Below are 57,671 nucleotides of genomic sequence, written 5' to 3' on the forward strand. Positions count from 1 at the left end.
GGCTGGCACACCCGCGCGGTCCGCGACGTCGAGGCTCACGTGGTAGCGCGTCGGCGTCTGGCCCATCGGCCGCACCGGCAGCGCGGCGTGCGCCGATTCGCGCGGGCCGCGGCCGCCGAGCACCTGGTTGCGCGCCACCGCGACGAGGTCGCCGAGCACCGCGCTGGCGGTCGGCGCGCCGCCGGCGCCCTGGCCGTAGAACATCAACTCGCCGGCCGCGTCCGCTTCGACGTAGACCGCGTTGAACGCGCCGCCGACGCCGGCCAGCTGGTGGCTGCGCGGAATCATCACCGGATGCACGCGGGCGGACACCGATTCCGCGCCGTCGTCCGCGGTCACCCGTTCGCAAATCGCCAACAGCTTCACTGTGCGGCCAAGAGTGCGCGCCGCAGCCAGATCCGACGCCGTGACGTCGGCGATGCCTTCGCGGTGCACGTCTTTCGCGGTGACCCGGGAGTGGAACGCCAGCGAGGCAAGGATCGCGGCCTTCGACGCGGCGTCGTACCCGTCGACGTCCGCCGTCGGGTCCGCTTCCGCGTAACCGAGCCGGCTCGCCTCGTCGAGCGTTTCGGCGTAGCCCGCGCCGGTGGCGTCCATCGCGGAGAGGATGTAGTTGGTGGTGCCGTTGACGATCCCCATCACGCGGGTGATCCGGTCGCCCGCCAGCGACTCGCGCAGCGGGCGCAGCAGCGGGATGGCCCCGGCCACGGCGGCCTCGAAGTACAGGTCGACGCCTGCCGCGTCGGCCGCCTCGAACAGCTCGGCCGAATGCTCGGCGAGCAGCGCCTTGTTGGCGGTGACCACCGATTTGCCCGCGTTCAGCGCGGTGAGCAGCCAGCTGCGCACCGGGTCGATCCCGCCGACCAGCTCGACCACAACGTCGACGTCGTCCCGCGCCACCAGGGCCGCGGCGTCGTCGGTCAGCAGTTCGGCGGGCAGCTCCGGGTGCTTGTCCGGGCGTCGGACCGCGATGCCGACCAGTTCCACCCGCGCGCCCGCGCGGGCCGCCAGCTCGTCGGCCTGTTCGGTGAGCAGCCGGGCGACCTCGCTGCCGACCGTGCCGCAGCCGAGCATCGCGACCCGGATGGGCGCACGGTCCGTGGGAGACAGGCCTTTCGGAGACCGGCTTTTCGGAGACACAGTGGACACTTCTCAAACCTCCAGGCGCAGCATGTCGTCCGTCGTCTCCCTGCGCAGCAGCAGCCGGGCGGTGCCGTTGCGCACGGCGACCACCGCGGGCCGCGGCAGCCGGTTGTAGCCACTGGCCATCGCGTAGCAGTAGGCGCCGGTCGCCGCGACGGCCAGCAGGTCGCCGGGAGCCAGCGTGTCTGGCAGCCAGCAGTCTCGGACCACGATGTCGCCGGACTCACAGTGTTTTCCCACCACGCGAGACAAAGCCGGGGTCACCGGCTCGTCGCCGTCGCTGGCGGACCGCGAAACCACACGGCAGTCGTACACCGCGTCGTAGAGCGCCGTGCGGATGTTGTCGCTCATGCCGCCGTCGACGCTGACGTACCGGCGGGCGGTCTCGTCGCCGAGCGCGACGTCCTTGATCGTGCCCACCTCGTACAGGGTGAACGTGCCCGGACCGGCGATCGCGCGGCCGGGTTCGCCCGCGATGCGCGGCACCGGAAGGTCGGCGTAGGCGCATTCCTTGCGGACGATCTCGCGGATCTGCGTGATCATCTGCGAGGGCGGCGGCGGGTTGTCCTTTTCGGTGTAGGCGATACCGAAACCGCCGCCGAGGTCGACGACGTCCATCTGCTCCAGCAGGTCCCGGCCGTGCTCCTTGGCCAGTTCCGCGAGCAGCCCGACGACGCGGCGCGCGGCCACCTCGAAGCCGTCGGCGTCGAAGATCTGCGAACCGATGTGGCTGTGCAGGCCGACCAGTTTGAGCGACGGCGCGTTCAGCACCCGGCGCACCGCTTCGGCGGCGTCGCCGGAAGCCAGCGAGAAACCGAACTTCTGGTCCTCGTGCGCGGTCGCGATGAACTCGTGGGTGTGCGCCTCGACGCCGACCGTCACGCGGACGAGCACCTTCTGCTCGATCTCGTGCGCGGCGGCGATTTCGGCGAGCCGGGCGATCTCGTAGTACGAGTCGACCACCACGGTGCCGACGCCCGCCTCGACGGCCGCGTCCAGTTCGGCGACCGATTTGTTGTTGCCGTGGAACGTGATCCGCTCCACCGGGAAGTTCGCGCGCTGCGCGACGGCCAGTTCGCCGCCGCTGCAGACGTCGAGGCTCAGCCCCTGTTCGGCCACCCAGCGGGCGATTTCGACGGACAGGAACGCCTTCGACGCGTAATGCACGAGCGCCGGGTCGTCGAACGCCTCGGCGTAGTCGGCGCAGCGGGACTTGAAGTCCGCCTCGTCGACCACGAACAGCGGCGTGCCGTAGGTCTGCGCGAGGTCGCGCACGTCGACGCCGGCGATCCGGACGACGCCGTCCGCGGCGCGATATGTGTTGCGCGGCCACACTTTCGCGGGCAGCTGGTCGAGTTCGCCCGCGCTCGCGGGCGGGAACCCGGAGGCGTCGGCATGGGGGTAGACGTCGGCGTGGCGGGGGCCCGCGGGGTGCGCCATTGTTTACATCCGTTCCGGAGCGGAGACACCGAGCAGCGACAGGCCGTTCGCCAGGACCTGGCGCGCGGCTTCGCACAGAGCGAGCCGGGCGTACGTGAGGGGAGTGGCCTCCTCGTCGCCCTGCGGGAGGACCCGGCCCACGGTGTAGAACTTGTGGTAGGCGCCGGCCAGTTCCTCGAGATAGCGGGCCACGCGATGCGGTTCGCGCATCTCCGCCGCCCGCCGCACAGCCGCCGGGAATTCGCCGATGGTGCGGATCAGGTCGCCTTCTGCAGGCAGGGTGAGCAGTCCGAAATCAACGTCAGTGCCGGACCCGTCGACCTTGAGGCCGAGGTCCGCCGCGCCGCGCCGCAGCGACGAGAGCCGGGCATGCGCGTACTGCACGTAGTAGACCGGGTTGTCGTTGGAATGCTTGCGCAGCAAGTCCAAGTCGATGTCCAAAGAGGAATCGACGGAGTAGCGGATCAGCTCGTAGCGGGCCGGGTCGACGCCGACCGCCTCCACGAGGTCCTCGAGCGTGATCACGGTGCCCGCCCGCTTGGACATCCGCACCGGCTTGCCGTCGCTGACCAGGTTCACCATCTGGCCGATCAGCACCTCGACCGCGGCCGGGTCGTCGCCGAACGCCGCGGCGGCGGCCTTGAGCCGCGCGATGTAGCCGTGGTGGTCCGCGCCGAGCATGTAGATGCACAGGTCGTGGCCGCGGTTGCGCTTGTCCTTGAAATAGGCCAGGTCGCCAGCGATGTAGGCGGTATTGCCGTCCTTCTTGATGACGACCCGGTCCTTGTCGTCGCCGTACTCGCTGGACTTGAGCCACCAGGCACCGTCGGCGAAGTAAAGGTTGCCGGAGTCCTTGAGCTGCTGCACCGCGGCGTCGACCGCGCCGGATTCGTGCAGCGAGTTCTCGTGGAAGTAGACGTCGAAGTCGGTGCCGAAATCGTGCAGGCTCTGCTTGATCTGGCTGAACATCAGCTCGATGCCGACGCGCCGGAAGGTCTCGTGCCGCTCGGCCTCGGGCAGGCTCAGCGCGCTCGGCTCGGCCTTGATCACCTCGGCCGCGATGTCGCTGATGTACCCGCCCGAGTAGCCGTCCTCCGGCGCGGGTTCGCCCTTCGCGGCGGCGATCAGCGAGCGCACGAAGCGGTCGATCTGCGCGCCGGCGTCGTTGAAGTAGTACTCGCGGGTGACGTCCGCGCCCTGCGCGCCGAGCACCCGGCCCAGCGCGTCGCCGACCGCGGCCCAGCGCGTGCCGCCGAGGTGGATCGGGCCGGTCGGGTTCGCCGAGACGAACTCCAGGTTGATCCGGCGTCCGGCCAGCGCGTCGCCGCGGCCGTAGCCGGCGCCCGCGGCCAGCACCTGGCGCACGACCTCGCCCTGCGCGTCGGCGGCGAGCCGGAAGTTGAGGAAGCCCGGTCCGGCGACCTCGGCCGCGGCCACGCCGTCCGCTCCCGCGACGACCTCGGCGAGCGCCTCGGCGAACTCGCGCGACTGCATGCCCGCCTTCTTGGCCACCTGCAGCGCGAGGTTGGTCGCGTAGTCTCCGTGGTCCGGGTTGCGCGGGCGTTCGATGGTCACGGTCTCCGGCAGCACGGCGGCGTCGACGCCTCGTGCGGCGAGGACCTGCACGGCGGAGCTGCGGACCAGATCGGCGAGAGCGGCGGGAGTCACTCGCCGGATTCTAGGTGCGCTTCGGCCGCGCGGTCGCGGCGGTACAGCCTGGCGAGACGGCGGGCACACCGGAGGCGGATGTTCCGCTCGCCGGGGCGCCTCGCGGGTGTTCACGGTGATCGCACGCCCGGTCTCTACACTGGGCTACCGGCAGGGGTCCGTCCGGCTCCCTCCCCCGCTCTCACGAGGAGATCTCGGCAATCATGGCCAACGGGACCACCAGGAAAAAGGGCTCGTCCGCATCCGCGGTGAGGGCGGCGAAGGCCCGCTCGGTCGTGTCCGGCAAGCGTACGCCTTGGGGCACGATCATCGGCGTCGTCGTGGTGGTCGCCCTGTTGGCCGGCGTCATCGTCTACTACCTGCAGGCGTCCGCTCCCAAGCGCGACCAGGCCTCCAGGGACCAGGCCGCCGCCGCCTTCGCGCCGACCGCGAGCAATCCGGACCCGTCGAAGAAGATCCCCGGCGTGGTCATCAAGCAGTACACCGGTTCGGTGCACATCCTGCCCACCGAACGGGTGGCCTACGACCAGAGCCCGCCGTTCGGCGGCCCGCACGACGGCTACTGGGCCACCTGCACCGGCGTCGTCTACCCGACCGCGGTGCGCAACGAGAACATGGTGCACGCGCTCGAGCACGGCACGGTGTGGATCGCCTACAACCCGGACAAGGTCAAGGGCGACCAGCTCCCGCTGCTCGAGGCGCGGGTCAAGGGCAAGCCGTACACGATGATGTCGCCCTACCCGGGCCTGGACAAGCCGATCTCGCTGCAGTCGTGGGGCCACCAGCTGAAGCTGGACAGCGCCGACGACCCGCGCATCGACCAGTTCATCGCCGCGCTGCGGACCAACCCGAACGGCGTGTACCCGGAGATCGGCGCCTCGTGCGACGCGCTCGGCAAGGGCATGTTCGACCCGAGCAACCCGCCGAAGTTCGACCCGAGCAAGCCGGGCAAGGACGCGAAGCCGATGGACTACAAGGGCAGCACCGGAGCCCAGACCGAGCAGCAGGGCGGCATGCCGGGGACCCCGCCGGCCGGGCAGTGACCATGGGCCGCTCCGAAGAAGACGAGGCCGAGACGGGCGGCGTCGAAACCGCCCCGCCGGCCGAGGAGTCCGCTCCGGTCGAGCGGACCGGCTGGTCCCGCTGGGTGGTCATCGGCGGCACGCTGATCGCGGTGCTGCTGGTCGGGGCCGCGATCGGCGTTTTCGCGACGCGGCTCACCGACGGCGGCGACGCGACGCCCGCGACGCCGGGCGCGGGTTCGGTCGAGGTCGGGTTCGCCCAGGACATGTCCGTGCACCACCTGCAAGCGGTCACGATGGCCGGCTGGGCGCGCGACCACTCCACCGACCCGGAGATCCGCCAGCTCGCGTTCGACATCGAGCGCACGCAGACCGAGCAGGTCGGGCGGATGAAGGGCTGGCTCATGCTGTGGGACCAGCCCGAGCAGGCGACCGGCGCGTACATGGCGTGGATGACCGAGCCGATGGGCCACGCGGGCATGCAGATGCCGACCAGCAGCCCGGCGGGCGGCGCGCCGATGCCCGGCATGGCCACCGACGCGGACCTCGCGAAGCTGCGCTCGCTGTCCGGGCGCGCGCTGGATGTCGAGTTCCTTCAGCTGATGCTGCGCCACCACCAGGGCGGCGTCGCGATGGCCGAGTACGCGCAGGACCACACGTCGGTTGACGCGGTGAAAGCGTTGTGCCGCAGCATGTTGGTGTCCCAGGGCGCGGAGATGGACCAGATGAAGCTCATGCTGAAGGGGCGGAACGCGCAGCCGCTGCCCGCTCCCTGAAAAGGCTCGTGAGTGTTGATCACGGTTCTAACCGTGATCAACACTCACGAGCTTTTGTACGTGGGCCGCGCCAGCTCCCGGATTCCGCCCAGCGTCCCCCACTCGTCGCGCCCGAGCCGGGACAGCGGCCGCAGCCGGTCGATCATCGGGTGGTCGCCGTCGAGAACGTCCTCGTTGACCGCGAGGTGCACGACCCGGCCGAACACCACGGTCGAGCGGCCGAAACCGACCGTGCTGTGCAATTCGCATTCGAACGCCACCGGCGATTCCGCCACCCGGGGCGGACGAACCTTGAGGCTCGGCTCGCGGGTCAGCCCGGCCTCGTCGAATTCGCTCATCTCCGGCGGGAAATCCGCGCCGGTCGCGTTGATCTGCTCGAACAGCGGCTCGGGCGCGAGGTTGACCACGAATTGCCGGGTCGCCTCGACGTTGCGCAGGGTGTCTTTCCGCCCGACCGAGGTGAACTGCAGGACCGCGGGCGCGGCCGAGGCGACGGTGAAGAACGAATGCGGCGCGAGATTGTCGACCCCGGCTCGCGAGGTGCTCGACACCCAGGCGATCGGCCGCGGCACGACGGTCGCGGTCATCAGGTGGTAGAACGCGTTCGGGGCCAGCTGTGCGGGGTCGAAGTCCTTGCGCATGGTCCCCGGTCTACCAGGACAGCTCCGCGCATCGGCGGGCGCATTGCGGTCCCTCGACTTGAAGCGTCGCGTGCTTGATCTCGTAGCGGACTGACAGCAGGTCTTGCGCCTTCGTGAGCACCGTGGATTGTTCGGCTTCGGCGCTCACCGTCAGGTGCGCCGAGGCGACCTCCATGCCCGAGGTCAGCGTCCAGACGTGCAGGTCGTGCACGTCCGCGACCCCCGGCAGCGCGGCGAGTTCGGTGCTGATCTCGCCGACGTCGACGCCGGCGGGTGCGTGTTGGAAGAGGATTCGCAGCGCGCGGCGGGCGAGCGTCCAGGTGCGCGGCAGGACGAACAGTCCGATCGCGACACCGATGATCGGGTCGGCGTAGCGCCAGCCTGTCGTGAGCGTGATCGCGCCGCTGAGCAACACGCCGACCGAGCCGACGAGGTCAGCCAGCACTTCGAGGTAGGCACCGCGGACGTTCAGGCTTTCCTTCGCACCCGAACGCAGCACCAGGAACGACACGATGTTCGCGACCAGACCGGCGGCCGCGGCGAGCAGCACCGGCAGACCGGGGACCTCCGGCGGGTCGGCGATCCGCCCGATCGCCTCGACCGCCACATACCCGGCGACGCCGAACAGCAGCACCGCATTGGCAAGCGCGGCAAGGACTTCCGCCCGGTACATGCCGAACGTGCGACTGGGCGTCGGCCCGCTGCGGCGCGCGAGCATGATCGCGGCAAGCGCCATTCCGACGCCGAGTACGTCGGTGAACATGTGCGCGGCGTCGGAGATCAGCGCGAGCGAACCGGTGGCGAAGCCCACGACGAACTCCAGCACCATGAACCCCGCGCCGACCGCGAGAGCGATCAACAGTGCGCGGACGTAGCGGCCGGACGCGCTCGCCGGAGCGGCGGTGTGCCCGTGGCCGTGCCCGTGTCCCATCGCTCGCCTCCCAAGTCTCGGTGTCGAGAGGAATATATAGTGACATGCGCATATGTGCAATACAGGGTAGGCTAACTTCACTCTAACGCCTGGTGACGGGTTTCTCCCAGCCCTGTTCCGCGAGGTGGGAAAGATCAGCGCACGAGCCGGAAGAACCCGCGAATCTGCTCGACGAGCGACGCCGGTTGTTCCATCGCCGCGAAGTGCCCGCCGCGAGGCAGCCGCTCGAACCAGCGCAGATCGGTGTATCTCAGCTCCGCCTGCCGCCGCGACGGGCGGACGATGTCGCGCGGATAGACGGAGATGCCGGACGGGGCCGTGACGAGATCGCCGAAGCTGCGGAAACTTTCCCAGTACAGCCGCGCGGACGACGTCGCCGACGCGGTGAACCAGTACGCCGAGATCGCGTCGAGGAGCTGCTGCCGGGTGACCGCGTCCTCCGGATGGCCGTTGTTGTCGGTCCAGGCCCAGAACTTCTCGGCGATCCAGGCCGCCTGCCCCGCCGGCGAGTCGGTGAGTCCGTAGCCGAGAGTTTGCGGACGCGTGCCCTGCTGTCCCGAATACCCCTGGCCGGTGCGCCGGAACTCGGCCGCCGCTTCCGCGCCTTCGCGCTCCTCGTCGGTCTCGTCCTCGAACTGGCCCGGTGGCGCGGCCGCCATGTTGACGTGCACCCCCGCGACCCGCTCCCGCGCGACTTCGCCGAGTGCGCCCGAAACCGCCGAACCCCAGTCGCCGCCCTGCGCGCCGTACCTCTCGTAGCCGAGGGAAACCATCAGCTGATCCCAGGCGGCCGCGATTTTCGGGACGCCCCAACCGGCCTCGCTCGGCTTGTCGCTCCAGCCATAGCCCGGCAGCGAAGGCGCGACGACGTGGAACGCGTCCGCCGGATCGCCGCCGTGCCCCCGCGGATCGGCCATCGGACCGAGGATGTCGAGGAATTCGAGCACCGAGCCAGGCCAGCCGTGCGTGATCACCAGCGGAAACGCGTCCGGCTCCGGCGAGCGAAGGTGGACGTAGTGAATCCCGAGGCCGTCGATGTCCTGGCGGAACTGCGGGAAGGCGTTGAGCCGGTCGGCGAAGCCGAAGTCGTAGTCCTCGGCCCAGCTGCGGCAAAGCTCCTGGGCGTAGGCGAGCGGCAACCCTTGCGACCAGTCGCCGACGGTCTGCGCCTCCGGCCACCGGGTACGCCGCAACCGCGCCCGCACGTCGTCGATGTCCTCTTCCGCCACCCTGACCTGGAACGGCTCGGCGCTCACCGCCGCCTCCCTCCGCGTCGACGGTTCGACGCTACCGCGCTAAGCCCCCTCCTGTGCACGACTGTGAAGGGGCATGCGCTAGGCTTTGCTCAGTCGCGAAAGCGGGCCCTCGTAGCTCAGGGGATAGAGCACTGCCCTCCGGAGGCAGGTGTCGCAGGTTCGAATCCTGCCGAGGGCACCACAAGGATGGGAACGGGAGAGATGTCAGACATGACATCCTCCCCTTTCTCATGTTTGCGCTGGTCAATCCGCTTGCTTCGGTCAAGCGGCAATACGATCGCATCACGGGCAGCATGCTGCGCCGCTGAGACTGCAGGCCCGATCAACGTGGCTGTGCACTTGATTTGATTGGTGCCCTTCTGGTAGCGCAGCTCAAGCCGGAGGGCTTCGAAGAGCCGCCGCGCGACGTCTTCGGGCAACTCCTCGACCCGAACCTCACCCATGGGCAGAGCGTCGAGCAGGTCCGGATTGGTCGCCTGTTGATGCTCCTCTTCGATCTGGGCGAGCTGAGCTTCGAGCTGGGATTTGCGTTCGTGAAGCTCGTTGCGCTCGTCATTGATCTCTCCGACAAGTTCCTTGGTCGGTTTGTCGAAGAGCGCGAAACTGCGGACCACGTTCTTGATCATGCGAGCGGTGTCGTTGATCTCGCGACGGAGGGCGTCGATGCGTTGCTCTCGTTCCCTCTGAGCGACAGCCCCGAGTTCGCGAGCGGCATCTCCGAGCAGGCTCCGGCGGTAGGTGCCGAAGATGTGCGCGGACAGGAACTCGTTGAGCTTGTCGACGATGGCGTCTTCGCGAATCCAGAAGCTCCCCGCGCCAGGGTGCCCGTCGGGGACGTATCCCTTTTTCGGTGCGCAGACATAGTAGACGTGGCCACGGCGGGTCTTGCCGTTCATGCGTCGACCGCAGGCACCGCAGAACAGATAGGTGCGCAGCAGATAACTGCGCTTGGTCTGGGGGTGATTGACGTTCGTGTTGCCGGTGCTGCGAGAACCGAAGCGGTGGCCGCTGACGTCCTGAGCTTGCAGCCAATCGTCCAGGGTGACGAGAGATTCGTGGACGGGCTGTGCACTCCAGATCCATTCCGTTATCGGGTTGGCGCGGTTCCCGCGAGACTTGCGACCCTTGCGGTTCCACACCATGTGCCCGGTGTACTTGGGATTGGTGAGGATGTCGCGGACGTTCGAGTAGGTCCAGCGGCCGACGGCACGACTCGGGTCGACAGGGACAGGCGGAGGGTAGACGGCGGAGTCGAGGTTGAGGCGGTCTGCGATGGCTTGGTAGCCAAGCCGTTTGGTGATTCGCCAGTGGTACGCCTTGCGCACCGCGGGTGCCTGGGCAGGGTCGACCTCAAGGAAGGTTTTCTTGACACCCTTAGCCCGCTTGGCGGGGACCGGGTGCGGCACGTGGCGCGCGCGGTAGCCGTAGCAGGCTTTGCCTATGTTGTATCCCGCTTCGGCGTGGATGGCGTAGCCGTCCCAGGACTTCTCCAGCATGTCTACGACGTAAAACTCGGAGATGCTCTGCTTGACCCGACGAGTCAACAGTTGCGTGGCAGTCTTGGGCTTTCGACCGTCCACTGTGGTCAGCTGAAAGGGTTCGTCGGCGGCAAGGAGGCGAACTCCGGCGCTCTCCAAGCGATGTTCGATGGTCGTGCCGTAGTACATGTGCCGGGCGGTGCGCTCGATCGACTCGCAGATGACGTAGTCGAATCGCCGGTCAGGGCGCTCGGCCTCGGCGAGCAGGTCTTGGATGCCGCCGTCACGCGGGATCGTGAGGTCGAACTGTTCGTGCGCGTGCCCGCCTCCGCGAATGTCGAGATCCATGCGACCGGACTCGACGTCGTAGAAGTGCGCGACGATGAGGCCGCCTTCGGGGAGCGAGCGTTGCGACGATCCCAGCTGGCGGGGCAAGGACAGGGTTGGGTCCTGCATGTCCCGTGTGGACACACGCCCCAGCCACGCGAAGCGTAGAACCGTTGGCTGTGCGGCAATGCCCACCCGTTCGCAGTCCGCCGTTTGGCCGTAAGGGCTTCGCACGCGCCCTACGCTGCGTTGCCCAACCCATCTGCGGACCTGTTCCGGGCCTGCCATTGGGTCACCTCCCACAACGCCTCTGCTTGCTCCAGGCGAAGCCGCACCGCCTCGGCGCCGTCGGCAGACCGGATCTCAAAGATCAGCTCCGGAGCTTCGTCCAGGCTGAACCGCCCCGCGTCGGGTCGCTTCATGTCGCTCCTCTCGCTGTCGTACGACTTCGACTGGACCCCGTACCGACGTTCGCTGGGAGGAACGTCCACTCGGCCCAACGGAGGTGAAGCCGATCGGCAACTAAGCTGACACCTTAGCAAATAAAGCAACACATGAGTAATGCAAGTCGCGCCTGTCCTCCCGGTTGCGCTTGCTGAACACGCCGGACATGCAGAGACACGCTGACCGCTGTCATCGGGAACACTGAGCGTCGGTTGGCGGCGACGTGAAGCGCCGTGGCATGACGACGGCGGGACGGCAGCAGGTGAAGATCGAGTGGCAACTGCGACAGGTCGCGGCCTCCCGCGGCATCTGGGACGCGACCCAAATGCGCGCACTCCTTAGCCGCCGAGCAGGATTCGAGCTGTCCCTTCAGTCGGTTAACGTGCTGATGAAGAAGGATCCGGCCCAGGTGAAGATCGCGACTCTGCAGGCGCTGTGCACAGCACTGGAGTGCACGCCCAACGAACTGTTCGGGTTCGACGCGCCACATCGGGTCTCGCTTGGCGAACCGGACGACGTGGAGTCGTGAAGCTGCGGTACTAGCTGTCATCCGGGGCGGCCGGGCACCGACACGACACGACCTGGCGTTGCTGCGCCCAGTCGACACGGCTTCCGGCTATCCCCCGTTGGAAGAGATCGGACGCCCAGTTCACGCCTGCGTTCGTCGCCGCGTTTCAGAAGAGCAAGACCACGGCGCAGGTTCAGCTGTGACCGTTCATTGCCGCGCTCGGTAGTACGTCAAGTGGTGCCACTGAACCCGGTGCGCCCGGCTGGGCACGTTGGAAGGTGCCGTCGTCGATCAGCCGTTCATGGGCGTTCGGTGCCGAGATTACCCATTGCTTCGTGGGCACCGGCCGGCCGTCGACGGTACGGGCCCAGACCTGCCGCCCGGTGTACTTGACGTTCACGACGATGCGTCGGACGGACTTTTCAGTCCAGCGCCCGTTGGGCACCGGGGCCGGATACTGGCGCAGGTCGCTGTTCAGTCGCACGGCGATGGCCGCGAACGTGAGACCGTCGTCTGCGCGCCAGCCGAAGATCTGCTTAACGACCGCGGCGGCCTGCCAGTCAGGGACGAGCACCGCGCGCAGCCGGCTGTTTCCAGTCGGACCGGTGACCCGGACGCGCAGGACTCGGTAGCCGTAAGGCGGCGGCCCGATTTGGTAGCCGGCGCGGACGATGTCGGCCATCGACGCACGGGCACGACGGGTGGTCTCGGCGTGGTGCGCAGCGAGCACGGCCCACTGAACGCGGTCGCCACGGGTATCAACCAGAGCGCCGTCGACGGCGGGGGCTTTCGCGCCGATCTTGGTGGCAGCCGCGGCTTTATGCGCGGACCCTGTCCACAGGGTTATCCACAGCCGTGTCCACCATGTTGGGTGCAACTCGGCTACCGGTATTCCGGTGCAGCGGTGGCGGGCAGCAGCTCGCAGCGCGGCGCGCTTCCGCCAGAACGCGGGGTGCCATCCGCACTCGCGACAGTACAAGCGGGCAGTCATGCCGCGCACTTCCCGTTCTTCCAGGCGAGGTCTCCCGCAGCGGGCACGCCAACTGCATCTTCAGTTGGCAGAGAGTCATTGCCTGACGCCGCAGCGGCGAGTTCGACCTCGGAGTCGAGGCCGAACACGAGCACTTCGTGGTGTGCGGTGAGTGTCGTCGGCTCGCCGACGGCAGCCGCTCGGGAGGCGGCGCGGCGGTCAGCAATCGAGGACCGCGGAACAAGCCGACTTCCACGCAGTCCAGCGGTCAGCGCAAGGCATCGCTCGACCAGTGCGAGTCCGGCCGCGGTTGCAGCGGCGACGACCGGAGTGGTGAGGTCGACCAGTGCACCATCCGGGTTCCGCCGCGGTCGCGTGACGACGACGAGACGCCCACCGGTGCGTAGCAGCGGCTCGCAGTAGTGGAGTGTCGTGGCGAAGCGGGAGAGAACGGACTCGAATGAGTCGAGTTCCGTGTCCTTCCGATGATCCGTCTCTGCGCGAAGGGCAGTCAGGACGAGACCCGCTCGCCCGATCAACCCGGCGGCCCGGACGGTCCCGAGCACCCTTGGCTGGGCGTCGAAGACTGATCCGTCGCACCAGGTATTTGCGGTCTTCGCGGCAGTGATGTTGCCGCGAGCGAGGGCCCACCACGGAGTGGCGGGGGTCAGTCCGAGCGCGTGCCGCCCTGCGCGCAGCGCTTCGGTTAATACCGTGCCCGCTCCGCAGGAGGGATCGACGACGAGGTCACCGGGGTGGCTGTAGGCGGTGATCGCGTACGCGGCAACGGCAGGTGGAATCCGCTCGACATCGGTCTCGGTGCCAGGCACACAGCCGGCGTCGCGCACCTGCGCAAGCGGGCCGCGCTGCCCGGTCGGCCAGACCGACAGCAGAGGTGTCGGCGATTCCTTCCCCGCCGGAAGAGGATGCGGCAATGGCGGTGTGGGGCGGTCACTCATCGGAGGTTTCCACTTCTCCTTCGGCGGCATTCGGAGCCTGTTGACAGGTGAACACGAACAAGTCGTCGTGCACTTGAACGTGCTGTGCGGGCGTCGCGAGCGCGCGCGGCGATACCTGTGGTCGGGTGCGCGCGGCCGGAGCCTCAGCGAGCGCACCGTCGCGAACCGGTACGCGCAGCAGAGCAATGCGATCGAGGTAGCGCAGTCCGGCCTGGCGCGCAGCGCGCACTATTGAGCCGGCGGGGTCGACGAGTCGACCCGAAGATCGGTCACCTTGCGTGACTACGGCGAGAGTGCCGGAAGGGGTAAGCAGACTCGGCCAATCAACCGGCCGGAACCAATCGGCGGTGCATGATTCAACTGCGGTTACGACAAGGTGATAGCGGTCCGGACTGGTGCCGGTCGCCGCGGAGTCCGCTCCGGAGCGATGGTCCGCAAACGGCCCGGCGGCTTTGTCTTCGGTCAGACTGTTCGGGTCCAGTCGGAGTCCGGACTCGGACTCGACGCTCGCGCCGCCGGAGCGTCCGCGGGCTGCGCCGAGGCGAGAGACATCTGTCAGCGTCTGGACTCCGCGGCCGAGTCGGATCACGGTCCAGCCGGCTTCGTGCAAGCCAGCGTACGGACCGGGCCAGGGCTGGCTACGACCGCCGATTAACGACCACGACGAGAGCTTCGCGAGGTAAGGCGCGGGGTCGAGCAGGAGCACTCGCTGCCCGGGCCGCGTGTAGGTGGTGACGATCTTGACGACTGCTGTCAGCAGCCAGTCGGCGAGCAGTCCAGTGCCATCGCGGAGATCGCCTTGCGCACACGGCCAGACAGTGCTCGGTCGCGCAGGACGGGGATGGCGCGGTAGTCGGCGGCGAGCGCGCACACGCGGCGAGCGCCGTCGCCGAGGAATCGGGATCGGGGCGGTCGGCGGGTCAGTCCGGTCATGCTCGTGTGCACTGCCCGTTGGGGAGTCGTTGCCGTGTGCCGGGGTCATCGCGAGTCTCCTACATCGGATGGGTATCGCATGCTCTTACGCCCTTAACTCCGGATTGCAGCCTCGTTTTGGACGCGCCTTCGCGAAGTTTCTCCGCCTGCGCCGCAGGCTGCGGCGAGCCCTCTTCGAAGAACCGCTGGAAGCCACGCTGCATAGACTTGGAAGTAGCCCCTCAGTGCAGCCGCTCACAAGGTTCCGTGAATTGCTCCGCCGTTCCGCGCCGATTCGATTACCAAGCTTTTCGACCACGACCGGGGCAGCCTTTGGAAGCGCGTCGCCACAGTCGTCCGCGCAGCTGCTGACGCGACAGTCACATAGAACGAATAACCAAAGCTCAAGCCCTACTAAAGCTCGGATGTCAGACCCCGCCGAGAGACCGTGACCTGGTCCCTTTTTTCGCGCAGCACGGACGCGAATAGCAGGTCGCTAGTAGGCTGCTCTTGGATTTCTGGTCAGCAGATAGTAATACCATGATATTTCCGCAGTATACGTTGTGAGTTCCTGGCGTCGTTGTTGTTCGCATCGACGCCGCAGGAGTCACGACATGGCAACGCAATCAACATTTCGCCGCAGCAGTTCCCCGGCTGCCACCAATTCACTGGATATCGCACGGGACGCGTTTACCTGGCTGGTTACCGGGCCGCATCCGGTGTCGCTGGACGGCCGGCTCTTCCAAGGCCTGCCAGACAGGCGCGTCGCACTGGACGAGGTCCGCGATCGCCTGTTGGCACGCCGGTGCCCGCAGGCGACCCGGGATGCGGTGTGGGCGCATCTGGTGCTGCGCTCGCGTACCGAAGGAGCAACCTGGACAGTCGCCGCAGTAGGTGTCGCGCTGCCCGCGCTGACGTCGGTGGCGGCTACTTTGTCCAGTCGGTTCGTCGGCGATCCGGCCGACATCTACGCCGAGGTGTTGCGAGGTTTTCTCGCCGCCTTGCCGAGTATCGATCTGCGTCGTCCGCGGATCATGCTGCGCCTGCGGTGGGCTGCTTACCGGTCCGGCTACGCGGCGCTCGCCGAGGCGTTGGCGGTTCCGACTCCGGTCGCACCGGGGTTCCGCTCCACTCCGCCGCACGCTCCGTGGGGACACCCCGATCTTGTTCTCGCCCGCGCGGTCGCGGACGGAGTCCTGACCCAGACCGAAGCCGCGCTCATCGGCGCGACTCGGCTGGAGCACATGCCCGTGGCGGACTGGGCGACACAGCATCAGACCGGCGAGTGGGCGGCCTACAAGGCGCGCAAACGCGCCGAGCTGAGGCTGGCCGACTATCTGCGCGACCGTATCGCCGAGGCCGATCCAACTGACCCGCTCACCGTTCAGGTGGCGACCGCGGTGGCGCTCGCCCACCCCGCCGACCCCGCTCCAGGCAGAGCAACGCCGTCACCTTCCGTGTCCGCCGAGCACGCCGACTCTGGGCGGAAGAGCCCGGGCCGCGTGTCCAAAACGGATGCGAAATCCGGAGTTCAGGGCTGCGGGACACACCCGCGCTCAGCCCGCCCTTCGGAGGTGCCGCCATGCGCCTGATCGACCATTCTTCTGCCACGACGGTCGAGCCGTGCTGCGCTCGCGCCGAAGACAACCGCTTGCCGCCGTCACAGAACTCCAGGCAACGAAACCTCGAACGGCTGCCCGGCCGACCGTCGAAAGATCTGACCAATAAGCGCGGACGACGGTCGTCGCGTCGGCACCGATCCCGCGCTGCGTTCGTCGCGCAACTGTCAGGGGCAGCGCTCCTCGCGTCGGCGTCGGCAGCACATGCCGACACCCTGGTGGTCGCCTTGGCCGGCTCCGTCACCGAGATTCTGAGCAACGTCCAGACGTGGATCATGGGGATCCTGGCGGGCCTAGCCACGTTGTTCATGACCGTCGGCGCCTCCCGCTACATGTGGGGGAACAACGAACCTCAGGAGATCGCGAAAGCCAAGGCCGCGGTCAAAGCGGCCGGGTTCGGCTACTGCCTGGCTCTGCTTGTGCCACTCGTCCTCGAGATCCTCAAAGGGTTCGTGGGCGCGTCATGACCGCCAGTGCCCCTCCGACAGTTCGCTCGCGGCGCCGCACCAGAAGGACCGACGAGGCGGCCGGCTGCGGAACGTCTGACTCTTCAGCCCGCCTGCATCGGCCGCCGCCTGATCGACGACGGCGCTGGCGCGCGGCCGTGCTGTTGTTGCTCAGCGTCGTCGCGCTTCTCGCCGCAGTGCTCGCGGCGAACGCCGGGGCCGCGCCTGCTGACCCGCAACAACCGCCGCCGCCGGCACCGCTCCCGACCAACGAACCGTGCACACCGGGTTCCCCGTTGCCGGCATGTCACCTGCCAACGCCGACCACGACGACACCGAAGCCGCCGCCGAGCACACCGCTGCCCGTCCCGACCGAGGTTCCTCCGCCGACGACATGCAGCTTTCCCGGGCAACTCAGCTGTGCTTCGCTCGGTCCGACGACGACCGCGCCGTGCTCGGGCGAGGACTGCATCCCTCAGCCGACGACAACTCCGCCCGCGAGCGGGACACACTCGCCGGGCAACGGCAGCAGCGACAGCGACTCGAAGTGCGGCATCACCGACATCGGCGCGTGTATCACCGAGGCGATCAACTCCGCGTTCCGCAGCATCGTCGACTCCGCCCTGTCGCCGATCCTGGACCTGATCGGGCACAGCGCTTTGTCCACCCCCACCATCAGCGACCTGCCGGGGATCGGCGAGCTGTGGAACGGTTCGTGGGAGGTCGTCGTCGCCGCGTACGGCTTGTTCATCCTAGCCGGCGCCATTCTCGTGATGAGTCACGAGAGCATGCAGACCCGCTACTCGCTCAAAGAGATCGCGCCGCGGATCCCCCTCGCGTTCATTGCCTCGGCACTGTCGCTGTTCCTCGTCGACAAAATTATCCGGCTGGCCAACGGCCTGACCCAGGGCGTGCTCGGCGGCGGGGTCAGCCCTCCCTCGGTGGGCGACACGATGACCGAGGCGTTCAACAACGCCGCGGCCGGCGGGCTGTTCACGATCCTTGTCGGCTTGGTGCTCGTCGTGGTCGGCGTCGCGCTGCTGGTTGTGTACGCCATCCGAGTCGTCATCACGCTGGGCCTGATCGTTTGCGGGCCGCTGCTCCTGATCTGCCATGCCCTGCCGCACACCGACCCACTGGCCCGCTGGTGGTGGAGGGCGATCGCTGCCGCGCTCGGCATCCAAGTCGCCCAGGCGGTGGTGCTGATCACCGCAGTCCGGACGATCCTGTCCGGCAGCGTCCATCTGTTCGGGTCCACGCTGTCGGCGCTCGGGACCCTGCTGGCGGGCATCGCGTTGTTCTTCGTGCTGTTCAAGATCCCGTTCTGGATGCTGTCCGCGACCAAGATGGGCTCCGGGCGCTCGTTCCTCGGCAGCCTCGTCCGCGCCTACGTCATGGCCAAGACCTTCGGCATGGTCATGGGCAAAACGCGCACACCCCGCAAGGCCGCTGCCAACACAAGCACGGGCACCGTCGGTCGCGGCGGACGACCGGACGTCGCGCCACAACCCGCGCCGCGTCCTGGAACAGTCGGCGAACGGCTCAAGGCCGCACACGATGCCGAACGTCAACGTGCATCGCGTCGACCGAGACTGCCGTCTCAAGCACCGCAGTTCCTCCAACCCTCGCCGCAGCGAACCACTCACGATCCGGCGGTCACTCCGGCGAAAAAGGGGCCAGCGACGCCAGAGTTCAGCTCCGCGCCTGAGCCCGCCGCGTCGATACCCAGTCCGACGCAACAACCCCGCGCGCCGCAGTTTCGCTCTGCTGCTGCGGGCCGCGGTCGCCCCGATTCCCCGGCTCCGGCACGGCCGATCCGCACGGCTGCTGTACCGCCGAAGCTGAAATTCCAGTCAGCCGCGCCGACTCCGCCGCGACCACAGATGCCACAGAAGCCGACCGGCGGCCCGGCCGCGCCGGCTTTCCGGCCGGCACAACCGGAACCCCGGATCGGGGACTCCTACCGCCGCACCCCCTCGATCCCGCCCGCGGTGTTCCGCGCACCGAAACCCGCTCCCGGAGGTGACCGGCCATGAGCCAACCGATTCGCATCCCCGCCGATGTCGACCGCGAAGACCGCATCATCGGTCCGCTGACCGCGCGGCAACTGGCGATTCTCGCCGTCACCGGGCTCCTGCTGTACGGGGCTTACACCATCACGCGTGCCTTCGTGCCGCTTCCGGTGTTCCTGGTCCTCGCGATCCCGATCGGAGCGACGGCCGCAGTCCTTGCGTTGGGGCAGCGCGACGGCATCTCCCTCGACCGGCTGGCGTTGGCTGCGCTGCGCCAACGGATGAGTCCGCTGCACAGGGTCGCGGCCCCGGAAGGCATCCGCCCGGCACCGGAATGGCTCGCCAACCGAGTCGACGCCGTCGGCGACGGAGCCGCGCGACGGAACCACAGCGGTGGCACCGCAGTCTCGCCGGCACCGCTGCGACTGCCCGCCGACGCGGTCACCGAGACGGGAGTCATCGACCTGGGCAAGGACGGCCTCGCGGTCGTCGCGGTCGCCTCCACGGTCAACTTCAGCCTGCGCACCCCGGCAGAGCAGGAGTCGTTGGTCGCCTGCTTCGGACGGTACTTGCATTCGCTCACTGCACCCGTGCAGGTTCTCGTCCGCGCGGAACGGCTGGATCTGTCCGGCCAGATCGCGGAACTGCGCGAGCACGCTGCTGGGCTGCCGCACCCAGCGCTCGAACGCGCCGCGCGCGAGCATGCGGAATACCTCGACCAACTCGGCCGCACGACCGATCTGCTACGACGCCAGGTCCTGCTGGTGTTGCGGGAGCCCCTGCTTCCGGGCACCACCGACAGCCTCGGCGTCGCCTCGCCGCTGGCCATGCTGTCCGCGAAACGCAAAGCGGCCAAACACGCCGGCCCTGTGGACGACGCCGCCCGCAACGCTGCCGAAACCCGGCTGGCACGCCGGCTCGGCGAAGCCGCAGAGTTGCTTTCCCCGGCAGGGATCACCGTCGTTCCGCTGGACGCAGGGCAGGCCACCGCGGTGCTGTCCGCGGCCTGCAACCCGGACTCGTTGATCCCGCCCGGTTCCGGGCTGGCCGGCTCGGACGAAGTCATCACGACCGCTCCGGACGAAGGCTGGGACGACGCCGCATTCGGACAGCCGGTAGCTAACGCGGCCGACGTCGACGATGCCTGGGACGACGACGAGTCCGACGATTACGGCAACTTCGCGGGGAGGCGTCAATCATGAAGGCCAGCCGCAAACGCCGACAAGATCCAGTCGCGGACACTCCGCTTGGGCGGGCCGGCGCGTTCACCCCGGACGCCATCTCCGTCCGGCCGCGAGCACTGGAAGTCGGCGGCGAATGGGTCTCCTCGTTCGCGGTCGCGGGCTACCCGCGCGAAGTCCACAACGGATGGCTGCAACCGCTGCTGACCTACCCCGGACGAGTCGACGTGTCGCTGCACATCGAGCCGATCGACCCGGTCACCGCTGCCACCCGGCTGAAAAAGCAGCTCTCGAAGCTCGAATCCGGGAGACAGCACACCAGTGAGAGGGGGCGGCTGATCGATCCTGCCGTCGAAGCCGCCACCGAAGACGCCTACGACCTGTCCTCGCGAGTGGCCCGCGGAGAAGGCAAGCTCTACCGGCTCGGCCTGTACCTGACCGTGCACGCCGCCACCGAGGCCGCCCTCGCCGACGAGGTCGCCGCGATCCGGTCGCTCGCCGCGTCATTGCTGCTGGACTGCAAACCGACCACCTACCGCAGCCTGCAAGGCTGGATCACCAGCCTGCCCATGGGCATGGACCTGGTCGGCATGCGCCGCACCTTTGACACCTCCGCGCTCAGCGCCGCGTTCCCCTTCACCAGCCCCGACCTTCCGCCGCCGGACCCCACCTCGGTCGGCGCGCCCAGCGGAGTCCTCTACGGATTCAACGTCGGCAGCCAAGGCCTCGTGCACCACGACCGGTTCGCCCTCGACAACCACAACAGCGTGACCCTCGGCCGCTCCGGAGCAGGCAAGAGCTACCTCGCCAAACTCCAAATCCTGCGGTCGCTCTACCGCGGAGTCGAGATCCACGTCATCGATCCGGAAGACGAATACGCCCGCCTGGCCGCCGCCGTCGGCGGCACATACGTCCGGCTCGGCGCGGAACAGGTCCGCGTCAACCCGCTCGACCTGCCCATCCACACCCGCCCGGACGGCCGCCGCACCGCACCCCGCGACGCGCTCATCCGCCGATCCTTGTTCCTGCACACCGTCGTCGCGGTACTGCTAGGCACGGAGCTGGCGGGCACCGAGCGCGCGGTGCTCGACCAAGCAATCACCGCCACCTACCAGCGCGCTGGGATCACCTCTGATCCGCGGACCTGGACTCGTCCGGCACCGCTGCTATCCGACCTCGCCGATGTCCTCTCAGCCAACAGCGATCCCGCCGGGACCGAGCTGGCGGCGCGGCTGCACCCGTACGTCGCCGGCGCGTTTTCCGGCCTGTTCTCCGGCCCCACGACAACACGGCCCGAAGGGCACCTGGTCGTGCACTCCCTGCGCGACCTCGCCGACGAACTCAAACCGATCGGCACCCTGCTGACCCTGGACACGATCTGGCGACAGATCTCCAACCCCGCCATCCGAAAACCCCGACTCGTCGAAGTCGACGAAGCATGGATCCTGATGAAGGTACTCGCCGGAGCCGAATTCCTCCTCCGCATGGCCAAGGCATCGCGGAAACACTGGGCAGGGTTGGGCATCTCCACACAGGACACCGCTGACCTGCTTGCCTCGGACGAGGGGAAAGCCATCATCGCGAACGCAGCCACGCAAATCCTGCTCCGGCAAGCCCCACAAGCAATCGACGAGATCACCCGCGCCTTCGACCTGTCCATGGGCGAACGGCAATACCTGCTCTCCGCCGACCGCGGACAGGGCCTCCTGAGCACCGGCGTGCAACGGGTCGCGTTCCAGTCCATCGCCTCGCCGTTCGAGCACCAGCTGGTCACCTCCAACCCAGCGGAGATCGCCGAATTTGCGGACGCAGCACAGGGAACCGAGGAATCCTACGTCGAAATCAGCGCCGACCCGCTCGGCGACGGCGAGGCGTTGCAGATCGAACTCGACGCCGCCTGAGCACCTCGCAGAACAAGCGCCCACACGACAACGCCTTCCACAGCCAGGGGGATACCCATGCCAGCATCCGGCAACGTTCGCCGCCCTTCGCCGTTGCTCACCCAGAACAGCGAAATGCGCCAGATCGGCGCATGGAACTGGTCCTTGCCCGCGTGGGCCGGCCGCCTGCCCGACGGCCGCACCTTCAACACCTGCCCGAGCGCCGGCATCTGCGCGCAGGCGTGCTATGCCCGGCACGGCACCTACACGTGGCCAGTCGTGCGCGCAAAGCACCAGGCGAATCTGATGTTCGTCCTCGATGACCTGCCCGGCTGGGAAGCCGCCATGCTCGCCGAGCTGGAAGCAGCCAAGTTCCGCGGAGCTTGGATCAGGATTCACGACGCAGGCGACTTCTTCAGCTCCGCGTACTTGCAGGCATGGCTGCGCATCTGTCGCGCCCGTCCCGACACACATTTCTATGCCTACACAAAGGAAGTTGCCAGGTTCCGCTTGCTCGTCGAACCGGAACCGCCCCCGAACTTCTTGTGGGTCTACTCCTACGGCGGAACCCAGGACGCGGATTTGAGCCCTGAATCCGATCGCGTCGCGGACGTGTTTCCCGACGAAGCCGCTATCGCCGCCGCTGGTTGGACGTCGCAGGAGGCCAACGACCTGCTCGCAGTGCTCGGCCCGCACCTCGTCGGCGTTCCGGCCAATCGGATCCCCCGCTATCTCAAGCGCATGGCCGGGCGTCGGTTCTCCGAATGGCAAGCCGAGAGCGAATCCGAGAGCGCTGCCCGCAAGAACCGCCGGCATCTGCGCTTGATCGTCGACGAAACCAACTTGCCGAACCGCGCCTCGGCGAAGCAGTTCGAGCATCGCCGCGCAGCCTGATCCGCAACTCGGTTCGTGCTTCTTCCGTCGCAGGCTTCCTCAGGAGGTCGTCCTCGATGTCCTCGTCATTCGCTATCCCGTCTCTGGCTTCCGCATCGGGCCCGCGCGCCGGTCTCGCGACCGGAGTGCTCGCGTCGCCGTTCGGCGACTACTTGCGCGATCCGCTCGGCGTGTTCCAGAGCCTGCTCTCCTCCATGCGCGATCTTGCTTTGGCATGGGGGCCGGTCGCCGGGCCGGTCCTGACAGTCGCCATCGCCGCTGCGGTCGCCGCACGCCACCAGCGGCGTCGCCGGTACCACCGAAAGCTGGTCGATGACGCGCGGCTGGTGACCGTGCTGGCACCACCGACAGTCGATCCGACCGGGGCGATCACCGCCTGGTCCAACCTGGTCGGGCTGCTGCGACCGGGCTGGCTCCGCAGGTTCAGCGGCCAGCCGCACATCGGGTTCGAGCTGAACTTCACCGCGGACGCCGTGCGGATCCGGCTCTGGGTGCCTGGCCTCGTACCTCCCGGCATGGTCGAACGTGCCCTCGAAGCAGCCTGGCCCGGTGCCCACACCCGCACCAGTCCAGCAAAACCGCCGATCCCGCTCACCGCCGCGACCGGACACCGGGTCGAAGCCGTCGGCGGGGAACTGCGCCTAGGACGCACGGAAGCGTTGCCGATCCGCACCGAGCACCCCGTCGATCCGATTCGCGCGCTGCTCGGCGCGCCAGTCGGACTCGGGCCGCACGAGCGTGCGTGCGTGCAAGTACTGGCCCGCCCGGTCGCAGGTCACCGCGTGGCCAAGGTCCGTCGTGCGGCGCGTCGGGTGAATGCAGGAAGCTCAGTCAACCCAGTCGGGCGCGCGCTCGATCTCGTCACCGCCCTCATCTCACCTGGAAAAGCTCCCAGAGCATCGGCAAGTACGCGGAAACCCCAGCTGGATCGCCAGACCAGCCTCGAGTACGCCGCCCAAGACCGCGCCGTCGTGGACAAGCTGCGCGCCAACCAGTTCGAAACGCTCATCCGCTACGCGGTCGCCACCACAGTCCCCGCGGGCACCTCTCCCGCCGAAGTCCAGCCCGTACGGGAAGTGCTCAGCGGCCGCGCACACGCGATCGCGTCCGCATTCGCTGCGTATTCCGAGCACAACTACTACCGCCGGGCCCGGCTCCGTCGGCCGGCTGAGGCTTTGGCCGGACGCCAACTCCGCAAAGGCGACCTCCTCTCCATCCCCGAGCTGGCCGCAATCGCCCACCTGCCCACCGACGACGCCGCCCCCGGGCTACAGCGAGCCGGTGCGAAGGCCGTACCGCCCCCACCCGGCATCCCTACGACCGGCGACCGGGTCAAACCCCTCGGGCTGTCAGACTCCGGTCACCCGCGCCCCGTCGCGCTGTACGTCGCCGACGCCCGCCAGCACGTGCACCTCATCGGTGCCACCGGGTCCGGAAAGTCCGAACTGATGGCGCGCATGGCCCTCGACGACGCCGACGCCGGCCGCGGCAGCGTCGTGATCGATCCCAAGGGCGACCTCGTTCAGGACATCCTGATGCGGCTACCCAGGCGACTCGGCGAGAACGTCGTGCTCTTCGACGCCGACAGCCGCACGCGCCCGCCGGTGCTCAACCCTCTGGAAGGAACGGACAAGGCTCTCGCGGTCGACAACCTCGTCAGCATCTTCTCCCGGATCTACGCCTCTTCCTGGGGCCCTCGCACCGACGACATCATGCGCGCCGGTTTGCTGACGCTCTGCGAAATGCCCGGTACTCCGACTCTGGTCGATCTGCCGAAGCTGCTGACTGTGCCTGCGTTCCGCCAGCGCGCCTGCGACCAGATCGACGACGACGTGCTGAAAGGCTTCTGGACCGCGTACGAGCGCATGTCGGAAGCCGGACGTACGCAGGTCACCGCCCCGCTCATGAACAAGGTCCGGGGATTTCTGTTGCGGCCCTTCGTCCGCGCAGCCATCGCCGGGGGCCCGTCCACCGTAAGCATGGACGACGTCCTCAACGGCGGAGGCATCTGCCTGGTACGGATCTCCCGCGACGCGCTCGGCATGGAGACCTCGCAGCTCCTCGGGTCGATCGTCGTCGCCAGAACCTGGCAAGCCACCACCCGTCGTTCGGCCGTACCGCAACACCTGCGCCCGGATTCCAGCCTCTACATGGACGAATGCCAGAACTTCCTCAACCTCCCCTACCCGATCGAGGACATGCTCGCAGAAGCCCGCGCCTACCGGCTCGCCGTAATCCTGGCCCACCAGTACCTCGCGAAACTCACGAAGGAACTGTCGGAAGGAATCAGCACCAACGCCAGGTCGAAGTTCTTCTTCAACCTCTCGCCGGAAGATGCCAGGCAGCTCGCGCGGCACACCATGCCCCGCATGACCGAGCACGACCTGTCCAACCTCGGCGTCTACCACGCCGCCGCCCGTCTCGTGCTACGCGGCGAGGAAGCCCCGGCTTTCACGGTGCTGACCGAGAAACTCCGACCGGCCATTCGCGGACGTGCCAGGGAAATCCGCAAAGCGGCAAGGATCAACACCCGTCCGCCGAACAACGACGCAACCGGTCCGCGCAGCCGGACTGGACCTGCAACCGCTGACCCGCGCCGTTTATCTTAAAATTGCCGACTTTCACCTCTCGCGCCGAAGACAGTCGCGAAAACTGCCGCCTTCAGGCTGACTGGTTCCAGGCACGAAGTGGCACGGAATTGCCTACTTTGCGGCCGCAACTGATGCCGGCGTTCTTCATAATGTGCATTATTCCGTATTGTTCAGATGCATGCAGGCCTTGCCAGCTACGTTTCAACGGCAGATTCCGAAGATAAAGGCTGCCCCTCAGCCCGCGAGACAGCGCCCCGCCCTTGACGTCTATACACGCCAATGGAACGGCCATGACCCCAGCCGTTGCAGCCGGGTTAATGGATGGATTCGATGCCTTCCAGCGCGATCCGGCCCGCGAGGTGCTTGCCGGAAATATCTCGCCTGCCAAAATCACATCAACACCAGTCAGTTCAGAAGGTATCCTGGAACAGCAATTCCGGGCCGACCGAGCGGGCAATCCATGGCCCACCATAGACTTGCTCGTACGACCGACATAATTGGATTATCTTCGACGCGCTCCCGAGCCGAACCTCTTTGCGGCGGATTCTGGTTCGACTCCTAAGCAAAGATGGCCTAAAACCGGAAGTCGAAAGAAGTAGTCCCCCGGAAGCCCCCTCCCTGAGCACAACCTCAAAGAGGTATTCGAATTCTCCCGTTCCGACCTTCGCCGGCAACGCCCAGTGCTTCACCTCAATGAGATAGGTCTCGATGCCGCCGTCCTGACGACGATGAACCACCTGCAGATCAAATCCGCCATCCTTGCCAGGACGTGTCAGGATGACTTCATACCCGAGTCCGTCGAGAGTTTCATACAGGACTCGCTCAAGGTCTCGCCACTCGAGCGCGAAGAGCTCTTCGGGACAAGCCGCAATCGCCCGAACAAGCAGCCGTGCAGCCGTTCGCATCACCTCTGCCACACTCGGCGCGATCGCTTGGATCGCCGAGGCCGCGATCCACTCCGCCTCAAAGTGCATCTTATACTCATTCTCTAAGAAATCCCGCAATACAAGTTGATCAATACGCCCACCGCGAGTCGCCCTCCCTTCATGCTCCGGCAGGTTAGTCATCAAATCGGACAACTTTCGATGCACGCTGTTTGCAGATCGAAATCGAGGACCCCTCTCCTCCGGCGGAAAGATAGGCAGCTTCCGAAGCAGCGCGGACAATTGCTCCACCTGGCCGTCTGGAACACGCTGCACCCTCCTTTCGTTCTTAAAGAGGAATGAATAGGCAAGTATTACCTCGTTACGTGCCCACGGCTGCGGTCGCATTGTCATAGCGACAGCTTGTCATAGAGAGAGCGGTACATTCCAGCCAGTAAACATGAGGACTCTGCTCGTCGCGCTGCGTCGCAGAAAACCAGACGGAGACAGCTCCGCTCAGACAGCCGTACCCATCCAATCTCAGAGAGGTGCGTACCCGTGATTTCGAACCCCACGTCCCAACGAGCGTTGCGCGGACACATGCCCCAACGCCCCACTCCACGCGCAGCCACCACCGGTGAACACCACGCGCAGCTCGCCGGGCGACTCACCCTTCGAGATCGCTGGCTGGCGCGAATGCTGCACGAACACAAGGTGCTCACCACCGGCCAGATCGTCGAACTCTGCTACCCGAGTGTTCGAGCAGCCAACCACCGCCTGCTCGATCTCTACAAGTGGCGCGTGCTGGACAGGTTCCAGCCCTTCGTCACCTCCGGCACTGCCCCCATGCACTACGTCCTCGACATCGCCGGCTCGGCCGCGCTGGCGTACGAAGACGGCCTCGACCCCAAACAGGTGGGCTACCGCCATGAAGACGCGATCGGCATCGCACACTCGCTTCGCCTTGCCCACACCGTAGGGGTCAACGGACTCTTCACGTCCCTCGTCGCGCTCGGCCAGCGACCCAACGCCCGCGGACAGCTGATTGCATGGTGGTCAGAACGGCGTTGCGGACGACTCTTCGGCGACATGGTCCGTCCCGACGGCTACGGCCGCTGGTGCGAAGACCGTTGCCAGGTCGAGTTCTTCCTCGAATTCGACTTCGGCACCGAGGATCTCCGAAAGCTCGCCCGCAAGCTCTACGGTTACGAAAAGCTCGCGGCCGCAACAGGGATCGCGACGCCAGTGCTGGTGTGGTTGCCCACCAGCCGCCGTGAGGCAAACGCCCGCAAGTCCCTAGCCGACGCACTGTCCCAGTTGGACCGGCCCGCGCTGGTGCCGGTAGCCACTAGCGCATCGGATGTCACGGCAACAGTCGGCGGCGGGAACAGCCCTGCTTCTGCCCGCTGGCTGCCGCTGTCCCCGTCGCCGACGCGTCGGCCGGGTCGGCTGCAGTTGGCTGAACTTTGGCCCCAGACCGACGCGTCCGGCACCGTCACTCCCTCGGCAGCAGTTCAGCAGCAAACATCCGCCGAAATCGCGGCACCGGAGCCGTTCCCACCTTCCGCGCCGGCGAGCCAGTTCCGGAGGTGAACGATGAAGATCGTCATGAGTGCCGCCGCGGCCATCGTCGCGGCCATTGTGCTCATCGGCGGAATCGGGCAAGCCGTCGCGAAAGCGCTCCTCGGCAGCGACAACAGCGCCAGCCAGCCCAGCCAAGCGGCGCTGTCTGACATTCCCACCGACTACCTCGGTCTCTACCAGCAAGCAGCCAGCGCGTGCCCCGGTTTGGACTGGTCGGTCCTCGCAGCCATCGGCAAAGTCGAAACTGATCACGGCCGTTCCGAACTGCCAGGTGTGTCCAACGGTCAGAATTTCGCAGGCGCCGGCGGGCCCATGCAGTTTCTGCAGGCAACATTCAACGCTGTCGTAGCCCGGCACTCCTTGCCGTCAGGCGGATCCACGCCACCGTCGCGGTACAACCCGCATGACGCGGTCTACGCCGCTGCGTACTACCTCTGCGACTCCGGAGCACCCAAGGACCTGCGCAGGGCGATCTTCGCGTACAACCATGCAGACTGGTACGTAAACAAGGTTCTGACACAGGCGAAAAAGTACGAGGCCAGCGGTTGCGAGGCCAGTCGCGGACCGAACCCTGCCGCCACCGCCGCCATCACCTTTGCCTGCAACCAACGCGGCCTTCCCTATCTCTGGGGAGGCAACGGACCAGCCCACGGCGACAACGGATTCGACTGCTCGGGATTGACCACCGCGGCCTACAACGCCGCCGGAATCGGCCTGCCGCGGACAGCACAGACCCAATACAACGTCGGACCACTTGTGCCTCCTGGCCAACAGCTCTTGCCCGGCGACCTTGTCTTCTACGGCACGCCGGGGCATGTCCACCACGTCGGCCTTTACATCGGATCCGGCAAGATGGTGCACGCGCCCGACTTCGGACGTCCTGTCCAGGTGAGCGAGTACCGCTGGAAGAACGACGACTTCCTGGCGGCGTCGCGTCCAGCCAATTAGAGCGCCCTAGTCGCAGGACCGGCCCGCGGCCTGCGCTGCACACATTACGGCCGGGGGCGTTCCTTCTGCCGTTTCGGCCGGGACCCAACAGGAATGACACCTCGACGTGTCCGAAGCAGGTTCTCGTCCTTCGCCCTTTCTTGCACCGCCAGACGACTCAGGATCCGTTGCTGTGTCTCCGGCGTCCAGAAGACACCAAGCCGACGCCTGGCACGCGTGATAGCCGTGTAGAAGATGGTGTGAGAAATCCGCTCCTCGTTGGCGTCCGTGATGACCACCTTGACCGAGTCGTATTCCAAGCCCTGTGCCTTGTGGATCGACACGGCGTAAGCGATCTGGAAAGGCACCAGCGTGTTGACATCGTCGTCATCGTCGTCCGAATTAGGGCGCTCGAAGACATCGAACTGGACTACCGAACTCTCGACCCGCCGCAGGTCGGTACCGAACAGATCGCGTTCGTCGACCTCGTGACCGAGGTCGACGTCGAAGGTGACGCGACCGGCCACGCGCTCGATGCCGGTGATCCTACCTTTCAGGTTGTTGAAGATCACCGGCCGGAAGCGCTCGGCCTCGTTGAACAGCACCGGGTCGCCAACTTTGTAGATCGCCTCGCCCCAGGCCACCGCAGGGCTAGGGTTGCTCGCTTGCAGGAACCGGTTGACGTTATTGATGCCGTAGAGCCCGTCGTAGTTCAAGCACAGCACGATCTCGTCGTCGCTCTCCCGCAGGAAGAGCGAATCTCCCAGCACTTTTGAGTAGCCGTTCTTGGAAAGCGACTCCTCGATCCGGTCGTCCAGGTTGCGCACCCGGTCCCACAAGGTGAGCAGTGCTCTGTCTTCGGTCCGCCAGGGCTTGGTCAGTTCGAAGACCGACTCCTCGGGCACGTAGGAGCGGGCAAGGCTAAACCAGTTTCCGAACTGAATCGACTCAATCTGGTAGACGTCACCAACGAGCACGAGCAAGTCGAATGTCGTGCTGTTGAGCACTTTCAGCAGGCTCGCGTTGTCTACAGTGCTGCACTCGTCGATCACAACAACGTCGTAGCTCGAGCCGAATGGCCCGCTCCTGTTGATGTGGCTCGTGATAGTGCTGAATTCAGAGTTCGGTGCACGTACCCGATGCTTCAGGTTATCGACGGCTGGGTTAGTGTGCGCGAGGAAAAGCTTCTCCTCGGCCGAGAAGTAGTTGGCGATGTGGTCCACCATGGTGGACTTACCAGTCCCGGCCGCACCGTAGACCAGGGCGACCTTCGAGCGTTCGAAGAGTGTCCTGAGTGCTTGGGCTTTCAGGTCGTCATCTACTTCGTCAGGGTTCGCATCCAGCCAATCCTGGACGTCGTCGGCGTGCCCCTCGATGCCCTCATCCGCGATCTCCTGCAGCTTCTCGATGATGGCCACCGTGTCGTCCTCGTACCCGACAATGAAGACGTGCCCGTTGGCGTGGGCGAGCTTCCGCGGCGCGTGCCGGACAGTCGGCGGGAGCAACCGGTTGTAGACCTTGATCAGCGCGTCGACGTCACCGAGATCCTCGCACTCGGCGGCCGGCGTGTAGAGCGCACCGTGCTGCTCGACGTTATTCCTTACGCGGCGTGCGAGCAGCTCGTGCTCGCGGCCCGTTGCATCAAGGCTCTCTGCGAGATCCGCGAACCGCGGGACGTGACCGCGTGGAGCACTGCAGAACGGCATCGTGTCGAAGGGGCGGCTCCGCGACGTGAGCCACAGCCCCGACAGCCACGTGTTCGACGTGGTGTCGTACTGGGCCTTGATCCAGCGATTACGCATCTGGTGCAATAGGTACCGCAACACGCGGGAACCAGGCCGGTTCGAGCGGATCAGCCCTCGGGCCTGGTCTAGCACAGGGAAGATCAGCACGGACCGCCGCGAGTCGTTGCAAGCCCAGCTGCGGATCTGGTCGTAGCTCGCGTCGGTCATATCGACGAGGTCAAGCAGGCTGGATCGGGTCTTCGTTAGGTACTGCATAAGGTTGCGGTATTCGACGTGGTTCGACTGAACCCGTGTCGACTGTCCGAACAGCCGCGCGAAGTTGTCAAACTCGCATGGGCGTATCGAGACCTGCCACGACCGGATGACCAAGATCGGCATGGTCTGCCCCAGCACTGTGATCGATTCGCTCGACAGGTCTAGGTAAGCCGCGTATCTGTCGGTTATGTCGATGTCGGTGAAGGCGATTGTGCGGTCGAACTTGCTCGTCCAGTTATGGGCCAACGAAAAGGTGACCTCGTAGTAGATTCGTCCGCCGCAGAAGAAGGGCCGCGAACTATGGATGTAGTAGCGCTCGCGGCGGGGTTCGGTCTTCGTCGCGCGGGCCGCATCGATGCGCTCCGCGATTTTCTCGTGGTACTCCCGCAGCGACGGGTCGAGGTCTGAGGGGAACAGCTCAAGATTGTCGAGGATCCTGATGCCGAACTGCTGCAAGGTGAGGTCGCGGGTGCGAAGCAAGTACTCGTAGTACTTGAGCATCAGCCGCTCGGACGGGTCGCCGTCCAGCGTGTAATGCGAGACGCTGGCCTGAAGGAGGTTATGGAATCTGCTCAGTAGGCGGAACTTTGCTTTCGCCTTGACCTCGGCCAGTGCAGGGCCTACTTGGTCGTAGTCGAACTCAGCCGAGGGATCGTCGAGGTGCGCCCAGACGATGAGCCCTTCAACCAGGTTCCGGAGCTGAGAGAGGAGGTTCTGCGAAAGAATGCCGCGATCGTCCCGGAGCCGGGCGATGTTCTGACAGATCACGCCGTCGACGCTCTGCACCTGCTGCTGCACCGATGCCATGGCGATCAGGCCCCGCCGCCGACCAGTCGAAGGATCGGACGTTGGTCGGCGTCGCCGAGCAGGTCACGGACTTGTGAGGTACTGAGCTTCAGCACCTCGGCGAGAGCAGGAGCCCCTACGCCGTGGTCGTTCGCCAGCTCCGCAGCCTTCTTCAGGAGTGTCGGGTTCTCACCCGGGTACGCGCTCGTCGGATCAGCCCGCGGGTCGTCTGCCATGGCCAGGCGCTGGTAGGCCCGCCGCGCCGACGACTCGGTGGTGCGCCCGCGCTCGACCATCCGGCGGACCAGCGACTTCGGCGAGACGCCCCATTTCCGCCCGAGCCGGTCCAGCGCCGCCAGGTCCAGCCGCTGTGGCAGTGCCGCGTCCATAGCGGGTGCCGGCGTAAGGAATGCGGCTGCGAACTCGTCTGCCTCCTTCTCGACCGCGGCACTGTGGCCGCTGGGGTCGCGATGGAGCAGCAGGTGGCCGATCTCGTGGGCGGTCGAAAATCGGTGCCGGAACACGTTCTCGCTTCGGCGGGGTGTGGTGATGATGACTGGCCGGTCGACGATGACCGCCGAGAATGCGTCGACGGCGTCTATCTCGTGTAACGGCCGGACGGCGACGACGATGCCGCGGGACTCGGCTGTAGCGACCAGGTGTTTCACTGGACCGTCCGGCAACCCCCAGTGCGCGCGGAGCGCCGCGGCGGCCTCAGACGGCGTCGTGCCAGCAGCGAGGACCGGGAGATCCGCGTCGGGCAGCTTGACGTACCGTTCCAGCGCGAAGGTCAGCTCCCAGACCAGCGCCGCAGTCGCCAATGCCTTCTGGCGGTCGCTGACGCGGGCCGACCTCAGGCTGCGGAAGTGTGCGTTAAGGGTGTCGATTCGCGCGAGTGGGCGGCCGACGCTGAAGAACCCCGGGTGGACCTTTAGAGAGGTCGCCAACCGATCGAGCACCTCGGGCCGCGGCGAGTTCACGCCGGCCTCGTACTGGCCGATCGCCGCGGCGGAGACACCGACCTCTGCAGCCAAGTCGGTCTTGCTCACCCCGAGGCGAACCCGGGCCTGAGTAAGCCGGGCTGGCTCGAAGCGGCCCCTCCCTCCGGTCGGGACCTCGAACAGGCCTCGGCCCCTCTCATCCATCGGTCGGTGTCCGGTCCTGCTTCTGAAGTTCCACGACCGGTGCGACCGGCACACCGCTGTCGAACGACTCGACGTCGGATGCGGCGTCGGCGGCGACGAGCTCTGGCTTCCAGATGCACTCCTGGCCGCGCAGGTCGACCTTGCCATCACCGTTTAGCACAGCGATGGCCCAATCGATCGACTGGAGCTGCCGCGGCGTCGACTCGACCATGACCAACACCAGCGGCATATCGTCGTCGACGGCCCTGAGCACAGGAACCAGCTCGCCCTCCGCCGCGTTCTGGGCGGGCTCAGGCTCGCCGGACAGGCTGGGTTCCCACAGCGTCGGGTCGAGAGGAGCGACCATGAAGCCGTTCTTCCGGGTCGGGCTCGCCGCGAACTCGCGCACCGCGTTCGGGTTGTTCGCCACGCGCCAGACGTACACCAAGCTGTCGTTGACGACCGGGACCTCGTGACCGCCGGGGGCCAGCTTGACGGACCGGAAGCCCTGGTCCTTCAGTTTTTGACTGGTGTCGTCCAGCAGGTCCCGCCACTGGCTGCCGAACCCCATCGCATATCTGGATTCGGAGACCAGGTGCGCCTCAGCCGCGAGCGCGTGCCGCGCCTGCACGACCTCGACGAGCAAGTTGCGCAGGCCACGCGCGTGAGAGCCGAGAGCGTCGGCGGGTGAGTCCGGAACCATGGGAAACCCTCCTGAAGCAGGTGTCCACAGTCACGGCTCGACCAGGACGCAACTTCAGTATTGCACACGATTCGCGCACTAGTGCTTCAGTGGCATGCTGCGCGCGTCGACCGCGCCGACTGGCCAGGGGACCGCGCGATCCTCGCAGTCAGCTGTCCTTGCCCGAGAGAAGGATTCTGCTGACCGAGGCACCGCTGAGCTGGGCGACCGCACCGATCTTGCGGGTGGTGAGATCGGGGTCGGCAGCCTTTACGTCGCAGACCAACTTCCGCCGCTGCTCCCGCAACTCGTTCGCCTTGCCGAGTGCCTCGCTATGAGCCAGATCAGCGGCTTCCTTGACGCGGATGGCCTTACGCACTTCGTCCTCAGCGGTTGCCAGCGCGTCGGCGACGCTCTTCAGTTCGTCCAGCAGGGAGGAGTCCGTTCGAGCGTCGTCCGTCGAATCAGGCATCCCGTCGCCACCTTCCAGCCCTTGCCGCTACCAACGGCTATTCAGTCGGCCCAGGTGCCTCAGTTCAGACGAACAACCGGACCGACTATGACCGCCCATCGTGACCATCGCCCGGATGCGTCGCTGTCTCCCTTGGCAACCATCTGCAGCATGCACGTTACCAGGTTGTATACCTGTTACAAGGTAGCGCACAGTGGGCGGTCGCGGCCTTGCCTCGCCAGCCCGCTGACCTAATAGGTTCGGCTCCGACGAGCCTATTCACCAGATGCGTGACAGCTGTCGTAGTCCGATTGGTGGGCGCTGCTTCCTCTCTTCCCGCTCACCGAAGCGGCGGGATCTCGCGTAACGGGCCGGAGATGTTCTTCCGGAGTGCGCGATAGCGAATGCGTATCTGCGTCCGCGCTTCGGGGCACAGCGGGCTGCCCGTCCGTCGGCCATGGGCCGCTGCCACACGTTCGATCAACTGCGACCATTGGTTACGCGAGATCAGCGTCGCGCAGTCCAGGCAGGCGGCCCAGTCGCCCCGGCTGCCCTGACTGCGGTCGTCGGGGTACACGAAGTCTCGGGCCGGCAGGATGAATGCCGGGATGCCGTCGGAGCAGAAGTCGCACCGGCCGCCGCGGAAGCCGGGCGGCGCGTCGATGGGCACCGGGTCGTGGTCGAGATCCTGGATAGCGTCCATGCGCGTGTGGATGTAGCGTGCGCCGTCGTCGGTCCACTCGACGTCCAGGACGTTCCGACAGACGATACACACCATCACCGCGTCAGATTCAGACATCGGAGCCTCCCGTACTCGTGCCAAACCTTCGAGCGAAGGTCAATGCGTCGGCATCGCGAAGGCGGACCTGTAGTTCGACGGCCTCGTCATCGTGGACTTGAACCCTCCCTGATGCCTCGGCACCGAAGATGACGACCGGCTCGCCGCGTCGCTCGACGAGTTCGCCGTCGAGAGCCTGCGCGAGCTGTGGCATCAGGTGGTCCCGGCGACGTCGCAGGTCCTCTGCCGCGGTGCGACGGTCGCACGCTCGGCGGACCGCCTCCCGGTACTCGGGCAGCAACCGACGGGTGATCTCCTTCGCGATGCGGGTAGCCGAGCTGGTCGGAGACACCGTGATCACGTAGCGGGCGCCCGGGTCCGCCTGGAACCGGCTCAGCTCGGCATCGAAGGTGCCGTACAAGACGAGTCGGCCTTGATAGCGGGCTTGCCACCCGCCGTACCGGATCTGGATTAGTTCGCCGACCGGGCCGACAAGGTACGCGCTGTGGTCCCCTGCGTGGGAACCGGCCGCGCTCGACCACTGGTCGCCGAGTTCTTCCGCGATCTCAGTCGCCAGGTGGCTGACGTCGAGAGCTTGCGTTCCTCCCTTCATCACTGGCTCCCGTGTTGGTCGTGATCGGACCGCGGGTTGCCACGCCGGGAGTCGCCATCTCCAGGGGATGCCCACGCGGCCGGGAGCGATCCGCCGTCACTCAGCCACTTGTCCAGGGCTACGAATTTGTCCGCCACGGCGACACGCTGGTCATCGGCGGCTTCGAACAGGTCGGCTGCTTCCTGGCCGGTGTCCAACTCCCGAGACCTGGTCTCGAGGTCGGCAATGTAGGCGAGCAGACCGCGGATCTCGGCAAGCGTGTTGTCTGAGTTCATCTGTTCCTCCTGTTGTTCAAGCACGGGTCACCACGCCTGCGGCAACCACGCGTCGTCCTTGACCTGGTCCCGCACTGGCATCACCCATGCCCGGTAGTCCTTGCCGATGCGCACGTGAGTCGGCCGGTTCTGGTTTTCCTGCCGGATCTCGATGTATTCCGGATGTCCGCGGCCGCCCCGTCGCTTGGCAATCGCGGCGAAGTCGGCGAAATGCGCGCCGTTGATCGCCCCCGGCGCAGCGCCCGCGGGGAGGTCGCCTTTGCAGGCGTTGGGCAGGCTTGGGTACGTGTACTCGTCGACGAGCTGGACTGTTTGTGTCACAGCGAAGTCAGTGACCGTCATGGTGTCGTGCTCGACGGTGAGTCGCGTTCGCCCTGCGCGTCGGAGCATCGATTCCAGCGTCTTGACAGCCACTGCCTCAATGAACACCGCTCGGGGGAACTCGCCGTCAATCCGGACCTGTGCGTGAGCGGCGCGGAACCTGTCGGTCGACCAGCCGTGCAGGTAGCCGCCCACAGTGTGCAGGCGAACCACGCCGAGCATCGGCGTGGTCTTGTCGGTGCTCGCGGTCCGTGCCCGGTCGGCCAGCATGCCGACAAGCTCGGCACCGTTGGTGGTGATCCCTGCCGCTGTCGACTTCTCGATTGTCTCAGTCATCGCCTCTCCCGATTGTTGTTGAGACAGGCCGACATTCCGTGTCGGCCACGGCGTCCGGGCGAGTTGTTCTCGTCCGGCACCGTGATCGCACGGGGATCAGGCCAGCGACGCGAGCACCATGTCCAGCGTGGCGACGGTCTGCGCGTCCAGCTTGTCCACGCCGCCGGTGACCGCGCGGACCATGTTCCTTTCGGGGCGCGACGCACCCCGAATCGGCTGGGCGTGATGGGTGTAGGTGTTGACCGCCTGGACGACGCCATACGCGGTGTTCTTCCACGGAGCGACGCGGTCGTCGAAGTTCCACAAACGCGACAGTTCAGCGCGCTCCGTCGATGCCAACGTCGCGCTGCGCTTGCTTTTGCCCTCGATCGGCGCGTGCGCGTCCAGGAACGCATGCCAGGCTTTCTCGCTGACATCGGTTTCGCACAGTGTCTTGACTTCCTCTGCGAAGTCGTCAGCAACGGTGTGCACGATCACCAGTGCGTCGCGTACCTCTGTCATGCGCTTCTGGCTGTACTTGCTGTGCTTGATCTTGATTTGCTGACCCTGCTCATGCAGTCCCGCGGCGAGCGTGTTGTCGCACACGACCACGGTCACCGTGCGCTTGTACGTCGTCGCAAGCGATCCGTCTAGCGACGTGCATGCCAGCAGGTTCGGCCGGAACTCGACGCCCTCGGGCGTGGTGATGTTCTCCGGCACTTCGACGGAAACCCACGCCTGAGCACCGCCCTTGAGCAGCCCGGCGGAACCGATTTGCAAGTCGTCGTCAAGGATCGTGGCGACGTTGGACACCAGCCAGTCGCGGTATTGGTGAATTTCGTAGCCGTCGGCGAAGTAGCCGAAAATCGCGCCGGTGTCGAGGCGGCCGACGGGGAAGCGCCTGTCATCGGAAGCCAGCGTCATGCCGTCGCCGTCGTCGAAGGTCACGGCCGCGGCCCCGTCGCGGCCAGTCCAATAGAACAGACCCGCCGAGGCGTGTTCGGTGCACGGCCGATCGAACGTGACCATCGCAGTACCCTTGACCGCGTCCCAGTAGAACAGCCGCCGGTTCACGTCCTCGACAGGGATCGCACCCGCGTAGTGGTTGGGCTCCGCGCCCTGTTCAGATGCACGGTAGTGCCACGCCTTGCCGCGCTTGTCGGTGAACCCGACCAGGGTGTTGTTGTTAAGCCAGGTAAGAGTTTCCTTGGACATGTTGTTCTCCCTTGCTCGCCCTAGTTGGCGTGGCCGCGTCCTTCCGGACGGCCGTGACCAGACCGACTCGGTGCAAGGGGCACCGCGTCACACCCTGATGTCGAACGCGTTCAGGTGTTCCACGTAGTACGGACCCGCGTAGCGCGTCCACCGACGCGATACGACGGCGACGATCGCTGCCCAGAGTCGCGGGCTGAACTCCGGAGGCTCGCCTTCCACGTGTGCGCTGCGTTCGGTCAGCACGCCTTCCGGGTCTTCGTACGGGTCCAGTTCGTACAGCGAGGTCCGCCGCCGATACGGTCCCGACTCGGAAGGTTCGCCGAAGCCCTCGCGCTCCAGCCAATCGGCGCATTCCCGCGCGTTGTCGAACGTGTGCACCTCCGTGTATTCGTCGATGCGTTCGCGTTCGTCCTCGCCCTCCCGCCACGGCGCGTACCACGCGCTGTGGACTTCAATAGTGATCTTCATCGAACGTTCCTTCCCTCTTTTGGCGCACAGAGGCCGGGCAGCGTCTCGGTGTGGCACCACACGGCGAACGCATCCTGGATTGCCATGCGTGAGCCAGTGTTTCGCCGGTTGTATTCCAGCCACGCGAACGCGAACCCGTCGGGGACCGGCATAGGCAGCTGGCCGCCGGTGCGGCGGCATCCGTCCTCGAATCCCCACAGGTACGCGTTGCCGTTCGCGAACGTGATCGTTTCTTCCCAGTCGCGTGGCAATCCGAACGTGAACACGTTGACTTTGATCGATTCCATAGTCTCCTACTTCCTCTGATCTGCTTTCTGCGAACTAGCGGCACTTTCTCTGTGCGGCGAAGCTGTGCCAGCAGGTGATCCCGCACTTCGCACAGCTCCTGCAGATGCGCTTGCGGTCGCACAAGCCCCGCTCGTGCGGCGCGTAGTCGAGATGCGCCCAGCGGCAGCTAGGCCGAGCAATCAGCCACTGCGCGAACGCTTGCGGCACGCGTCGGAAGAGCCCCAGGAACCGTTGATGTCCCTTTGCTTTGCGGGCGTCGAACATGTAAACGAGAGGCATGCCCGTTTCCTTTCCCTAGCGGACAGGGAGGCGCACGCGCTTCAGCTGCGCGTTGGCGGCGGCGGACGCTATGCCGCGTTTCCGCCGGGCGTGCGTTCGTGCGTGCGCAACCCTGTCAGTTAGGTGGTTCCCTCTCACAGAACCGGTACCGTGCGCCCCCGTTGCGTTCCCTGCTAGCCCTCCCTTGCCCGGGGAGCGGTCGCTAACGTCCCGCTGGTGAGTGGCACGGCACTGTGTCCGGCAGACTCGCCAGGGTTGTCCGCGCGTCCACTGAGGACATAGGGCGCGCGGATATCGTCGCGGGTGCGTGGCTATGAAGTGCGCCGGTATCCACCCGTACGCACGGGTGCGGATGACTCACACAGTCCCCCCTCACGGGGTGAGCGCTCTGCGCGCTCGGTGGCTGGATTGAGAACGTACCGACTCGCTGACTCTGGCGACGGGCGCGTAAGCGCGGCATTCGGTCCCGTGGATGGGACCGCGCTAGCGGTCTCCGCCTTCCCCGCCTAGCCATGTCGGCACGTGAGGCATCCGCTCTGTAATTGACTTCCGACCAGCACAGGGGATTCCCTTGCGTCGTCCCGTTATCCGGGGGCCGCTGGTTGGAAAACTCGGCCGGGTCCAACTTTCCGTCCCTGCCTTGTTACATCAACCATACGACGTTACAACAACAATACAATAGGCCAACAGGGTGACGCGGCCCGAATGAATTCCCCCTGCAGTCCGGACGCTGATGGGTCGCCATATGTCCATAATGGACCGTTGTGGGCCGGCGATAGGACACCCTTGCAGGTGCGGGGTTCTGGCCGCGGAGAACGCGAGAACGTACGCCCGCACAGGGGAAACGTGGGATGACGACGGGGGGCGGCAGCCTACCGTCGCCATCCCACGACGGCGACGCCGTTCGGAAAACAGGAAGGTGCCCACCGCTCAAAATGACTGTTCAGATGCCAGCCGGCTGTCGAGTCGGGGGTCGCAGCGGCAGGCTCCGCAAGCTGCTGACCTCGCGCTTAATGCTGCGGAGGGGTTTCCAGTCTAGAAGGCAACCGGAACGGACCGCAGGCGAGAACACCGTTGGGAAACATGGAGAGTTACTCGTAAACGCGGCACATTGCCTGCGGTTAGCGGCCTTTCCGGCGCTGAACACGTGCTTGGTAACGGCTTCGCGGCTCAGCGAGGGCACCGAGGATTATCCACGTCAGCGCGGCAGTTAGCTCGCTCGTTGGCCAGTCTGCCGTCCGCCGCCGCTTACCAACTCGTTCGCGAGTTTGATTGTAGTGCCAGCTGCCTCTTGGTCAATCTCGGAAAGGGACGTCTTGAGCAGTTGCAGTGTCCGGAGAATACCGTCGTGCTGGCCGAGTCGCGCTTGCAGGCGCATGAGGTCGCGATAGATCGCTTCGTTGTACGGGTCAAGCCGGCGTGCTCGTTCCAGCAACGCGAGCGCTTCTTCGGCGTCCTCGCGTCTGGTCGTACGGATGAGCGAACTGAACGCGTCAAGGACCTCACGGCGCAGCGCCTCACGTGGGCCGACAATCCATTCGGCGGGATTATCCTCGGCAAGATCGCCGCGGTACAGGTCCGTGACCCGCCTCAAGGCTTCGTTCGCCTCTGTCTGCCGGGTACGTCGACGGCTGACCGTGAGCTGGTCGTGCAGCTGCCAAAGGTCCACGGTCACGGTCGTCGGGTCGAGTCCGTAGTAGTGGCCGCGCCGGACAGTAATGTCGTTGACGTCGCCGTCCGTCGCGTCGCGCAGGGTGCGCCGCAGCTGCGACAAGGAAGTATGGAAACTGTTGTAAGGGCGAGCAGTTGGAGCGTCCGGCCAAAGCGCAGCGTTCACGGTGTCGCGCCGGCACCCACCAGGGTATAGCGCCAGGCAGACGAGAAGTTCCTGTTGCCGTGGGGTAAAGACGTCGATGATGTCGCGATGTTCATGAGCGTGGCGAGTCAGATGGAGTTGTCCGAGCACGTTGAGGTGTAGGGGTTGCTGTCTGCATGACGTCGACGCTGAACTGGCTGTTGGAGTAATGCCGTGTTCGCCGTTCTCGTCAGCCGCAGAGATCGTCTCGTTGGTCGTCACGACGTCTGTGTCGTCAGACTCTTGTTCCTGCGGGACGTCGTGGGCCGTTTTCTCGGCAACCATGGCTGGTCGGTCGGGTCGCGGCGATGCGAATTCGTACTCGCGGACAGACTGTCTGGGGCGGGCAGCTTCATCCGATTCACGAGGTCCGTCGTGGAAGTCCGCGACAGTGGAGGATTCCGCGCCTTGCTCGTCTCGTTCGGGCTGTGCTGCTTGGAGCAACGCCAGCAGCTGGCGGGCGTCCGTAGCGGGCAGCGTGAAGAGCCGCACGCCGATTAGGTCGTGCGCGCCGGGACTGGACCTCTCCACAGTGCCGTCGTCGCTCACGTGAACGGTGATCCCGTCCTGTCGTGGTCCGAGGAACAGCGCCGCCAAGCGGAGCCGCGCGCCGTTGTCCAGGACGGCGCGAGCGCGGCGGTCAACATCCTCGTTCGCTGCAGCGACCAGAAGACACAGCCCGAAGCGGGTGTCCCGCTGCTGCGGGCCTTCCGTCACCAGCTGGCGCGAGCGCGTGAGCAGTTCGGCTTCCATGAGATCGAGTGCAGCCGGCAAGGAGTCGACGATACGCAGATGGTGCGGGAGACGATCAGTCATGTCGTGCTCGAACAAATATCGAGCCTCGGCGATTGGACTCACGATTTGAAGCGGGACGTCCTCACTGGCCGCCTGCGCGAGCAGCGACACTGTCAATGCCCGCGCTGCGGCCATGGCACCGGGACCGGTGAGCCCGAGTCCTCCAGTCCGAGCGAGGTCGAGCGCGATCTCCTGTCGGTTGCGAACGGCGACCACAGTACTTCCGTCGTCGCGACCCGCGTCCTGTGCTGCGGCAAGTGTGCGGTTTCGAGTCTCGACGTCGGCCGGCTTCCCGCGATTTGACGCGACCGGCGCGCTGTCGAGACGAGAGCCCTCGTCCGGCACTCGTGTCGCCGAGTCGTAGGCGCTACGCAAAGCACGCACTACCGGTAGGTTTGTTGGATCAGGCTGCTCAGGTTTGCCTGGTCGGTATAGGCGCCGCCGGCGCAAGCGCGCGACTGTAGCTGCGAGGGTGATCAAAACCGCGAAGCCTAGCCCGACAAACCCTCCAGTCGGCAGCGATACCCCGTCCGGGGCTGCACGATGGTCGGGAGCACCCCGGTGGTCGTCCGGTCGCGGTGGCAGCGGGTCTGGCGGAGCGTTGAGCCGGGGCGCGGTCGTTGGTGGTGGGGTGCGCCGCGGCGGGACGGGTTGACCTGGCGGGCCTGGCCGGGCGTGGCGTTCGGGCAGGAGAAACGTCCAGCCAGGCACCACCTCGTCGGGATTGCGGAGAGTTCGCCCATCCGGTTGTCCGCGCCCGTTGTTGAGGACGGCGATGTCTGGCCAGGCGTCCGGGTCGCCGAGTTCGCGTTCCGCAATCGAGGAGAGTGTGTCGCCGGGCTGTACTTCGACGGTGGGGCTGTTGAGGACCGTCTCCTGAGGTTCCAGGAGGTGCGCGGCATCGGCCGGCAGCCACAGAGTCCATTCGGGCTCGAGTTCGTCGGGGTTCCTCTCCAGCAACATGGGGTTGAGCCGCACGATCTCGTGATACCGGAGGCCGTCGCTCAGGTACCGCTCGGCCAAGCCCCACAGGGTGTCGCCGCGGACGACCGTGTAGGAAACCCTGTCGACCGACTGCCCGGATTCCGAAGTCGCCGCCACTGCAGCGGCTGCGCTGGATCCCGGGGTGCCGTTGGTCTGGCGGGGCACGGCATCGGGTTGGGGATGCGGTCTGGGCGGCGCGGTCGCGGTCGCGGGTGATGCCGGTGCGGCCGTGGCAGTTCCTGCGGAGGTGGCCAAGATGACGGCGGCGACGAGCCCGGAGATCCACCGGTAAGGCGGAATGCGATGCACATGATCATGGGCACTGCGGATGCCCTGCCGAAACTGGCGGATCGTTTCGGCCACGACGGACGTGACCAGCACCAGCCAGCCTGCCCAAGCGACGGCCACGATCAGCCAGGTCATGAGATCACCGGTCAGCCAGGCCCAGCGCACAGCGCTCCATACTCGTTTCGGTATCTGGATGAGCGGAACTGGTCCTGGCCACCCTTTGGGCACCAATCGAGCTGGGCTGGCCCCGAGTAAGACCAGGCAGCACGGTGTGCCGGCGAGGACAGCCAGCAGCGTGATCGCGGCAATCATGCCTCGAATCCGCTGCGTGGACAGGCTCATGGCAGGCCGCCGTCGCGCGTACCGACGCCGAGTACAGCGAGGGCAGTACCGGTGGCAGTTGCAGTGCGGCCAAGCAGGCCGACCGTGGTGGGTTCCGTGACGGTCACGGTCACGCGCACCGCTCGCGGACCGACGACTGAGACGGTGCCGGAGCGTCCGCTGCGGGCGAGGTAGGCGGTTGCGGTGTTGGCCGCGGTCGTGGTGTCGACGGCTACGAGGGGGCCGCGAGTGTTCACTGCTGTGTTCGCGGCACGGGCAGCTTCCGCAGCAATCGCATCCGCGCGTGCGATCACGCGCAACCGGGCAGAACCGTCGACCACCAACGCCAGAACGAGCAGCAACGCGGGCACCAGGACAGCCACCAGCACGCTTGCGGAACCGGTGTCGTGGGGCGACGATGTCTGGCTGATCATTGGACGCCTCGGTAAGGATCGACGGGACTCGTGAAGGTGCTGGTGATCGTGCGGTCGCCGACGGGTGCGGGAAGGGCGAGGTCACTGAGCCGTACGCGACAAGTGACCTGTGCTCGCACGAGCCCGGCGCGACCTAACGCGAGCTCGCTCGCATCCACCGACACGCTGACGTCGCCGCAGACGAGGCCTGATTGGGTCAGACGCGCGCGAGCAGCATCACCACCTGCGCGCGTTGCAGCCACGGTTCCTCGGGAGAGGGACGCCGCCCTGGCAGCGGCGGTAGCAGCATCGTCAACGATCTGTTGGGCTGAACTGACCCGAGCACCGACGACGATCAGTAGTCCGACTGCGATGACTGCAATCATCAGTGCGGCGGTTTCGATGCTTACCGACCCCTCGTCGCGCAGGCGCTCACCGGCCAGGAAGGTGCGGGATCCGCGGTTCACGAGCCGTTCCCCTCGATCGGGACGGTGAAGCGTTCCTTCACCACCTTGGCGCTGGCGGTGACCCGCATGCTCAGATTCGGGATCGGTACGAGCCTAATTGCGGTGCCCGATACGTCCACCTGGACCGTGCCAGCAGTCATGGACGCATGAACTTCCGCTTCGGTGAGCACGCCTCGTCCCGCTCGATCAGCGAACGAGCGCGCCGCGGCGGCAGCGGTCGTCACTGTCGCGCCGACTGGGCGACCAGCGTCGGCCCCTGTTTGGGCGGCCTGGGCGGCCACCGAGTGCGCGTGCCACCAGAGACCGCCTTGGACCGAAGTGAGGATCAGCAGCAACACAAAGGGAAACAGCACGGCCAGACCGACCGACTCTGCGCCGCCATCACGGATTTTCGCTGTGCAGCACGCATGTTCGGGTCGGCATGGATCGTTCGAACTCATGAGTGAGCCTCCGCACCGTTCTGCACAGGAGTTCCTGGCTCCGACACCGCTGACTCCGCAGATTCGGGAGGCGCACCATTCGCGCTGGCGTTCGTCATCGGATTCGGCTGGCCGAGGCTTCTCGACCGAGATGAACCGGCGGTTGGTTTCTTTCGCCTGGTACGGTGGGGTTTCTCGTCTCCCCTCCACCTGCCGAGGTCTTCGGCGGGCACGTCGGTAAACCTGGCCAGTTCATCGAGACTGATGATGCTGCGGGACTCAGCCAGTACGTCGCCCAGTTCCTGTTCCACGCTGGCCAGTTGTTCAGCAACCTCTGATCGGCGTTGGGCTAGTTCCCCGACTTGCGTCGCGACCTTCGTACGCTGGTCAGTGCGGGGGACGTCGTTTTTCTTGACTCGCTGGGTTATTTCTTCTTCCGTGGCAGTCATTGTTCGCACCTCGTCACCGCCGCCGGGTTCGCTCCCGTCGCTTGAGGTTGTTCCCAAGGGAAGCGCCCCGCCCGATTGAGATCACGGACAGCGGTAGCATGACAGAAAGTCTTCTGCAGAAGCGATTCTGCCGCCGCTTCTGTGTCAGATGCGGGTATCCCGTACAGCGAAACCACTTCGCGCTCTGCACTCTCCGCGGCCTTGATTCCGTGGAGCTTCCGGCTCCACTCCTTGGCAAGGACAACACAACCTTCTAGGTGCCGAACGGAACTATCCAGCCGTCGGTAGACACCGACGATAGTGCCCCCGAACGAGTCGGCAGTCTCCGACTGTTCCGGATGCCCTAGGAGCTGCCCGGCAATCGTGCTAGCCGTACGAGTCTTGTCCAGGCAGCACAGGATGTCCCACGCCCGCCGTCGCACAGCGTCAGGAAGCTCCGGATCCAGTCCAGGGTGCTCTGGATTCAGCGCGAAATACTCGGCAACGTCGATCGCACGGGCCGCGATTCCCTGTGCCATCGACCCCATAACCTCGAAGTCGCGAGTTCGGTAGCAGAACTCACCTGGACGTTTCTCAACAAGACAATCCCGGCCCGCATGGTCGCACACGCCGGTGACGAAACACGCGACGTTCCGCCGACCACTCATGACACCGCACCACGCGACGAGGGCACCGAAAGCGGTGAACCACAACGCCTCCCCTCCTGCCGCGACGCCGATGACAACCAGGCACACCCCGCCGGCCACCGTGCCGAGAGCCGTCCTCGACACAAAGGCGCGGACCATGCCTGGCCATTGTCGGGACCTGAGCGAGTTCGGGTCCCACATAATGCCGCCGGACTCGACCGCACGCTGCACGGTCGGGTCGTCGAAATCTTCCGGGTAAGTCACGGTGCTCCCCTCTCCGTCGACTGACTGGATTACTTGATCTGAGCCTGGTACTTCTCCACTGCAGCGCGAATGGCGATGGCAAGTCCGATGGCCACGGCCAGGCCGATGGCAACAAGAACCGCCTTCTCCACGGATTCCGAACCTCGGTCTCCGGACGCGCGAGTCCGTGCCCAGCGGGCTTGCAGGACAACGGTCAGGGCGAGTGACGCCTTGGCTGATATCAACGCCAGCTGAGCTTGCCCTCGCTGTGCCACAGCATGGAAACTGTTGCAGGACATCGCTTCTGCTCCTTCGGTTGGTGCTGAACTGTTTGATGCGTTGATCTTTCGGAGTTTCAAAGGCTAGGTTCCGCCGAGGAGCAGACGGTTTACAGCCGGATATAGCACCAGGAGCAGGAAGGCAATCAGCAGCAGCGCGACGGGGAGCGCGAGGCGTTGGGAACGCGAGTTCGCATCCGCCTTGTCCGCAGCCAGGGCGGCCGCGCGGAGCGCCGCTGACTTCGCGAGCAGCGTCCGATAGATGGCAGCGCCGTCCGCGGCGGTGGCGACGATGTCGGCGAGATCTTCGAGTTCCGCTACAGCCATTCGCCTTCCGAGCATGGCCAACGATTCCCACGGCGTCGAGCCGGCGTGCGCCGCGTGGCCGAGTGCTCGACGTATCCGGGCGAATGCCCACGAGTCGCCGACGGCTGCGGCTTCGTCCAGAGCCTGGCTGGGGGCGCGTCCCGTGGCACGTTCCTGTGCGACGAGGTCGAGGTATGCGGCTGTGGCACGACGGAACTCCTCACGTGCCCGGCGAGCGTCTTCGCGCACGGCGAGAGCTGGTACGACCGATCCAGCTGTTGCCATGACCAAGAGCGCCAGCACTGCCACTTCGGCAGGCAGTCCCATACCCGCCAACCAGGAAAGCGCGCAGACAGTTGCGCCAAGGGCCGCAGCGCCACCCGCCCAAGCCAGCCGCCGTACGAGAAAGCGCTCGGCGGTCAGGTCGAGCACGTCAAGATCACGAGCCGGGATACCCCACCAAAGACTCGATGATCGCGCCGAGTAGCCCGCGAGCCGCCGTATCCTGCGCGCGGAGCGACTGGACGCCCCTGTTCCGTCGCGACGCTGGCGCATGCGGTCGTCCAGGTCCGCAATTGCGGCGGCGACGTCGACTGGTGCCGGACGCAGCAACGCGAGGACGACGAGCGTGACCGCGAGCCCGGCGACAATGCCGAGTACGGCGGCAGCGGCTCCCGCGCTCATCATGCCGCCTGCCCTCGGGCTGCAGCGACAGCCGTTCGCCGGGGTGCGGCCGGTGTACGGGAATCCGCTCCGAGCAGACGCGAAGGGCGATGAGTCCGGGTCAGCATGTGCATCCACCAGCCGGCCGCGCCGAACAAGACGCCGATGCCTGCCATCATTAACTGGCCGAGCACGTCGTCGAACGGTGCGAGGAAGTCGCTGGCGAAGACGAACAACCCGGCCAGCAGGACCACAGCGATGCCGAGGATCGCACGCACGTCGGTGCGAGGCTTTGCGCGATCGGCTTCGACATCACGCCGAGCCACCGCTTCTCGTTCCAGGGCGGTCGCGGTGACATCGAGGATGTCGACGAGCCCGCGTCCTCCCGCACGAACCCGCAGGATCAACGTCAGGACCACTTCGTCCGCGGCTTCGTCGCCCACGTGGTCAGCGAACCCGCGGAGCGCGGCTTCCAGGCTGCGGGTGCGGAGCCTGGCTACCAGGGTCTCGATTTCGACAGCCAACGGGACTGGCGCGGTGCGGGCCGAGCTGATGATCGCCTGCTCGAGACCACCCGCGCCGGATGCGAGCAGGTCGGCCAGCCGCCGTACCCAGGCAGCCAAAGCGTCCAACCGCGCGATCAGCCGCTGCTCATCGTGCCCGCCAACCAGGACGGGCACCGCGGCGACCGCTGCCACTGACAGCATCGCAGCGACCGGCCATCCGGTGATCCACCACACGATCACGCCGGCAGCCACGGCCACGAGCGCCTTCCGCAGCGGGATCACGGCATTGAGTCGTTTCCAAAGCGCCACCGGAAAGGCAGGAGAACGTTCGACCCGAGTAGGCCGCAATAGCGGTAGAAACGCGGTACCGGCGCAGCCGATCGCAAGGAAGACGGCGACACCGAACACGAATGCCCACATGCCCGTCATCGCGCACCGTCCCGGAGAACACCGGGCGCGATCCGCATGTCGGCTGCGTCAAGCTGACGGCGGTCGAACCCGTGGCGTTCCAGCCGCTCCAGCAAGGCTCGGCTCGGGGTGTATGCCGGAACCGCCCGCCAGGTAACGGGATCCGGCTCGAACAGCCGAGTGGTGTCCGGTCGGCCCGCGTCGCCGATAGGGCCGACTTCGACCACTTCGGACACATACCGAGTTCGCCGCAGGCCCGGAGGCTGGCGGCGGTCGGTGCGCGCGACGTGCACGACAAGATCGATAGCTGAGGCGGTCCACTGGTGCGCGGCGTCGATCGCCAATGGCGGATTCGCCAACTGGCCCAACGCGCAGATCCTGTCGAACACGGCAAGCGCACTGGTTGCGTGAATGGTGCACATTCCGCCCGCCGCACCATTGCCGAGCGCGCGCAGCATCGCGGTCACCTCGCCGGCGCGAACCTCCCCGACGATCACGCGACTCGGCGAGTGCCGGAGAGTCTGCTTGAGCAGATCGTCCAGGGAGACTTCCCCTATCCCTTCCGCATTCGCCGGCCGCGCCTCCAGCGGGGTGACCAAAAGCCGAGGCCCCAGGTGCAAACCGAGTTCGTACTCTTCCTCCACAGTGACGACGTGCTCGGCGTCCGGGATCTCGGCGCACAGCGCCCGGAGCAACGTGGTCTTGCCCGCGGCCGGACCGCCGGAGATGATCATGTTGCAGCCCGCCCGCACTGCGGCCCGCAGAAACAGCCCTAGCGGCGGGTCGAGAGTGCCGTTGGCGACCAGCTCGTCCAGGCTGACATCGACCAGGCGGTGCCGACGGATCGCGACCCGCGGCCGGTCGGACACCTCAATCACCGCCGCTACCCGAGCACCCAGCGGCCCGCCGGCTCCGATGCGGAGATTCCCCAGTGGTTGTCCGGCGTTGAACTCCCGGGACGTCTGGCCTTGCCGCGCGAACATCGCGGCAAGCATCTCGACCAGTTCGGCATCGGTGTCCGCGACGGGGTGCGGCCACCGCTCCATGGTGCCGTCGGCCAACTCCAGGATGACGCGGTCGCATCCGTGCACATGAATGTTCTCAACATCCTCGCGACGCAACAACTCTTCCAACGCGCCCAGCCCGGACAACGCGGCTACCACCGCTCGGGTCAACCGGCGCTCTTCCTCCATCGGCAAAGGAGGATTCCCTGCGTGAGCACGGCCCCGCACCCACTCACCGACAGCATCAGCAACGAAAGCGCGCATTCGCGCCTGTCGTTCTTCTTGCGACAACGGGGTTTCCAGCTGAGACTCGCCCGCGGCGGCGCGCTCCAGCCTCGTAGCAACGGATTCGCGTATTTCGCGCACGTCCTGCGGCGAGAAGCGCTCGACAGCGTGCTGCGGGTGCCCAGCCGCCTGCGGTGCGGCAGCGAAAGCAGGATCGACCGTGTGCAGAGGAATCGCCGCTCCGGTGGGGAGCGTGTAGTCGACAATTCTTCCGGCAGCGGGGTACCCGTTACTCGACAACGTCATCGTGTGCCCCCAGCAAGCGACCGTGTGACACGGTGTGCGGCTGCAGTACGCACCTCGGCTGGCGTGTAACGGTGATAGGTGCGGTGAAGACGAAGTCCGGCGTCATGCGTAGCGCGCAGCAATGCGGAACGGGGTGGCAGGGCTCCCGCGTCGCGACTCTCGGACAGCACAGCCGCAGTCTTCGCATCATCGGGAACCTCAACGGCGACGTCCCGGCCGAGTGCAGTCCGGACCGCCCTGGTCCCGGCCGGAGTAGTGACGCACACCGCCAGCGCCAGCCTTTCCGGTGCAACTCGCCGGGCAAGTTCGGTCAGCACCGGCCGAGCCGCGAGCAAGTGGCGCTGTGTCGGACGCACCGCGAGCAATACCGCATCCGCTGCTCGCAACAGCGGCCACGGAGTCACGACGCCAAACCGGCCCGCATCAACGAGCGCGTCGACCGGGTGCCCCGCCTGAGTCTTGAAAGCCGCCAGAGCCGTCGTCAGCCGCATCCATCCCTCAAGTCCGAGAGCAGCATGCTGTCCCGGTGCGCTCAATCCGGCCAGCAGCCCGACATGGCGAGCCGGCGGTACTTCCTGAACGTGATCGATGAGCGAAGCGGGATCGCCAGCAATTGCGTGCCGCGTCGCGGTGGCGTGCGACAGTACGCCCACGTCGGCGCGGATGCGGCCCGCGAGCATCCATTGCCCGAGCCAGCCCGGAGCAAGGTCGCCGCCATCCGGGTCGCAGTCGGCCAGCAACACCGGAGCCGGCCAGGTAGCCGCGAGCGCGGCCAAGGTCGTTGTAGCGCCCGGTGCGCCTTTTCCGGAGATGATCGTGATCAGTGCCATCGTTCTCGCTCTTTCCTCTGACAACTTCGCGTCTACGCACCTGGCCCGAGTTGGACTACGACGACCTGCCCGGCCGCAGCGCTGGTTGCCGCTGCGGCGGCCTCGCCGCCCACAACGACATCGACCGTGACCGCGCCTGCCGAATCCGGCGGTCCGATGCCCAGCACGCGTGCGCGGAAGGGCGCGGCAGGACTAGCCGGTGTCTGTTGCGCGTCGTTTCCGGCGTTGCCCGCGACGGGTACTACCTGCACCAGGTCTCCCGCTGTCAGGCCACGAGAAGGAAGATGGCCCGGTTTCACCGGCAGCCCGACCAGCCGTTCGCCAGGTCCGGGGACCGGCTGATCGGTGAACTGCCCTGGCGTGAGCACTGTGCCCGAAGACAACGTCGAACGCGCGAACTGACCGATGACCCGGTCCCGGTCGCTGACGGGAATGGAAGCCAGCGACTGGGCTGGTACCGCTTTGGCCACGCCGAGATCGGCGTCATTGATCGGATGGCCCCAGCCCACGTCGTGGATCAGGACCAACACGTCCACTCGTTCGTCCTGGGTCGTGATCAGGACGTAGTTGCCGTACCCGGCCAGCGCGGCCAGTAACGCTGCGATGCCCAGCAACCACCAGCGCCGCCGCCGCGGAATCCTCGGGACCTCGCCCATGTCGCGCTGGCTCCCGGCAGCATCTCGGTCGATGTGCGCCGGTCGTGAAGAAGACACAGCAGTACCCACGGGGCAACTCCCTCCCCATTCAATAACGAGTCAATTCACTTTGCCTGCTAGAGAAATCTCGTAGCGCGATGGCGATTGCGCGAATCGATTCCTAGCCTCGCGCGCGCAGCGCTTGGATCTCGGCTACCGCGTACGTCGCCGTCGCGCGCGACAACATCTGCGGGAACTCGCCTCCGACACCGGCGGTACCGTCCGAGCCGGTCCAGCTAACCGCCCATGTGATCGACCATTCCGCCCGTACCTGGTCGCCCGAGAGCCCGTAGGACGACCTCGTGTAGACGAAGCTGCAGTCCGGACTGGCTGAGTGAAGCCCAAAGGAGCCGTTGAATGGGGTCCCCGGCCCGTCGCACGAAGTCGAGCCGCCTGTGCCGGAATCGAACGTCAGGCGTGTCGGGACTGCGGTCACCTGCGCCCATACCGGCCCGACCTGAACTCTCTTCACGGCTGATGTCCACGCACCGCGATCTGTCCAGATCCACGTGTTCTCGCCGACGATCGTCGCTGCACGTCCATCCGGTAACTGCACGTCAGGGGAATGACGAGGGAGCGGCAACGGCAGCCGCAGCTGTTCGAACGCCTGCGCGGCCAACCCTGCCGGTGACGGCAAAGCAGGTGCGGCGGGCGCGGGCGCAGCAGGCGCTGAGTTGGCAGGCAGTGGTGGCATGCACCGCATACCGAAGGCGCTCCCGGCTGGTCCATGCAATCCACCGCCTGCGCCGAACCCTCCGATGAAGCAGCCTGGTGGCAGCGCGCTTGATGGGTCCGACCGGCCTTTCGTGCCCGATTGGCGGTCCGGTCCGTTGGCCGGTGGTCCCGGACCGTGGCTGGCCGGGGCCTCGCCCTGAGACTCCAGAACCCGCATGTCGACGCCCGGCTGGGAGTAACGGCCAAGCGGATCGGAAGGAGTGACGATCACCTGGCCGTCATCGTCAGAACTCGCAGCGACGATACCTGAATTCACGACGGAGAACCCGCTGGCGACTACGGCGCACGCGGTCACAGTGGCGAGGCGGATGTGGTGTCGCATCAGCACGCACCGCCAGGAAATTCGGTTTTCGAAACCTTCCACGTTCCGTTGGCCGTGTCGCGAACAAGCATCGCGTGCACCAGCATCCTCGCTACGCCAACCGTCTTCTTCGCTCCCGTACGCGCATCTGCTTGTCCCGCATGCGAAGCGTCCTGACAGTCGACCACCTTCGCCGTGGAACCTGACATCTCGACTGACAAGATCCGCACAGTGACCTGACCGTAAGTCGTGATGCCCGCGGCTTTCTGCCGTTCCATTGCGGCCAACGTCGCCGACAGCTGCGGATCGACCGCGATTGCCGCCAGCGCTCCCCGCCAGGAATCCTCAGGCCCGTTGCCAGCGTCCAACGATCGCGGCCAGAACTGCGTGTATGCGGCCGCGACCGCTTCCTTGCCGTCCGACGGCGACGAACTCGGCGCAGTCGGCCCCGGCGATGGCGCTGACAGATTCGGAGAAGAAGGACGTGGCTGCGAACCATCTCCGCTGCAGCCCGCCAGGCCGACGGTTACCGCAGCGGCACCCGTAAGCGCAACAACACGACGCAGTCGTCCTGCTCGGGTCAACATCCCGGCTTCCTCCCCACTCTGTGTCCAGCCTGACCTCGAGAATGCCGCTGTCTCCACCGGATTCACGCGAGCAGCACGCTCGCGAACGCGCCAGCTAGGAGCGACGGACCCGCTGGGAAGCGTGTTCGCGCGCATCCTGAACACGCTGCAACTACGAGCCCTACCACCGCGGTGAGTCCGCTGGCTATCAGCAACCCCCGGAAGAGTCCTGCCCACCCGAACCACCCCAGGTACAAGGCGAGGACTCCATACAGTGCCGTGTCTCCGCCACCCGTGTGATCTGGCAGCGCCATCTGCACTGCAACGGCTGCGGCGAACACGGCAGCAGCCGCGCCACACGCAAAAGCGAGTCTTCCCCACCGTCCGTCGGCGACCGCGGCAGCGAGAAACGTTGCTGCTCCGCCTGCTCCGAACGCCGCGACGAGCGCGAAGGGAAGCCTGCGAAAGTACAGGTCCGCGAGTGCCAAGCTGATCCCGAGCGAGCACACCCAGCACCAGGTCGCCAGCATCGAGGTCGCGCCGAACCGCAGCCAGCCGACCAAGTACAACCCGCCGACTGCGACCGAGGTCGCCAGCCACACCGCGGTGCGGGTCCTCGCTGACCGCAGCGGCAGATCGCCGGCTGCTCGTTCGGCGACCAGGACCGACAACGACCCGAGCAACAGCCCTGTACCGCACGTGACCCACGGAAGATACGCCGCCATGCGGGCCTCCTAACGAGGAGCAACACGTCATCTTGCTGCCTCCTGAACCGCTCGGTGGCCGTCTCGGCCATTACAACCGTGCCTGCGTCTCCAACCATGACCCCGAGCTGTCGAGCGTGACCAGCGTCGGCCGAGGACAAATCAGTGCTCGTTCTGTCCCGATCTTGTGCTGGTTCTGTGTCGGTCAGCTTGAGCCTGGCGCTTCCGTGACGGCCGCAGCGCACAACGGAACAACCAGGGCGTGCGTGCCCGCAACCGCAGCAGCACGGGAGCATCCTTGCGAATCGGAACGAACGGCCGGACGCCGCTGATCACCGTTCCCGAACCAGCCGACGGCGTCCCGCTCCGCCGGCTTGCGATCTCGAATATCCGGGTCGACATCGTGTCGCCTCCTGCGCGCTGTTTCCGGCGGACTGGCCCTCGCTGGCGGCTCTCGTCGGCCGAAGGTTCGGGCGAGACGCCCGCCCGGTGGCTTCCGGGCGGGGCGCCTCGCTGCTTCCGTTCCCAGGGCCGTTCTCCCCGGGCACCAACCCGGTCTAGCGCGCTGACCTCGGGTGAGCGCAACGTAACGGCCTGCTGAGTTTGGACTCACCGCGCGCATGTTCACCCGTTCAGTCCACACCGCGACCGATCCAGAGGAAGTGGTGGCGAGCGGTCAATTGATCATGTATTCACCAGAGGGTGGACAAGGACGAAGGCTCGTCATACCGCCAGGCCCTTCACGACCTGTCATCGCTGTTGACCGGCCAGTGGACGATCGCTGTCATCGCTACGTTGGCGGTCGGCGAACTGCCCTTCGGGGAAGTGAAGAACGACGTGAACAGGGCACTCAACGGTCAGCGGAACCCGGTCAGCCCGCGCGTCCTGACCGACACCCTGAAGCGGCTGGAGAAGAACCAGTTGGTCGAGCGCCGGGAGGAGGACGTCGCGAAGGTCGGCGCTTCGAGGGTCTACTACAAGCTCAGCCCGGACGGCAGAGAGTTGCTCAGCATGTTGCGACCGTTGGCCAGCTGGGCTGCCAACCGTCGGACGTCCGAATCCAGTTGAACTACAACGCTTCCTTGACCCGATTCCGGCCGGAGTCCTTGGCCGCGAAGAGTGCGTTGTCCGCGGCGATCATGACGTCGTTGAGGTCGTGCCCGACCGCGGGGAAGACTGCTGCACCGATCGACGCGGTGATCTCTACCGGGCTCTTGTCCGCCCCATCGACCTCGAGCTCAGCAATACGTTCTCGGATCCGTTGGGCCACAACAACAATGTTTTCCGCATCGCCGCCCGGCAGCATCACGACGAACTCGTCACCGCCGAGGCATCCGCACAAGTCGTCACTGCGTACGACAGAACTCAGCGCGTTGCCCGCCGCACGAAGAACAGCGTCGGCGACCAGCGGGCCGTGAATAGCTTTCAGCTTTCCGAAATGGTCGATGTTGATGAGTGCGATGCCGAGGCTGGATCCAAGCTGCCGGACACGCGCGAACTCGCTCTCTGCCAGCGCGCGCCAACTGGCCATGTTCAACAACCCGGTCTTCGGGTCCCTGATCGCGGCCTGCTCAAACTGCCTGACGAGTGCGCTGCAGTGCAGCGCGTAGAGCGGAACGAAGACGAGGACCAGCAGCCAGGGAAGCTGCGCGATGAGCAACGCAGCCAACGTGCCCATGCACAGCGTCGCCAGTTCCAGGAGGTTCTCGTTCAGGCGGCCGATCAGACGCTTCAGCGACCGCGTCGACGTCGAGAGCGCGATGACAGCCCCGACAACCGCCGAGTTCACCACGAAGTAGGCGAGGACGACCACGACGGCAATGAGAGCGGTCCATGCGCTCCGGTCATGCCCGAGGGGGAGCACGTTCATCGAGCGGGCGCACCAGGCTGCCACTTGGCAGGACAAGATCACATTGCACGCGCTGAACACCGTCCGATGCGCGTAGACACCGACAATGCCCCGCCAGCTTCGCAACCACAGGTGCAGGTAAAGCGCAGCCACCACAACGAGGGCTAAGACACCAGGGAGCGTCAACGCGGCGGCCAGCGTCCAGACCGACGAAAAGTTGACGTGCGGTTTGTCCGCGAATCGACGGCGGCGCCGCTCGACCTGACGAGCCATCTCGGCCGCTGTGACCCCGAGACCGATCACCACCACGCAGGTGAGGAGGTCGTGTGCGGTCAGCCGCGTCGGCACTGCCTCGACCGCGACGACTCCGACCGTGAACAGCTCGACGATCAGCACAAACACACGGACACGTGCAGGCAGGGACCAGATTGCCCAACTTCTCACCCGGGTTGCCCGACTGGGCTGCCCGGAGCCGGTAACACGCTGCATACTGATCTCGCTTCCGTTCCCACGGGGAAGGCCACGGTCTTCAATCCGTTCTTGGCTGCGGTCCTTCCCCACCGCCGGATGTCCCTGGAGGGGTCGCATGCGCAACAAGGATTGGTGAAGGTAGTCGGCTTATCGGCGCGGGCTCGTCCTCGGCAGTTTTCGCTTGCCGCGGGCGAGTTCGTTTCCACACGACCGCGGCCCCTACGGCCAGCACGGACGCGGCAGCGCCCGAGGCCGCCACGGTGACCACCGGACCGACCCGGTCAGCCGCGAGCCCCGCGGCCACGATCGCCACGCCCTGCGAGGTGTAGATGCAGGTGCTCAGCCTGCCCATCACCGTCCCCCGTCGCGAATCGGGAACGATCGCCACGACGACGGATTGCAGGCGAACCAAGTAGATCGTGGACAACGCACCTGACACCGCCCACAGCACCGCCGCCACTGGTAGCGAGGGCACCGCCGCCGAAGCGACCAACGGCAACCCGGCAGCTACCGCCGGCACGATCACTGCCGGAGGCGAGGCCACGGAACTGCTTCTGGCGGCCCACCACCCTCCGATGACACTGCCGACCGGGTCCGCCGCCATGAGCAAACCGACTGCGAGCGACGCCGCGCCGATCGCCCCGGCGAACGGTGCCGCAATGCCTTCCGGCACCACTAAAAGGCCGACCATCGATATCAAAATTACGGGAGCGACCAACCGCGAACCGACCCGATGCGATGCCGTTGCTTGCACGGCTTCAGCGGCATCTGGGTTACGGCTCGCCGCTGGCCGTGGCCGAACGCCGAGCAAAACCACCACAGCGCTCAACAGGAACGTCCCACCGTTGATCGCCAGCGCCGTGCTAGCACCGAACGCCGGAACCAGAACACCACCCAGGCCGAAGCCGGCCACCTGTGCGGTCTGCGTCGTGACCTGACGTAAACCGAGACCGGCCTGGTAAAGCTCGGCTGGCAGGACGTCAGGGAGCAGCGATAGCTGCGCCGCTTTGAACGGCGCGCTGGCCAGCGTCAACACACCGACCAAGCACCACAGCGCAGGCAGCGGCAAGCCCGGAATCACCATCGCGAGCGCGAGGCAACCGCGGACGACGTCGGTCACGACGATCACCGCGCGGCGCGGATACCGATCAGCAAGGCCCGACAAGAGAAATCCGCCAAGCACGGCAGGCGCGAAGGTCAGTGCGTAGGTCAGCGCCGTCAACGACGCCGAGTTCGTGCGTCCGTAGACCATCAACGCCAGGGCGACCCTCGCCAGCTGGTCGCCGATGACAGACAGCGTCTCGGCCGCCCACATCGCACGGAACTCACCGCAGCTCATTGCTGCGGCAAAATTGCCACGCACGCCCAAAGCCATCGGTTCGCCCCCTCCCCGGAGCAGCCTTCCAACCCGACCGGCTGTTTACTTCGCCAAGCGACCTTGGATATTTCAAGGTATGCCCGCAGCGTGCGCGGATGGATACAAACAGCGACAGTTCACCCATTTGAACTACCGCGGTCACACTAGGTAATGCAGGGATTCTGGTTCACATCCAGCAAATGGGACTACTCCAATTTCCGCACCGCTCCAGGCTTGCAACCGGAGCCCGTCATCAGGCTGAGGGCGATCGACGCGTGGTGGAACGGTGGCGTCAGGTGTCAGCCCGGTTACTACGAGCCGCTCCCGCCGTCGCAGTGCCGATACATCCCAGGGTCGATGTAGCCGCAAGGGTCGAGGACTCGCGCTGGTGTGGATGGCACCGCCGACGCTCCCGAAGCAGTACCTATCCAGAGAGCAAGCGCGGATACGCTTGCCACGGACATGTTCCGCAAGGCGATAGTTTTGGACATTACCCCTCCTTGACGAGAATGAAATAGTCCAAAAAGGAGCGGAGATGACGGATAGGTTTCGTCAGGCGATTAGAGCCGATTCAAGTCAAGGCACAATTCCGGGTGACTCCGCTTGCCGGCGAAGCAGGCGCCCCGCTCCGCCTTTCGCGGCCAGCATCACGGCTGCGAAGACATCTACGGGGTAACCGGAGATCGCCGCGTGAGGTCAACGTGATCTGGCGCTGAGTTTCGGCTCACCGCGGCGCCGTTCACCTGTCCGGGCTACCGACAAGCTTGACGAAGGCGTATGCACACCCGAAGTTCTCGCGGATTGCCCGGCGAGCGTACGGCCGAGATCGACGGCCCCCAGGTTGCACCCAGATCTCGCCCAGCGCCGGCGCGACACGGCAGATCAAGCCGATTCCGTTGCGCCAGGGCATTCGACGAATGGCTTGGCAATTGCCTGCCGCAGTATCACCGCGATGCCGAATGTTGGCGCTTTCCCGTGCCCGCTCGGACGCAGCCTGAGATTCCGCGTGCCCGAGATGTGATTCGCGGCAGACGCCCAGCTTGCCGTCCGCGCCAAGAATTATCCGTGAGTGCGAGGTCGGTAGTCGCCGAACTGCTGACGACGGGCCGGACCTCGCCTTCGAAGCAAGTGCGCTGGCACGTAGTGGCTGACGGGTCGCGACCACTGGTCGTCGGCCGTGACGAGCTGGTAAGTGACCCAGCCGAGCAATCCACCGTCCTCGCGGCGGGCCCATTCGAACAGCAGGCCGGGGATCTCGGCCTCGATTCGCAGGCCAGCGCGATTGCGCGGGGCGAGGATCTCAGTGCCGAGCACGAGCAACTTGCGCACGCTCACCCAGGCGGGAATCGGCGGGCTGACTCTCCGCACAGTTGACGGCCACTCGTCCACCTCAGGTCACCTGCTTGCATCCACAGACAAGGGCCGCCTGCGGTTCCCGGCGACCCCAGCTGAGTCGAACATGAGTTCGATTCAGAAGTCAAGTCGAGTCAGTCGGGCGCACGCCACGTCCAATGTGACTGTGCGCGCAATCTGTCACTTG

52 protein-coding genes, 1 tRNA gene and 1 pseudogene are annotated in these 57,671 nt (G+C 66.2%); 16 read left to right on the forward strand and 38 right to left on the reverse strand.

The annotated features are described in order from the left end of the window. From D0D37_RS21290 to argS, 3 genes are all read right to left on the reverse strand, one after another. On the reverse strand, positions 1-1,140 hold a 1,140-nt coding region (locus D0D37_RS21290; RefSeq protein WP_279630329.1), incomplete at its 3' end, for a homoserine dehydrogenase. Positions 1,141-1,152: 12 nt separating this feature from the next. Continuing rightward, on the reverse strand, positions 1,153-2,583 hold the full coding sequence (gene lysA / locus D0D37_RS21295) for a diaminopimelate decarboxylase (RefSeq protein ID WP_116202320.1): 1,431 nt from the start codon (positions 2,581-2,583) through the stop codon (positions 1,153-1,155). A 3-nt stretch (positions 2,584-2,586) separates the two neighbouring features. Beyond that, complete coding sequence (argS, locus tag D0D37_RS21300; RefSeq protein WP_116202321.1) at positions 2,587-4,251, reverse strand: arginine--tRNA ligase; 1,665 nt, start codon at positions 4,249-4,251, stop codon at positions 2,587-2,589. 203 nt (positions 4,252-4,454) lie between these two features. Here argS and D0D37_RS21305 point away from each other — a divergent pair, with 203 nt between their 5' ends. Both D0D37_RS21305 and D0D37_RS21310 read left to right on the forward strand, forming a co-directional pair. After that, complete coding sequence (locus D0D37_RS21305) at positions 4,455-5,294, forward strand: DUF3105 domain-containing protein (protein WP_116202322.1); 840 nt, start codon at positions 4,455-4,457, stop codon at positions 5,292-5,294. A gap of 2 nt (positions 5,295-5,296) precedes the next feature. Then, entirely contained in the window at positions 5,297-6,049 is a 753-nt protein-coding gene (locus D0D37_RS21310; RefSeq protein WP_116202323.1) for a DUF305 domain-containing protein, read from the forward strand. A gap of 44 nt (positions 6,050-6,093) precedes the next feature. Here the strand turns inward: D0D37_RS21310 and D0D37_RS21315 are convergent, their stop codons facing one another. From D0D37_RS21315 to D0D37_RS21325, 3 genes are all read right to left on the reverse strand, one after another. Beyond that, complete coding sequence (locus D0D37_RS21315) at positions 6,094-6,690, reverse strand: flavin reductase family protein (protein WP_116202324.1); 597 nt, start codon at positions 6,688-6,690, stop codon at positions 6,094-6,096. Between the two features lie 10 nt (positions 6,691-6,700). Further along, complete coding sequence (locus D0D37_RS21320; RefSeq protein WP_116202325.1) at positions 6,701-7,621, reverse strand: cation diffusion facilitator family transporter; 921 nt, start codon at positions 7,619-7,621, stop codon at positions 6,701-6,703. 134 nt (positions 7,622-7,755) lie between these two features. Further along, on the reverse strand, positions 7,756-8,877 hold the full coding sequence (locus D0D37_RS21325) for an epoxide hydrolase family protein (RefSeq protein ID WP_116202326.1): 1,122 nt from the start codon (positions 8,875-8,877) through the stop codon (positions 7,756-7,758). 105 nt (positions 8,878-8,982) lie between these two features. On the opposite strand from D0D37_RS21325, the gene D0D37_RS21330 reads away from it, so the two are divergent. Beyond that, a tRNA-Arg gene (locus D0D37_RS21330) sits at positions 8,983-9,058 on the forward strand. Positions 9,059-9,761: 703 nt separating this feature from the next. On the opposite strand, the pseudogene D0D37_RS48865 reads toward D0D37_RS21330, so the two are convergent. Beyond that, positions 9,762-10,970, reverse strand: a pseudogene (locus D0D37_RS48865) (recombinase family protein); the annotation flags it as partial. Further along, on the reverse strand, positions 10,922-11,104 hold the full coding sequence (locus tag D0D37_RS21345) for a hypothetical protein (RefSeq protein ID WP_162834367.1): 183 nt from the start codon (positions 11,102-11,104) through the stop codon (positions 10,922-10,924). The gene D0D37_RS21345 and the pseudogene D0D37_RS48865, both read right to left, overlap by 49 nt. 260 nt (positions 11,105-11,364) lie before the next feature. Here D0D37_RS21345 and D0D37_RS21350 point away from each other — a divergent pair, with 260 nt between their 5' ends. After that, on the forward strand, positions 11,365-11,655 hold the full coding sequence (locus D0D37_RS21350; protein ID WP_244223604.1) for a helix-turn-helix domain-containing protein: 291 nt from the start codon (positions 11,365-11,367) through the stop codon (positions 11,653-11,655). Positions 11,656-11,827: 172 nt separating this feature from the next. Here the strand turns inward: D0D37_RS21350 and D0D37_RS47470 are convergent, their stop codons facing one another. Both D0D37_RS47470 and D0D37_RS21360 read right to left on the reverse strand, forming a co-directional pair. Beyond that, positions 11,828-12,625, reverse strand: a complete 798-nt coding sequence (locus D0D37_RS47470) for a recombinase family protein (protein ID WP_208720074.1) — start codon at positions 12,623-12,625, stop codon at positions 11,828-11,830. Then, positions 12,622-13,563 (reverse strand): DNA methyltransferase, encoded by a 942-nt coding sequence (locus tag D0D37_RS21360; RefSeq protein WP_162834369.1) that lies wholly within the window; start codon positions 13,561-13,563, stop codon positions 12,622-12,624. Before D0D37_RS21360 ends, D0D37_RS47470 begins: the two co-directional genes overlap by 4 nt. 40 nt (positions 13,564-13,603) lie before the next feature. Here D0D37_RS21360 and D0D37_RS46730 point away from each other — a divergent pair, with 40 nt between their 5' ends. Continuing rightward, positions 13,604-13,798 carry a hypothetical protein gene (locus tag D0D37_RS46730; RefSeq protein WP_162834370.1) on the forward strand — a complete coding sequence of 65 codons (195 nt, stop codon included), beginning with the start codon at positions 13,604-13,606 and terminating at the stop codon, positions 13,796-13,798. A 518-nt stretch (positions 13,799-14,316) separates the two neighbouring features. Here D0D37_RS46730 and D0D37_RS21365 read toward each other — a convergent pair. Next, entirely contained in the window at positions 14,317-14,496 is a 180-nt protein-coding gene (locus D0D37_RS21365) for a hypothetical protein (RefSeq protein ID WP_116202330.1), read from the reverse strand. 593 nt (positions 14,497-15,089) lie between these two features. Here D0D37_RS21365 and D0D37_RS21370 point away from each other — a divergent pair. From D0D37_RS21370 to D0D37_RS21400, 7 genes are all read left to right on the forward strand, one after another. Continuing rightward, a complete protein-coding gene (locus tag D0D37_RS21370; RefSeq protein ID WP_116202331.1) occupies positions 15,090-16,067 on the forward strand; it encodes a hypothetical protein in 978 nt (325 codons plus the stop codon). Continuing rightward, the gene (locus D0D37_RS48040) at positions 16,058-16,561 is read left to right on the forward strand and encodes a pilin (protein WP_244223605.1); all 504 of its coding nucleotides are present in this window, start codon (positions 16,058-16,060) and stop codon (positions 16,559-16,561) included. The genes D0D37_RS21370 and D0D37_RS48040 overlap by 10 nt, the downstream gene beginning before the upstream one ends. Positions 16,562-16,698: 137 nt before the next feature. Then, entirely contained in the window at positions 16,699-18,576 is a 1,878-nt protein-coding gene (locus D0D37_RS21380) for a TrbL/VirB6 family protein (protein WP_244223606.1), read from the forward strand. Next, positions 18,573-19,754 carry a PrgI family protein gene (locus D0D37_RS21385; protein ID WP_116202333.1) on the forward strand — a complete coding sequence of 394 codons (1,182 nt, stop codon included), beginning with the start codon at positions 18,573-18,575 and terminating at the stop codon, positions 19,752-19,754. The genes D0D37_RS21380 and D0D37_RS21385 overlap by 4 nt, the downstream gene beginning before the upstream one ends. Further along, on the forward strand, positions 19,751-21,634 hold the full coding sequence (locus D0D37_RS21390) for a VirB4 family type IV secretion system protein (RefSeq protein WP_116202334.1): 1,884 nt from the start codon (positions 19,751-19,753) through the stop codon (positions 21,632-21,634). The genes D0D37_RS21385 and D0D37_RS21390 overlap by 4 nt, the downstream gene beginning before the upstream one ends. Before the next feature lie 57 nt (positions 21,635-21,691). Beyond that, positions 21,692-22,507: a GP88 family protein gene (locus tag D0D37_RS21395; protein ID WP_116202335.1), complete on the forward strand. Its 816-nt coding sequence runs from the start codon at positions 21,692-21,694 to the stop codon at positions 22,505-22,507. A gap of 56 nt (positions 22,508-22,563) precedes the next feature. After that, entirely contained in the window at positions 22,564-25,116 is a 2,553-nt protein-coding gene (locus D0D37_RS21400) for a DUF8128 domain-containing protein (RefSeq protein WP_116202336.1), read from the forward strand. Between the two features lie 392 nt (positions 25,117-25,508). On the opposite strand, the gene D0D37_RS21405 is transcribed toward D0D37_RS21400, so the two are convergent. Beyond that, positions 25,509-26,165, reverse strand: a complete 657-nt coding sequence (locus D0D37_RS21405; RefSeq protein WP_162834371.1) for a restriction endonuclease — start codon at positions 26,163-26,165, stop codon at positions 25,509-25,511. Between the two features lie 354 nt (positions 26,166-26,519). On the opposite strand from D0D37_RS21405, the gene D0D37_RS21410 reads away from it, so the two are divergent. Both D0D37_RS21410 and D0D37_RS21415 read left to right on the forward strand, forming a co-directional pair. Beyond that, complete coding sequence (locus tag D0D37_RS21410; RefSeq protein ID WP_116202338.1) at positions 26,520-27,554, forward strand: replication-relaxation family protein; 1,035 nt, start codon at positions 26,520-26,522, stop codon at positions 27,552-27,554. A gap of 3 nt (positions 27,555-27,557) precedes the next feature. Beyond that, positions 27,558-28,493: a C40 family peptidase gene (locus D0D37_RS21415; RefSeq protein WP_116202339.1), complete on the forward strand. Its 936-nt coding sequence runs from the start codon at positions 27,558-27,560 to the stop codon at positions 28,491-28,493. A 44-nt stretch (positions 28,494-28,537) separates the two neighbouring features. On the opposite strand, the gene D0D37_RS21420 is transcribed toward D0D37_RS21415, so the two are convergent. The 15 genes from D0D37_RS21420 to D0D37_RS21495 all read right to left on the reverse strand — a co-directional run bounded on the left by D0D37_RS21420 (position 28,538) and on the right by D0D37_RS21495 (position 43,630). Further along, positions 28,538-31,279, reverse strand: a complete 2,742-nt coding sequence (locus tag D0D37_RS21420; protein ID WP_116202340.1) for an ATP-dependent DNA helicase — start codon at positions 31,277-31,279, stop codon at positions 28,538-28,540. A 5-nt stretch (positions 31,280-31,284) separates the two neighbouring features. After that, positions 31,285-32,403: a helix-turn-helix domain-containing protein gene (locus D0D37_RS21425; RefSeq protein ID WP_116202341.1), complete on the reverse strand. Its 1,119-nt coding sequence runs from the start codon at positions 32,401-32,403 to the stop codon at positions 31,285-31,287. Beyond that, positions 32,396-33,085, reverse strand: coding sequence for a hypothetical protein (locus D0D37_RS21430; RefSeq protein ID WP_116202342.1), 690 nt, complete (start codon positions 33,083-33,085; stop codon positions 32,396-32,398). The genes D0D37_RS21425 and D0D37_RS21430 overlap by 8 nt, the downstream gene beginning before the upstream one ends. 148 nt (positions 33,086-33,233) lie before the next feature. After that, complete coding sequence (locus tag D0D37_RS21435) at positions 33,234-33,536, reverse strand: hypothetical protein (RefSeq protein ID WP_116202343.1); 303 nt, start codon at positions 33,534-33,536, stop codon at positions 33,234-33,236. Between the two features lie 319 nt (positions 33,537-33,855). Beyond that, entirely contained in the window at positions 33,856-34,314 is a 459-nt protein-coding gene (locus D0D37_RS21440; protein ID WP_116202344.1) for a hypothetical protein, read from the reverse strand. Then, positions 34,307-34,906 (reverse strand): hypothetical protein, encoded by a 600-nt coding sequence (locus D0D37_RS21445; protein ID WP_116202345.1) that lies wholly within the window; start codon positions 34,904-34,906, stop codon positions 34,307-34,309. The genes D0D37_RS21440 and D0D37_RS21445 overlap by 8 nt, the downstream gene beginning before the upstream one ends. Next, on the reverse strand, positions 34,906-35,181 hold the full coding sequence (locus tag D0D37_RS21450; protein ID WP_116202346.1) for a hypothetical protein: 276 nt from the start codon (positions 35,179-35,181) through the stop codon (positions 34,906-34,908). Before D0D37_RS21450 ends, D0D37_RS21445 begins: the two co-directional genes overlap by 1 nt. A gap of 27 nt (positions 35,182-35,208) precedes the next feature. Continuing rightward, entirely contained in the window at positions 35,209-35,838 is a 630-nt protein-coding gene (locus tag D0D37_RS21455; protein ID WP_116202347.1) for a hypothetical protein, read from the reverse strand. 96 nt (positions 35,839-35,934) lie between these two features. Then, a complete protein-coding gene (locus tag D0D37_RS21460) occupies positions 35,935-37,032 on the reverse strand; it encodes a DUF932 domain-containing protein (RefSeq protein WP_116202348.1) in 1,098 nt (365 codons plus the stop codon). Between the two features lie 87 nt (positions 37,033-37,119). After that, on the reverse strand, positions 37,120-37,500 hold the full coding sequence (locus tag D0D37_RS21465) for a hypothetical protein (RefSeq protein ID WP_116202349.1): 381 nt from the start codon (positions 37,498-37,500) through the stop codon (positions 37,120-37,122). Beyond that, positions 37,497-37,787 (reverse strand): hypothetical protein, encoded by a 291-nt coding sequence (locus D0D37_RS21470; RefSeq protein WP_116202350.1) that lies wholly within the window; start codon positions 37,785-37,787, stop codon positions 37,497-37,499. The genes D0D37_RS21465 and D0D37_RS21470 overlap by 4 nt, the downstream gene beginning before the upstream one ends. Positions 37,788-39,277: 1,490 nt before the next feature. Continuing rightward, positions 39,278-42,124 carry a BTAD domain-containing putative transcriptional regulator gene (locus tag D0D37_RS21480; protein WP_244223609.1) on the reverse strand — a complete coding sequence of 949 codons (2,847 nt, stop codon included), beginning with the start codon at positions 42,122-42,124 and terminating at the stop codon, positions 39,278-39,280. A gap of 203 nt (positions 42,125-42,327) precedes the next feature. Further along, positions 42,328-42,744 (reverse strand): hypothetical protein, encoded by a 417-nt coding sequence (locus tag D0D37_RS21485; RefSeq protein ID WP_116202353.1) that lies wholly within the window; start codon positions 42,742-42,744, stop codon positions 42,328-42,330. Then, positions 42,741-43,190 (reverse strand): TadE/TadG family type IV pilus assembly protein, encoded by a 450-nt coding sequence (locus D0D37_RS21490; protein WP_244223610.1) that lies wholly within the window; start codon positions 43,188-43,190, stop codon positions 42,741-42,743. Before D0D37_RS21490 ends, D0D37_RS21485 begins: the two co-directional genes overlap by 4 nt. Next, on the reverse strand, positions 43,187-43,630 hold the full coding sequence (locus D0D37_RS21495; RefSeq protein ID WP_116202354.1) for a TadE family protein: 444 nt from the start codon (positions 43,628-43,630) through the stop codon (positions 43,187-43,189). Before D0D37_RS21495 ends, D0D37_RS21490 begins: the two co-directional genes overlap by 4 nt. A 164-nt stretch (positions 43,631-43,794) precedes the next feature. Between D0D37_RS21495 and D0D37_RS46735 the strand changes: the two genes are divergently transcribed. Then, positions 43,795-43,947: a hypothetical protein gene (locus D0D37_RS46735; protein WP_162834372.1), complete on the forward strand. Its 153-nt coding sequence runs from the start codon at positions 43,795-43,797 to the stop codon at positions 43,945-43,947. Between the two features lie 107 nt (positions 43,948-44,054). On the opposite strand, the gene D0D37_RS21500 is transcribed toward D0D37_RS46735, so the two are convergent. The 8 genes from D0D37_RS21500 to D0D37_RS21545 all read right to left on the reverse strand — a co-directional run bounded on the left by D0D37_RS21500 (position 44,055) and on the right by D0D37_RS21545 (position 52,475). Next, a complete protein-coding gene (locus D0D37_RS21500; protein WP_116202355.1) occupies positions 44,055-44,948 on the reverse strand; it encodes a hypothetical protein in 894 nt (297 codons plus the stop codon). A 341-nt stretch (positions 44,949-45,289) separates the two neighbouring features. Further along, positions 45,290-46,195 (reverse strand): pilus assembly protein TadB, encoded by a 906-nt coding sequence (locus D0D37_RS21510; protein ID WP_116202371.1) that lies wholly within the window; start codon positions 46,193-46,195, stop codon positions 45,290-45,292. Next, complete coding sequence (locus D0D37_RS21515; RefSeq protein ID WP_244223611.1) at positions 46,195-47,088, reverse strand: type II secretion system F family protein; 894 nt, start codon at positions 47,086-47,088, stop codon at positions 46,195-46,197. The genes D0D37_RS21510 and D0D37_RS21515 overlap by 1 nt, the downstream gene beginning before the upstream one ends. Positions 47,089-47,105: 17 nt before the next feature. Continuing rightward, the gene (locus D0D37_RS21520; protein ID WP_244223612.1) at positions 47,106-48,263 is read right to left on the reverse strand and encodes a TadA family conjugal transfer-associated ATPase; all 1,158 of its coding nucleotides are present in this window, start codon (positions 48,261-48,263) and stop codon (positions 47,106-47,108) included. Between the two features lie 356 nt (positions 48,264-48,619). Continuing rightward, positions 48,620-49,453, reverse strand: a complete 834-nt coding sequence (locus D0D37_RS21525) for a hypothetical protein (RefSeq protein WP_244223613.1) — start codon at positions 49,451-49,453, stop codon at positions 48,620-48,622. A gap of 32 nt (positions 49,454-49,485) precedes the next feature. Continuing rightward, entirely contained in the window at positions 49,486-50,178 is a 693-nt protein-coding gene (locus tag D0D37_RS21530) for an SAF domain-containing protein (protein ID WP_244223614.1), read from the reverse strand. A 1,026-nt stretch (positions 50,179-51,204) separates the two neighbouring features. Next, positions 51,205-51,462: a hypothetical protein gene (locus tag D0D37_RS21540; protein ID WP_162834373.1), complete on the reverse strand. Its 258-nt coding sequence runs from the start codon at positions 51,460-51,462 to the stop codon at positions 51,205-51,207. Positions 51,463-51,833: 371 nt separating this feature from the next. Then, positions 51,834-52,475: an A24 family peptidase gene (locus tag D0D37_RS21545; protein WP_116202361.1), complete on the reverse strand. Its 642-nt coding sequence runs from the start codon at positions 52,473-52,475 to the stop codon at positions 51,834-51,836. 681 nt (positions 52,476-53,156) lie between these two features. Between D0D37_RS21545 and D0D37_RS21550 the strand changes: the two genes are divergently transcribed. Beyond that, the gene (locus D0D37_RS21550) at positions 53,157-53,522 is read left to right on the forward strand and encodes a winged helix-turn-helix transcriptional regulator (RefSeq protein ID WP_162834374.1); all 366 of its coding nucleotides are present in this window, start codon (positions 53,157-53,159) and stop codon (positions 53,520-53,522) included. A 1-nt stretch (position 53,523) separates the two neighbouring features. On the opposite strand, the gene D0D37_RS21555 is transcribed toward D0D37_RS21550, so the two are convergent. The 3 genes from D0D37_RS21555 to D0D37_RS21570 all read right to left on the reverse strand — a co-directional run bounded on the left by D0D37_RS21555 (position 53,524) and on the right by D0D37_RS21570 (position 57,466). After that, positions 53,524-54,699, reverse strand: coding sequence for a GGDEF domain-containing protein (locus D0D37_RS21555; RefSeq protein ID WP_162834375.1), 1,176 nt, complete (start codon positions 54,697-54,699; stop codon positions 53,524-53,526). Between the two features lie 133 nt (positions 54,700-54,832). Further along, the gene (locus D0D37_RS21560; RefSeq protein WP_116202364.1) at positions 54,833-56,149 is read right to left on the reverse strand and encodes an MFS transporter; all 1,317 of its coding nucleotides are present in this window, start codon (positions 56,147-56,149) and stop codon (positions 54,833-54,835) included. Between the two features lie 1,041 nt (positions 56,150-57,190). Next, positions 57,191-57,466 carry a hypothetical protein gene (locus D0D37_RS21570; protein WP_116202366.1) on the reverse strand — a complete coding sequence of 92 codons (276 nt, stop codon included), beginning with the start codon at positions 57,464-57,466 and terminating at the stop codon, positions 57,191-57,193. Positions 57,467-57,671: the final 205 nt, after the last annotated feature.

The sequence above is a fragment of the Amycolatopsis circi genome, from assembly GCF_003385235.1.
Taxonomy (GTDB): Bacteria; Actinomycetota; Actinomycetes; order Mycobacteriales; family Pseudonocardiaceae; genus Amycolatopsis; species Amycolatopsis circi.

Bases quoted from the DNA above. Each gene is read 5' to 3' on its own strand.
- D0D37_RS21320 (WP_116202325.1), bottom strand. From the start codon at position 7,621: ATGGGACACGGGCACGGCCACGGGCACACCGCCGCTCCGGCGAGCGCG.
- D0D37_RS21470 (WP_116202350.1), bottom strand. From the start codon at position 37,787: ATGGAATCGATCAAAGTCAACGTGTTCACGTTCGGATTGCCACGCGAC.
- D0D37_RS21460 (WP_116202348.1), bottom strand. From the start codon at position 37,032: ATGTCCAAGGAAACTCTTACCTGGCTTAACAACAACACCCTGGTCGGG.
- D0D37_RS21345 (WP_162834367.1), bottom strand. From the start codon at position 11,104: ATGAAGCGACCCGACGCGGGGCGGTTCAGCCTGGACGAAGCTCCGGAG.
- D0D37_RS21450 (WP_116202346.1), bottom strand. From the start codon at position 35,181: ATGAACTCAGACAACACGCTTGCCGAGATCCGCGGTCTGCTCGCCTAC.
- D0D37_RS21540 (WP_162834373.1), bottom strand. From the start codon at position 51,462: ATGGAACGGCAGAAAGCCGCGGGCATCACGACTTACGGTCAGGTCACT.
- D0D37_RS21510 (WP_116202371.1), bottom strand. From the start codon at position 46,195: ATGAGCGCGGGAGCCGCTGCCGCCGTACTCGGCATTGTCGCCGGGCTC.
- D0D37_RS21465 (WP_116202349.1), bottom strand. From the start codon at position 37,500: ATGAAGATCACTATTGAAGTCCACAGCGCGTGGTACGCGCCGTGGCGG.
- D0D37_RS21545 (WP_116202361.1), bottom strand. From the start codon at position 52,475: ATGGCGGCGTATCTTCCGTGGGTCACGTGCGGTACAGGGCTGTTGCTC.
- D0D37_RS21455 (WP_116202347.1), bottom strand. From the start codon at position 35,838: ATGACTGAGACAATCGAGAAGTCGACAGCGGCAGGGATCACCACCAAC.
- D0D37_RS47470 (WP_208720074.1), bottom strand. From the start codon at position 12,625: ATGACTGCCCGCTTGTACTGTCGCGAGTGCGGATGGCACCCCGCGTTC.
- D0D37_RS21370 (WP_116202331.1), top strand. From the start codon at position 15,090: ATGGCAACGCAATCAACATTTCGCCGCAGCAGTTCCCCGGCTGCCACC.
- D0D37_RS21405 (WP_162834371.1), bottom strand. From the start codon at position 26,165: ATGACTAACCTGCCGGAGCATGAAGGGAGGGCGACTCGCGGTGGGCGT.
- D0D37_RS21415 (WP_116202339.1), top strand. From the start codon at position 27,558: ATGAAGATCGTCATGAGTGCCGCCGCGGCCATCGTCGCGGCCATTGTG.
- D0D37_RS21445 (WP_116202345.1), bottom strand. From the start codon at position 34,906: ATGAAGGGAGGAACGCAAGCTCTCGACGTCAGCCACCTGGCGACTGAG.
- D0D37_RS21350 (WP_244223604.1), top strand. From the start codon at position 11,365: ATGACGACGGCGGGACGGCAGCAGGTGAAGATCGAGTGGCAACTGCGA.
- D0D37_RS21420 (WP_116202340.1), bottom strand. From the start codon at position 31,279: ATGGCATCGGTGCAGCAGCAGGTGCAGAGCGTCGACGGCGTGATCTGT.
- D0D37_RS21360 (WP_162834369.1), bottom strand. From the start codon at position 13,563: ATGAGTGACCGCCCCACACCGCCATTGCCGCATCCTCTTCCGGCGGGG.
- D0D37_RS21560 (WP_116202364.1), bottom strand. From the start codon at position 56,149: ATGGCTTTGGGCGTGCGTGGCAATTTTGCCGCAGCAATGAGCTGCGGT.
- D0D37_RS21310 (WP_116202323.1), top strand. From the start codon at position 5,297: ATGGGCCGCTCCGAAGAAGACGAGGCCGAGACGGGCGGCGTCGAAACC.
- D0D37_RS21305 (WP_116202322.1), top strand. From the start codon at position 4,455: ATGGCCAACGGGACCACCAGGAAAAAGGGCTCGTCCGCATCCGCGGTG.
- D0D37_RS21390 (WP_116202334.1), top strand. From the start codon at position 19,751: ATGAAGGCCAGCCGCAAACGCCGACAAGATCCAGTCGCGGACACTCCG.
- D0D37_RS21385 (WP_116202333.1), top strand. From the start codon at position 18,573: ATGAGCCAACCGATTCGCATCCCCGCCGATGTCGACCGCGAAGACCGC.
- D0D37_RS21480 (WP_244223609.1), bottom strand. From the start codon at position 42,124: ATGACCTGGCTGATCGTGGCCGTCGCTTGGGCAGGCTGGCTGGTGCTG.
- D0D37_RS21430 (WP_116202342.1), bottom strand. From the start codon at position 33,085: ATGGTTCCGGACTCACCCGCCGACGCTCTCGGCTCTCACGCGCGTGGC.
- D0D37_RS21315 (WP_116202324.1), bottom strand. From the start codon at position 6,690: ATGCGCAAGGACTTCGACCCCGCACAGCTGGCCCCGAACGCGTTCTAC.
- D0D37_RS21485 (WP_116202353.1), bottom strand. From the start codon at position 42,744: ATGATCAGCCAGACATCGTCGCCCCACGACACCGGTTCCGCAAGCGTG.
- D0D37_RS21395 (WP_116202335.1), top strand. From the start codon at position 21,692: ATGCCAGCATCCGGCAACGTTCGCCGCCCTTCGCCGTTGCTCACCCAG.
- D0D37_RS48040 (WP_244223605.1), top strand. From the start codon at position 16,058: ATGCGCCTGATCGACCATTCTTCTGCCACGACGGTCGAGCCGTGCTGC.
- D0D37_RS21400 (WP_116202336.1), top strand. From the start codon at position 22,564: ATGTCCTCGTCATTCGCTATCCCGTCTCTGGCTTCCGCATCGGGCCCG.
- D0D37_RS21440 (WP_116202344.1), bottom strand. From the start codon at position 34,314: ATGTCTGAATCTGACGCGGTGATGGTGTGTATCGTCTGTCGGAACGTC.
- lysA (WP_116202320.1), bottom strand. From the start codon at position 2,583: ATGGCGCACCCCGCGGGCCCCCGCCACGCCGACGTCTACCCCCATGCC.
- D0D37_RS21425 (WP_116202341.1), bottom strand. From the start codon at position 32,403: ATGGATGAGAGGGGCCGAGGCCTGTTCGAGGTCCCGACCGGAGGGAGG.
- D0D37_RS21365 (WP_116202330.1), bottom strand. From the start codon at position 14,496: ATGACCGGACTGACCCGCCGACCGCCCCGATCCCGATTCCTCGGCGAC.
- D0D37_RS21495 (WP_116202354.1), bottom strand. From the start codon at position 43,630: ATGAGTTCGAACGATCCATGCCGACCCGAACATGCGTGCTGCACAGCG.
- D0D37_RS21435 (WP_116202343.1), bottom strand. From the start codon at position 33,536: ATGCCTGATTCGACGGACGACGCTCGAACGGACTCCTCCCTGCTGGAC.
- D0D37_RS21525 (WP_244223613.1), bottom strand. From the start codon at position 49,453: ATGGCACTGATCACGATCATCTCCGGAAAAGGCGCACCGGGCGCTACA.